Here is a 53,654-nt window from a genome sequence, read left to right as displayed (position 1 = left end):
GCCCGACATCGAGAGCACCTTGAAATTCTTGAGCTTGCCGGTAGAAGGCACGTGGGGGCCGGCGCAGAGGTCTTCAAAGTTCTTGCCCGGTTCGCCAGTCACGTAGAAGCTGAGCGTGCCGTCGCTACCTTCGCGGGCGAGTGCGCGCTGAGCGTTATCGGTCTTGTACTTGTCGCCCTCGGTGCGCTTCAGGCCATCAGCGGCGCTGACTTCGCAACGGGTAAACGGACGGTCTTCCTTGATGATTTCCTTCATGCGCTTTTCGATGCGCTCGAAATCCGACTGCTGGATCGGGGTCGGTGTCATCAAATCGTAGTAGAAACCCTTTTCGATAGCCGGACCGTAGGCGAGCTTGGTGCCCGGGAACAGGTCGCAGATGGCTTCGGCAAGCACGTGGCTGCAGCTGTGACGCAGGAGCATCAGAGCATCCGGGTCGTCGTTGCTCGGCGTGATAATCTTGATGGTGCCGCTCTCGGTGAGCGGGCGCGTGAGGTCGAGGACCTTATCGCCGAGTTTGACGCCAAGCGCCTTGCGTGCAAGACCTTCGGAAATGCCCTTCGCAATTTCGAGGCCGGTGGTGCCCGATGCTACGGAACGTACGGAGCCATCGGGGAAGGTGAGTTCGATTTGAGACATAAATAATCCTTTTTATGGGCGGTTCTCGCCCGGTTCCCCAGAAATACGACATCTGGCGGTGAGGCGAAATTTAGTTAAAGGCGAGAGTTGCGGCAACAAAGCTTGCTTGGTTTGACATAACCGAGCCGCACTAAATGCACACGAAGTGTGCCAAGATAGCTTTTAGACGAAAGACGAAAGACGAGAGATGAGAGAATGACGATAAATAATGCCTCAAATGCGTCATTCTGACGCCGAAGGCGGTATAGAATTGTTGCCAATTCATTGGCTTACAATTCTTAAGCTCTTGTGGGCTAAGAATCCAGTCCTAATAATACAAAGGGGGAAGAATCCCCCTGATTGCAGCCCCGTCGTCATGGCGGCCCACGAGCCGCCATCTAGCCGTGTCTTCCATCACCCCCACGCCTAGGGGACACCCCTAAGACCCCCGATAAAACTCTACACCTTATACCGCGCTCTTTTCTCAGCGACGCAAAGTTCCGTTTGTTTAGAGCGTTTCCTGAATTTCACTTTAGGGACAAGCGTCATTTGGATTCCCATGGCGTTTAGCACCTTGAAAATGGTTTCGAAACGCGGATGGGCTTTTTCGTCTAAAGCCTTGTAAAGACTTTCACGGCCGAGTCCTGTCTTTTCGGCAATCTGCGACATGCCCTTGCTTCTCGCAATGTGTCCGATGGCACGGAGAAACAGCGCTGGGTCATCAGATTCGCTGACCATGTTCAAGTATTCGGCGACGATTTCCTCGTTGTCGAGATATTCGGCAATGTCTAGAACTGTAATTTCACTTTTTTTCATCTTGCATTCCTCGCCAAATTTCTTTAGCCTTTTCTATATCTCGATCCTGCGTAGATTTGTCTCCACCAATAAGAAGAATCACGACAGTGTCCCCATTTCTCACAAAATATAATCTATATCCAGGTCCATAATCAATCCGCATTTCCAATATGCCATCACCAACAGATTTGTAATCTCCGAGATTGCCTTCCTCGACTTGTGTCAGACGAAAAAGTATTCGAGCTTTTGCTCGATAATCCCGTAATTTACTCATCCATTTTTTAAATGCAGGAGTCTGATTTATCGTAATCATACTACATTAAATGTATCTAATCGGATACAGATTGTCAAGAGGTTAACTTGAATAAAAAAGAGTGCGCCTTGCCTGGATAGGTGCATCGAAAAAAGGCCCTGCTAGGTGAAGGCGTAAGGCGCATACCGTTGTCCTCTCCAACTTGAGGTGAAAATTGGGGGAGGGGGCGAAATTAAAGAAAAACAGCAAAATATGCAAAAATAATCTCTAAAATAGTCCGTTTAAGCCGTATTTTTTTGTTAGGAATGAAAATTGATAAAATATGCAAAAATAATTCCTAGAAAGAGGACGTTCGGTATTATTTCTTGATGGAGCCGAAGATTTGACTGAAATTGGAGAAAATTGCGTAAAATCGGCAATTTTTACCACAAAAACACGTAATAAAATCAGGCGTATACGCAAAAATGCACTTTTTCGTACGAAAAAGTGCGCTCGTAACACACTAATTCGGTTGGAAAAGTGCGATTTGTTGTTGACAATTCGGTCGGAAAAGTGTAGTTTTGGGATATGTTCAAGAGAAAAATCCTTAAAGAATTTGAAAATTGGAAGATCTCGGGGGGCAAAAAGAAGGCCCTGGTTGTCAAGGGAATGCGTCAAATCGGCAAGACATCCAGCGTCCTGGAATTCGCCCGCAACAACTACGAGAGCGTCGTCTATATCAACTTTAAGGAAAATGAAAATGCGAAGAAGGTCTTCGAGGGAGACCTGAACGTCAATAGGATTGCTATAGACCTTTCGGCGCTTTTCCCCAACGTGCATTTTGTTGAGAACAAGACCGTCATCATCTTCGATGAAATTCAGGAATGTGCAAACGCCCGTGCAAGCATCAAGCCTTTTATGGAAGACGGTCGCTACGATGTCATCTGTACTGGATCCCTGCTTGGTATTAAGGGGTACAACCGTAAAAAGGGAAAAGGCGTCCCGACCGGTTTTGAAAGAATAATTTATATGAAACCCATGGATTTCGAGGAATTTCTGTGGGCAAAGGGCATTGGCGAAAACGTCATCGCATACCTGAAGGAATGCTTCGCGAAAAAGGAACCCGTAAGCGAGGCGACGCACAACGCCATGCTCCGCTACTTCAAGGAATACCTTTGTGTAGGCGGGCTCCCTTATGTCGTTTCTCGATTTGTCGAGACGAACGACATGAACGTCGTTTGGCAGGAACAGCAAGACATTCTTGAAGAATACAAGGACGACTTTGGCAAGCACCTTGACGAGAACGAAAACGAGGAAATCGACCGCACGCTTCTTGGCCGCATCAATCGCGTCTTTGATTCAATTCCCGCCCAACTTGCGAAGGAAAACAACAAGTTTGTTTATTCGCAACTTGAAAAGAAGGGCCGTTCCGAAAATTACCAAGCCGCAATCCAATGGCTCTACGACTGCGGCATAATCAACATTTGCCACAACCTGACCAACATCGCAGAACCCCTTGAAGGCTACAAGATCGAGAATACGTTTAAGATTTATGTGCAGGATTCCGGCCTGTTTGTCGCCATGCTGGAACGCGGCACCGCGGCCAAGATTCTAAGCGGTGATTTGGGATTCTATAAAGGCGCCATCTACGAGAACATCATTGCAGATTGTTTCTCTAAACAAGGTCGCAAACTATTCTACTTCCGCAAAGAATCTGGGCTAGAAATTGACTTTGTAGAAAATGTCGGCGGCGAACTCGCCATTATTGAAGTCAAGGCGACAACGGGACGCTCCAAGTCGGCAAAGACTGTTTTGAATAACGATAACTACGCAGCCAAGGTTTGCTACAAGCTTTCCGAAAACAACATAGGTGTTGCTGGCAAGATGGTTACACTGCCGTATTACATGGCTATGTTTCTGGAGTGATTTTATAATTCGGTAGGGGATAGTTTTCCACTACCCGCTTCTAGCGGACGCTCAGTCACCGCGCCCGCAACGCCTCTAACCTGAAACGTCATCCGTTTAGAAACGATGTTTTCTATTTTTATATACAGGTTAAACCGAAAACAATAACTACTTATTCTTTCGATGTTTCTCCTAGCAGCAATTCTATTCTGTCTGCAATTCTTATTTGTTCTGCCACAGGAGGAAGTGGAATTAAAAAGTTTTTTATTTTGGTTAAGCTTGTACGTTCTCTTCCTATTCCGGTAATTTTACTTAAAACTTGTTTTCTAAACATTTCAGAATTTATTGCATAGTACAAGTAACGTTTACACAATAATTTATGCGGAACGAATTTTATACAATCAGAAGATAATACATATGCTTTCGAAACTTTTGGAACAATAATTGCTCTTCCTGCTGGCATCATCTTTGCGATTACAATGTCTCCTTCGTGCACTTCACTTCTTTTTATCGTTTCTAAATGTTTATATGTTGTATACTTCTCGTTTTCGTTTTTCCACCCACATTCTCCAATATTGCTTAACTGTATGATTCGCACTTGCTTTTCTTTTGTATAGTGTTCCTTTTTAAGATTGCTCCCAAAAGGGCCATCTGCAAATGGAATGTCAATATTTGCTCCAAGCGATCCTATTCTTACCCACTTCCAATTATCTGGTATTTTATAGGGGAATTCAGAAGTATCAATTTTGTCAATTATATTCTTTTCCCGAAGTTCCCCCTGTTTAACGAGTTGATTTCTTTCAAAAAGTATGGCGTCTATTATTTCATTAGCCGATCCATCGGATTTGCTACGCTCTGTTAATTGCCCTTTTACTCCAGCATCTATCAATTTAGCTTTTAAAGCTTGTAAATTTGAATGGATGACTTGTAATGATTCATTTAATGTAAGTACATTCAAATCGTCCATGTCGTCATTTTTTTCCCCTGATACATTATTTGCAACACAAGATTGAAAATGTTTAACCGAATCGGCAATTATGGTTGCTTCTTGATTAAGGTCATTTAAAACTTCATCTAAATCCCGTTTATCTTCTATCTTAAAATTAATCCATTTAAAATCAAGATTTCCATTTTTTTTCACCTCATTTTCAGAGAAACACCTCCAGCGACCATTTGGATTTTTCTTTGAATATGTTGGTTTTCGGTCTTCCATATGTCCCGCACAATAGCAATCTACAAAATCTTGTAAATGCTCCCGAGTCATTGGCTTTGTTGCTAAAGTGTGTTTGATTCCTGTACGGTAATCATAAACCCAAATACTCTTTGTAGGAGACCCTTTTTCAAAAAATAAAACATTGGTTTTTACGTCTGCATAAAAAATGCCTATTGGAAGACGCAATATTGTATGAAGATTGAAGTCTTGTAACAACTTGTTTCGCACTTCTTCAGTCGCTTTGTGGCTAGGAGCTGAATCAGTTAATACGCTATCAGGTAAAACAACACCGACACGTCCACCAGTTTTAACAATAGACATGATGTGCTGAAGAAAATTCACCTGATTATCGGATGTTTTTATAAACTCGGGTCTATTTGTGGAAACCTCAATGCTTCCCTGCGGACGAGTTCCGAAAGGTGGATTTGTCATAACGACTTGATACATATCATCGGTAGTTTCAATCAAAGAGTCCTTGTAAGCAATAGGACTCTTATTAATGCCGATATCATGTAAATACAGATTCATTGATGCAAGTGTTACAACCAAGGAAGTATTGTCAGCTCCGTATAAAGCGTTATTTTTTAAGAACTTCTGCTTCTCAACATTTTTACTTTGCTTACGCATATGTTCATAAGCCGCAAGTAAGAATCCGCCTGTCCCACAGCACGGATCAGCCACAGTTTCCGTAATTTTAGGATTGATTACATCTACAATTGCAGAGATAAGTGCTCTTGGCGTGAAATACTGGCCGGCACCACTCTTCTTATCCTGTCCGTTCTTTTCTAGAATGCCTTCATAGATAGCGCCCTTGAAGTCACCTTCCATCATATACCAGTTTTCTTCTGATACCATCTCGATGACTTTCTTCAGCATGACCGGCTTATCAATTTTATTTGTCGCCTTAGTAAAAATTGTACCGATAAGGCCTTCGGCTTTAGAAAGTTCGTCTAGAATTTCTTCATATTTATCAACCAAATCAGTCCCGTTATATGTTACAAGATTTGCCCATTTGCAGCCATCAGGAATAGAACTTCCTAAACCCAATTCTTCTTTCTCATCATCCATCTTCAAGAAGAGGATATATGTCAGCTGCGTGATGTAGTCTGTAAAACCTACTCCCGCTGAAGAAAGAACATTTGCGATTTTCCATACTTTATTTAGTAAAGCACCTTCCGTTTTCTGATTAGCCATATTATGCTACCACCTTTAACAAAAACCTTGATAAAACCTGCATTTCAGCTGCAAGTATTTTGCCGCCGAAACTCGTTACGCCCTTTCTCCAAAGGTCTGTGTCTATTTCGTTCAGTTCATTTACAGAAAGCGCTCCATCATTGATGACAAAATCTGCTATCTGCTTCATAATCTTAGCTTGATCTTCCGTCAACACTCGCTGTTGTTGTCCACAATACAGAGCAAACCGTTTTGCATATCCATTGATTAGGCTTGTGAGTTTTTGGTTCTTTTTATAAGCATATCGGACAATCTGAATTAGGTTGGTCAATGCGTTGACATTTGTCTTTACATCCAATTGGTCAACATTCCCTTCAGAGTCCAACAACTTGTAATTTTTCCATATTGGAAACACCCCATATTGCCTATTTTCAGACAGCAACCTATCTCTAAGTTCGCTTAGCATAGAGTGCGTAATGACGGAATCCTCGGAATTGTAAATAATTCTCAAAGCTTCTATGCTGTCTTTATTTTCGTTCAAATATTTTTCAAAGCTTTCAATGAATTTTTTTGCCGATTCCTTAGAAAATCCGGCATAAATAATCTCATCAGGATCCTCTTCTGTGCTTAGGATGTATCCCCGTTGCATTTCGAGTAATTTCTTTCTAGCCGCAACGTTGTTGATTAGTTCTGAAATCGTGGCCATACGTACATTATTGTCACATGAAGAGTCTATATACGGATATTCCATTAGTATCTTCTGGTCTGTAGCCGCCTGAATATTCTCTGCGATTGTTCGTGGAGCAAAACCATAGGCTGTAATGAAGTAATCCAAGTGTCTGCCAAATAATGGATTGTCTTCATATCGTTTGTTGATGGTTGAACAGTAATCTCTTAAAAGCCAAAGATTCTCGTCGCTTACTTCATTATGCGCTAGGTGCTCTAACAGGAGTTCTAAAGACAAAATTTTCTTTCCTGGCTTCGAATCAATGACAGGGTGCGGAATTATTTTCTCATGTTCAGTTACGCCAACCGCATCAATGATGTAATAACACTCCTTTATAATCGCGTTCGGAGTTACTTCGCGAAGTTTATCTTCGCTGATAGTACGACATCCTCGGCCTTTCATCTGCGTATAGAGAACATCTGAACGGACATCTTTCATGAATAACACGATTTCCAAAGGTCTTACATCAGTACCGGTTGCGACTAACGTCACCGTAACAGCAATTCTGAAATCTTTTTCAGTTCTTAAATCTCTAATCAGCCCGTTAGAATCTTCAGAGGAATACGTGATTTTCTGAACGAAATGTTCTGGAACTTTATTGTCTTCAAATTCATTTTTAAAAACGTCTTTCACTGCTTCGACAATTTCAGATGCATGATTGTCGTCTTTGGCGAAAATCAATGTTTTGGGAATATATGCCCAATTCTTTTCTCGCTCTGGATACAAATCTTCGTAAATCGCATTTTTGTATGCTGTTAGCACTTTCCTAATTTGGTCCTTGTTTACAACAGACCTGTCAAGTTGCATATTGTCATAGTCAACTCTTTGTTCTGCAACGTAAGATGTAGACTCGCGGGACATGCGATTGTATTCGCCGATTTTTGAACCTGGATCTATTGTGCCTCCATGTTCTGTCACTTCCGTAGTAATGCGATATACACGTGATGGTACATTTACTCCATCAACAACAGAATCGTCATATGTATATTTTTCAATGATGTTGCCGCTGAAAAATGCTATCGCTTCCGGTGTTGGCGTTGCTGTAAGACCAAGAATTTTTGCATCTGAAAAGTAGTCTAAAACCGCTTTCCATTTGCCGTAGATGGATCTATGGCACTCGTCAACGATAATGAACTGAAAGTGATTCGGAGGAAGCTTTAGATCGTTGCCAAGTGAAACGACATCCTTTGTTTTCTTTTCTTCTTCTATAGACGTTTTTTCATCTTCGAGATCTTCGCTTTCATCTGAAAGTGACTGACCTGTAAGTACCGCAAAGAGTTTTTGAATGGTGGAAATAACGATATCTGCTTTTATATCGTTCTCTTTTTTCAAGCGCTTTATTTCATATAAGGCACTCATTTCCGTCTGGTCTTCGGTACGGTCAAACTGGCAGAATTCTGCCTCGGTCTGTCTTGCAAGATTATTTCTATCTACTAGAAAGAGTATTCTCTTTACTGGTGTATAGTTCAAAAGCCGATAACTTGCCAAGCAGGCTAAATAGGTTTTTCCGCTACCTGTTGCAAGAATGGCAAGATTCTTCTTTTGCCCATCTTTTAACGATTTTTCAAATCCAATTTCAGCTTTGTATTGACACTCTCGCAAGCCGTCCTTTTTAAGATGCGGGAGTGCTCCATAATCAGATGTCTTATTGATGAGCGATAACATTTTTTTCGGAGAGTGCATCTCTGAAAGTTCTACATAATCACCATCTGGGTCTGTAAGCAGGTTCTTGAAATAAATTTTCTTCCCGTTTGCCATATATACAAGCGGAATCAAATCCTGATACCATAATCCATACCAGCTTTGCGGGCTTCTTGCGTATTCTTCAGCCTGCTTTTCAACTTCAGGTCCTAGCGGATTTTCTTCACGTTTTGCTTCAACTACGGCGATAGCTTTGTCATCAATAAAAAGCAGATAATCGCTTTCGGTATTCCCCCGCATTAGAGCCTCTTTTACGGCTGATGTTGATTTAGGGGTGTACTCATTTCGTGACACGATGTCCCAACCAGCACTGATAAGCTGTTTGTCAATTTTTTCTCGTGCTAGTTCTTCGGGTTGCATAGGCGGAACATCCTTTTTTCATATGCGGAGAATTTGCGAGAATCATTCTCCATTCTGCTTGCCTAAGGGATTGTCCACGAAAATTTCTGAAACAAAAAAGGCGTGGAGTCGTAGGCTTATTGAACCTGCGGGCTACCACACCCTTCCGTATAATAAGCACAAAACGACCCACGCCCCAGATAGGACGTGAGCGTTCGTCTTATCCTCATACGGTTTGAAAGTGGTAGTTTCAGTTGCGAGAATAAGAGACGAATCTCAAAAATTCCGGTCGCTCCGAACCATTCGGTACGGAGCTATGTCAATGGGAAATATATATAAATATGCCTGTTAGAGATTGCTTCGCTTCGCTCGCAATGACAAAAAAAGTCTGGCTACGTCTGTTCGTCCATAAGGCCTTGAACCGCTTGGCGGCTTCTTTTTTCTAGAAACCGTTCAAGTACAGGGTTCCCGCTACGGAGAACAACATCCTTTTTGACGAAGACCTTGTTACAATTTTGCGTTTGTGCTTTTATTTTCGCCAAAATTTCGCCATTTTCGACATTTAGCAATTCCGACAAGTCAACTTTTCGAAAAAAATCATTGTTGTCGAAAAGTTCTCTCTTGTATCGATAGTCGAGAATGTCGTCCCGTGGGCAATACTCTATTTCGCCTTGGTATTCGGGCTTTCCGTCCCAGAATACGCCAAGAAGTTTATATGTAGTGTTATCCTTCAATGACGACCCCCGTATTTAGGTCAATCGCCCTAGCGACATACTCCAGCAGCTTTTTAAAGGTGTCTATCAAAAATTCAGGAACGCTTTCGCTGGCTAGGCGCTCCTCAAGCCAGGGTTTGATTTTTTCGCATGCACTTTTATCGAAAAATTCCTGTTCCCACATATCAAGGATTGTTCCACAAAGATTATTCACCGGTTTGTAAAATTCCTCTTCGAGAACATCCATGTAACTTTCATCGATATCAAATAATGTTTCTTCTATTCTTGGGTCAGGCGGTTCTGGAAAATCGGGGATACCGAATTCGTCACATTCTATTTGCGACATATCAAGCAGCAAGAATAATGTCATATCATTTCCTCCAGTCGTAGAATCTTAAAATGCGCGTTTCGGTCGTTTCGTTTAAATGTTCCGTCATAATTTAACCATTTTTTTGTCGTTTTATCCTGAACCTTCGCATAACCCGAAGGCAAATCTGCAATGATCTTGTATCTGTCGCCGTCGAAAATTGCTTTTACGCCCTCGATTTTTGGGGTCGCTCCAGGAGTATATCGATTCACAAGTTCATTCAAGTTGACCTTATGCTGTTTCCAATGCTCGTTATATTTTCTTTCGCGTTCTTTACTTTTTTCATAACGCACCCTGTCTTTTTCTGAACCCGGGACAACAAAACCATTGTAATATTCCGCAAGTTTTGAATACATCCTTTTTGAATTTGCCATTATTTTCCCCCTTTGCAAAGTTTGTGGTAATCAGGATAAACCTTGTACGGAATATTCAATACCTGAAGTTTGTCCTCGGCGTTCGCATCATGTTTGCCGAAAATGAGAATGAAACTTGCGCCTACCGAGATCACAGAATAAATAAATTGCATATCCCATGGTTTGTCTTTTTCGCAACCAAGAAATCCGGCAGCCCATATTACTTTATGAGGAATGCAACTCAAATTTTCAATATTGACTTTATCGCCTATGCGCAGGTTCGGTATTATTTTTACCCCATTGGCGCCAAGAATTGCCGCATATAGAAGGTTTGCAAGCATAATGAAGTCTTGCCATTCTCTATCCATATCAAGTGTTACGGTAATGTCGGACATCACGACCCCAAGAAAACAAAGGTATTCAGGAAGATCGTTTGTTAAACAGCAAAGCCTAGGATAAATTTCCCTATCTGGTGAGTAGTGACAAAGTGCCGTTCGTTTTGGGTCATGGACAAACTTTGTGTGCCGTTTGCTATAGGGTATAAGTAAGTCGGGAACCTGTTCTAAGAACCATTCCCTCTTAAAGATGGGGAAACCGCGAGAATCAAATGATACGCCGAATTTCCTTGCTAAAAGGACCAATTCATCCACCAAAAAGATGAAGTCTGTTAATGTTTTTAATGACATTTTTTACCTTTGGGCTCTTTGGATGTGCAGCGGGAGAGCCCTCCGCTGTAGAGGTTCGCTCCTATTTTTGCACACGATTTCAGCTTTTTTCAGGAATAAAAAAGGCGTGGAGTCGTATCGCTTACTGAACCTAGCGGGTCACCACAACCCTTGTCACTAATAAGCACAAACGACCCACGCCCCAAATTGGACGTGAGCATTCGTCTTATTCTCAGTGACTTTTGAAGTGGTGAATTCCTAGGTTCGAGAATAAGAGACAAATCTCAAAATTTCCGGTCGCTCCGAACCATTCGGTACGGGGCTATGTCAGTGGAAAATATATATAAATATGCGAGAGGGAGATCCCCGCCTACGCGGGGATGACAGGGAAAAAGGAGTTAACAAGTCAAGCCCGGCATGACAATTTGAGGGGAAAACTAGTCCAATGGTCCACTTTTTATCAAAAAAACAGCGTTAAGATATCCCTTGACGCAGACTTTCTATTTGTGTATATTGTAGCCGATATTCGATAATCCTCGTGACAGTCGACATAGACCTTCGGGTCCGTACGTGCATTCGCGGCGGGGCCCATCAACCTTCTTGATGGTTCTGTTGGATAGCTGGTAGGAACACGACCTACTCGAGTGCGCAAGCCAAGTAATGCCTGGGAATACCCCAGCCAACAGAATCGCAAGATCATCCCATAAAAACAGAAAATAAAGCCACAGTTGTCGCAAAATTCGCGACAACAGCTCAGCACGCAACTTTTGCGTGTTGTTAAAACATTTTTAAAGGAGTAATTATGTTCGATGAGATTTTCGGAAAATTTAATAGCGGCCCGAATCGCGGAGCAAACAACGCTATTGGTGATTTCGCAAAAATTCTAGAAGAAAAAGATGCTGAAATCAAACGATTCAAGGAACTGATTCTGCGCTGCCCTAAATGCGGTGCTAAATTGCGTTACCCTAAAGATTAAAAGGAGGTGAAAATGAATAAACAAGAAGTCTTTATTTCAAATCCGTTGGTTAGTTCCACGATTGCGAGTAAAATCGTGATTATTCGCGATGTTCAGGTCATGATAGACCGCGATTTGGCGGAATTGTACGGCGTAGAAACAAAAGCACTTAATCAAGCCGTAAAAAGGAACACAGAACGGTTTCCTGATTATTTCTGTTTTCAACTTGATAAAGAAGAATCCCTTGAACTGGTCACAAATTGTGACCGGTTCAATATACTAAAACATTCGTCTTCTAGTCCTTACGCCTTTACCGAGCAAGGCGTCGCAATGCTTTCGGCGGTTCTTCGTAGCGAAAGGGCTATCAAGGTCAGTATCGAAATCATGAATGCGTTTGTTCAGATGCGCCATTATCTGCGTCACAATATGGGTCTTGTCGGGCGTTTAAATGCTTTTGAATCCAAGGTTGATACAAGACTTATTGAACATGACCTAAAATTCAAGAAGATTGACGAAAATTTCTCTAAAATATTCAATGAATTAGATTCTAATCCTAAAAAAGCTAAGGAGGGGGTGTTCTTCAAAGGGCAGATCTTTGACGCCTACGCATTCTTCCAAGACATCATCAAGACCGCGAAAAAAGAAATCATTCTTATTGACGGTTATGTAGATTTGTCGGTTTTAGAAAGGAGAAGCCCTAAAAATAGACAAACAGTAAACCTATTGCGTTCTTTAAAAAGATTTATTATATTAACAAATAGGATTTTCGACTAACGGTGGGGGTGTCTTGAAAATTGAATTTAGAGATAAGGATCTAGAATTGTGCGCGATGGATGAAGCGTATGCAATACGTCGAATGGGCAAGAAACGAGCGATATGCTACAGAACTCGAATCAACGCCTTGGTCACAGTCGCAAATTTCGCCGATTTATCCAAGTATCCAGGTCATTTTCATGAATTGGTCGGAAACCGAAAAGGACAATGGGCTTGCGACCTTGATCAGCCATACCGATTGATTATTTGGGGCGCAGAACCGAACAAGGCTGTTATTTGGGCGGAAGTTACCGAAGCCGAAGTCGTAGAAATTGTAGATTATCATAAATAGAGAGGAATAACATGGCAGAAGAAAAAGAACTCCTTTTGTGGGGAGCAACTTCCCCTGGAGAAATTCTTAAAGAAAAACTTCAAGAAATGAATGTGGATGTTAACGATTTCGCCGCCCGAATCGGCTACACCCCAAAAACGGTGAACGAATTACTCAGAGCCAAGTGCAGGGTGACGGCAGAAATGGCCTACAGCCTTGAATTTGGGACAGGAATTCCCCAGTATTGTTGGCTAGAAGCACAAAAGTTGTACGAACGGGATCTCTGGCGTGAAAAAATCAAGAAATCCTTCAAGAAAAGTGTTGTTTGGCGCAAGTTCTTCCCTATCGGCGAACTCAATCCGCGCACATGGATCAAGGACTTCAACAACAAAGAAGACGGCGTGTCGCCCATCCTCAAGTTTTTCGGGGTGGCAAGCCCCAAGGCGTGGGAAAATTACTATTACAAGAATCGCCTGAAAGTAGCATTCCGCATCTCACTCGCCGAAACAGAAGACCCGTATGCCGCCTCCGTGTGGATGCGCCGTGGCGAAATTTTAGCCGACGAAATCCAGATGGAAAAGCAGAACGACAAGAAGCTGCGTTCCGCCATCAAAAAAGCGATGATGCAATTTGTGGAACTGGCAAAATCTGACGTTGCCGCATGGGAAAAATTACGTCGCCAAAAGGCATTGCCCAAACCGAAGGTGGGCGAAGATTTTATCGACGAAGGCATGCATAAGTTGCAAGAACTCGGCACAACGCTCGGCATTAAGGTTTTGTATGCGCAGAACTTCAAGTCTGCACCGATTCACGGCATGGCTCGTTGGTACAAGGATATTCCCGTCATCCAATTACACGACCGATTCAAAGATCGCAATGCATTCTGGTTCACTTTTTTCCACGAACTCGGCCACATAGTGCTTCACGGCAAAAAGGACATCTTTATCAAAAACGTCTATTACGGCAACAAGAATCAGCAAAAAGATGACGAGGCAAATTGCTTTGCGCAAAAGTACATGTTACAAGCAGGCTTGGAGATATAATCAACTCAATGATAATTCCACGTGCTGACGGCTCGAACGTTCAATTCAGAATCTAGTAGCACGTAGCCGTCAAGATTATAGCCGCCAACAAAGAACACATATACGATATCTTGCAATTCTTTCGTTGAAATGACATATCTATTGAAAAGGGTCATTGAAGTTGTAGTCGGACGGTCATCTTCTGCGAAGCCAGACGATCCCGAAAGATTTACAACTTTGTTTTCCTTTACAGCCATTAATTCCATTTCATCATCCATAATGCCGCAACCAGAAGTGTCTGGGATAAGTACTTCGTAAAAGGATACGTTATCCTTATACCCTGCTAGCGGTTTGATAACGACATCGCTTGACTTAGCGGCTCTTTCAGTAACAAGATTTTCGTTAGAATCACATTTGCGAACAGTCCGTCCCTTTCTAAAGTACTGCTTTACAAATTTGTCCTTTATTTTTTGTTCAACAGAACCATTCATCGCAACCGGTTCTATTTTTTCGGCATTCGTTCCAAGCGGAACCGCAAGCAACGGGAGCATTCCTTTTCCATTCTCTTTCCAAGTTTCTAGGGTGCGATTTAAAGAATCGAATTGAATTTTATTTTCTAACGAAATGGAACTTTTTGCAAGTCCGATTTCACTCCATTTGCGACGCATAAACTTCAATGTTCCAGCATCGACACGCTTGCCATCGGCATTAATCACTTGCCATGATTGCTTCATGATTTTATGCGAACAGGACTTTATGTCTTTAAAAAGCCCACCCGCATTTTCGCCTTCGAGAAAATCACACGATGGAAACCACCCTTTATCAGTCCGAACAAACGCCAAGCGGATATAATATCCATCATGTTCATACGCCTTTGGGTCTTCCACAAAACCAATCGCCGTAAGATCTTTTGCAGCAGCAACAAACGGCAAAAGCAAAACGAATAGACAAATAAAAAAACGTTGTTTCATACCATTTAACATTTTACATCACTCTCTTTTGACCGTCGTTGTAACCACTAACGTATCGGCTTCGCTGTACGGAGTCTTGTATATCAATTTCCAAGTGAAAGAGCTATCCTTCAAAGACAATACGTCCATCGCATAAAAATGAGATTCTGGAAGTGCAGGCATATTCGTGTATTTAGGATTCCCACAATAAGTTGGATAATTGCCGCAATAACACGTATAGTGCGGAAACGAATGCATCTCAGGACAAGAAATAGAAACAGAATGTATTATCGGCGCCGTTTTGAGATTCGAGCTTAAAGAATCTTTGCGTTCATTTTTTTCTTTTGAATTTGCAGATTTTTTGGAGTCTTTTTTCTTTCCTGTTTCATAGAAAGTCACGCCACTAGGCAAATCAATGGCAGTCAACTCATACGAAGACGAGAACCTTTTTGAATGAGAACAAGGAAAAGTTTTCTTTACTGAAGCAAATTGTTTTTTAAAAAAAGCGGTGTCAAACGTTGCATATACAGGACGAGGGATATAACTCGTTTTCTTAAACAGACCAAAATTTAAATTTATGTAGGCCGTATCTTGATACGTATTTGTGTCCGGTTTATATTTCCGCGAAAATGGATAACCTTTAAATTTATCATCGGGACACAGTTCTGCATGGCACTGAAATTCATTCCCTTTTATCTCGCAGTTAGAAGCCCGCCATACAGAAATTTCGCCTTTGTGATCTTTAATGCGATAATACACCAAGGCATTTTCTGGAATACGATTGTTATAGTACAGAAAGAAAAGTGCTCCTGCAATCAAAATAAGCAAAATAGGTATAGCAATTTTCAAAACGAGCTTAAACTTCATATGGCATAACATACAAAAGTCAAACAGTACGCGCAAGAGACTTCTCAAATTCGTTCGCTGTTTTACCCAAAATTTGCGGAACTTGTTTTTCTCAAATTTTAATTGTATATTACGTTTAGCACCAGAAAGGGTGATGTTATTAGATCGCAGTCCGCGCAAGCGGGGCGGTCTTTATTTTTTAAGGGAGCAAAAATATGAACAGAATCAAACTTATCGGCATCAACACAGCAGGATCTTTGCGCTTGTGTTTCTATTTCGTTCCGAAAATGCGGTCGCCTGCGTCGCCGAGGCCTGGGCAGATGTAGGCGGCATCGTTCAGGCAGCGGTCCAGATGCCCGACGTAAATCTGGACATCGGGGTGTGCGTCGTGCAGTTTTTTCAAGCCTTCGGGAGCGGCGATGATGCACATGAACTTGATCTTCTTTCCGCCGTGTTTTTTTATCATGCTGATGGCGTCGGCGGCAGACCCGCCAGTTGCAAGCATGGGGTCCACGACTACGATTTGCCGCTCGTCAATCGGGTCCGGGAGCTTGCAGTAGTATTCCACCGGTTCGTGGGTGCTTTCATCTCGGTAAAGCCCGATGTGGCCCACCTTTGCTGAAGGGACCAGCGCCTGCATACCGGAGACCATGCCGAGTCCGGCGCGTAGAATCGGAATCAGGGCGAGCTTTCGCCCGGCGAGTACCGGCGTAATGCATTTTTCGATGGGGGTCTCGATTTCCTTGTCTTTCAGCGGAAGGTCCGCCAAGGCCTCGAACCCTTCGAGCATCGCGATTTCTTCGACAAGACGGCGAAATTCGTTAGTGCCCGTTTCCTTGTCGCGCAGGTGCGAAATCTTGTGCTGTATAAGCGGGTGCTTGAAAATGGTCACGTTTTCCATGTTTTCAAATTCGTTCATGGGAACCTATCCTTTCTTGCTTAGCATTGCATCTACAATAATACCTAAAATAAGGGCAACTGCAATGTTCGTCAGCGTTACCGCTCCTACAGAAATAGTAATCCCGCCTATGCCGGTGATAAAAATTTAGCCGTTTAGAACTGTTCACGCTATGTGAAAAAAACTGCTTTTCATAGTATACCAATTCGCTGATACAATATATTTTAATACTAATCATAGTAACATTGGGTGTGAATATGAAAAAGAAAATCCTTCTTGCGGTAACGCTTGTAACTGTTTCGTCCATGTTAATGTCCTGCGGCGACGATGATTCCGTCAGCAAGGATTTTGACGAAGACACCCCCATTCTGGATATCCCCGGAGATTCTCTCGGTCAGGAAAACCCCAAGGATTCCCTCGATCCAGTTCTGCCCAAGGACACGGTTGACCCGGTTCTGCCCAAGGACACGGTTGACTCGGTCCTGCCCAAGGATACCGTCAATTCCGTCCAGCCAAAGGATTCCCTTTCTCAGGAATTGCCTAAGGATTCTCTCGGCAATGACGAAATAAAGGATGAGGTTGCTGTCGCCAAATTCGATATTGCCCTGTCTATCGAGGATATCATTGTAGATTGGTACGGCGGCGGTGGCGAAAAGGACCCCGACAACAATAGTTTTACCTATAAGCAGTATGCCAACAACTACTGGGACATACACGACCTGAATACGGATGTCTATACTAAGGTGGAGATAAACTTTGCCAAGGCTGTCGCATACGATAACATTGATGTGATTGCGACTTATAGCGACGAGGCCAAGACTACGGAAAGAATTCCCAGTGGCGCAACAAGCCTTGTTCTGTCCTTTGAACCGGGCAAGACGCTTGTCAGTTTGGCTCTTGCCGTAAGCCCAGACACTCCAAGTGATGCCGCAACGATCAGTTTCGGTAAAATCATTATCCGGGCAAAGGATTCCGATGGCACGGTAGGCAAGATGCCTGTAAAGTCCCCAAAATTAGGCTTGGACAATGCCAATCCTATATTGGATTTCCAGTATTGTGCGGACCCGACGGCCATTGAGTACAAGGGGCGTCTCTATGTCTATGGCACCAACGACCATCAGCAGTACGAAGAAGGTGTCAGCAATACTTACGAGAAAATCAAGACGCTGGTAATGATGTCCACTGACGATATGGTCAACTGGACTTATCACGGACTGATTCCTGTCGGTGAAGTGGCTCCGTGGATTATGGCTTCGTGGGCACCCAGCATCATTAGCAAGGAGCAGGCCGATGGCAGCACGCTTTTCTCCCTCTATTTCTCCAATAGCGGCTTTGGCACCGGCGTTATCCAAGCGAAGTCTCCGGTGGGTCCGTGGACATCTCCTTTGAGCAAGAGCCTTATCGATGGCGACAATCCTGTTGTAAAAGGCAGCGGATCCATATTTGATCCGGGTGCCGTAATTGACGACAACGGCGATGGCTGGATTTCGTTCGGTAATGGGCAGGGCTGGATTGCCAAGCTCAATCCGGACTTGCATTCCCTTGACGGGGATCCGGTGAAACTTCCGTCCCCGTTCCACTTTGAGGCAAATGAACTCAATTATATCAACGGCAAGTACGTATATACTTTCAACAACGACTGGAACGACCATACTCCTTGGGAATGGGGTGGCGAGGCTCCGACGGCCTGCAGCATGAACTACTTCACCAGTACCGAGCCCCTGAATCCTGATTCCTGGACCTACGGCGGGAACTACTTCAAGAACATGGGTGAGAATGGCATGACCTACGGCAACAATCACACTCATCTCCATAAGTATCAGGACAAGTGGTACATATTCTATCAGACAGCTATTCTAGAGGCTTCCATAGGTACCCACGGCGGTTTCCGCAGCATACTGGTTGACGAAATTGAAGTGGACGAAGCAAATGTCGTTATCAAGGAAGCGAAACCGACCTACAAGGGTGTAAAGGCCATCAAGAATTTTGACCCCTATTCCGTGCAGCAGGCTTCTACGGCTGCCGCAACCCTGGGTATTCGCTACGTGCCAACGGAGGAACCCGGCCACATGGTGGCTTCCGTCGGTACTCCCAGCAAGGATGGCCCGGCACCTACAAAAGGCGTCATCGAAGTTCGCAATGTGAATTTCAGCAGCGCAAAAACGCTGAAGGCCCTGGTGAAAGGCAAGGGCTCGGTAACGCTCCGTCTTGACAAGCGAGATGGCGCGAACGTAGCCTCAATCAACAGCGCTGGCAGTGACTGGCAGGAACAGGAGGCGAAGTGCGGCAACATCTCAAGCGGCGTCCACACGGTCTATCTGATTATAAAGGGTGATGTGCTGTTCGATACCTGGCAGTTTGCGAATTAGTCCACTGATAGCCCTGGGCTATTATATAACTATATTTCTTGCATGACCATTTACAATATTGGCAATCGGGTCGTCAACAATTACCTTTTTGCAATTGATGAAGGGTACATTCTCATCGACACCGGATACGAGAACGGTTTTGCGCGTTTTCAAAGAAACCTAAAAAAGCTCAATATACAGCCGAGCGAAATTAAATTCATTTTTTTGACACATGCGCACGACGACCACGCAGGATTTCTGAACAAAGTTCTTGCCATTACAAATGCAAAAGTGATTTTGCACCCCAAAGCAATCGAGCGACTTAAAAGCGGGCAGAATTCCTTCGAAGGCGGATGTTCAAGCATGCTCGCCTACATTTTCTGCAAGCTGTTCGCACTGTTCGGAAAATCTGGACACAAGTTCCCGCCAATCAAAGATGAATATTTAAATCGTTTGATTACCACTGATTCGCAAGAATTTCGCAATCTGAATTTGCCGATTCAAGCCATTGAAACGCCGGGCCATACCGCAGACCATATTTCTCTTTTGAAAGACGGAATTCTATTTTGCGGTGATGCCGCCATGAACGGATTTCCTAGTATCAAGCGCAATATCATTTGGATAGAAAATCTGCAAGATTACCGCAAATCATGGGAAAAGATGATTGCTTTCAATCCCGCCAAAATTTATCCATCGCATGGCAAACCGTTTGACGTGAACGATTTGAAAAGATTTATCAAAAGTATAGATAAAATAAAATTACGGCCATTATAGTGACAAGTGACGTTCACACGGTCTATCCGATTATTAAAAGTGATGTATCGTCCGATACTTGACCGTTTTATTGGACCTTGTTTTTCTCAAATTTTAATTGTATATTACATTCAGCACCAAAAAGGGTGATGTTATTAGATCGCAGTCCGCGCAAGCGGGGCGGTCTTTATTTTTTAAGGGAGCAAAAAATGAACAAAATCAAACTTATCGGCATCAACACAGCAGGGGCAAAACGCTTGTGGTATGGGCCAGAAACGAAAATCGGTGTTTTCGCGTCGAGAGATTTTGATGCGAACGACTACCGCTTGGAGCAATGGGCCACAGAAATGGGACGATATCATCAATGCCTTGTGAGCACGTTTCATTCTGATGCGGAGCGTCGTATTTTAGACATCGCGCTTGCGAACGGAGCGTTTGCGGTCTGGATTCGCGGATGTAGCCTGCCCCACATTTATCGTGGCGCCGTTGAAAAAGCAATGGAGAGCGACCACTTGCTGATGCTTTCGTGCTTCCACAGAAAGCACCACACAGAAGCGACTGCGCGTTATTGCGTGCAATTGGTGTCTATGTGCACGAAAAGGCACACGTTCTTTATGAACGAAAACGATTCGCTGTTGGAGCCAGTTTATCGCAAGGTGGCCTGGTACTACAACACGAAAATTTTCTACGAACGCGATTAGTGCGCATTTCATTACTGTAATAAACGTTCATGCGTTTTCTAAAAATATATCTTTAAAATATGATTACACTTCTCCAAAAATCTGTTTTCGCTCTTGCCATTTGCGGAGCGACTCTTTGCTGCTTTGCCGCCGACGCAAAGCCCTACGTCAAAGCGGACGCGCTCCCGAACGCTCTAAACTTCTACCCCTCACCGCCAGAAACAACCTCCGTGCAGTTCATGTACGATATTTCGCAGTACATGTGGGGCAAGGCCATGCGAGCAGATTCCGCACGTGCAGCCCTTGCGATTGCGCAAGCGGAAACAAAATTGAGCGAAATGGTCCGAATGTTCAGCGAGCCCTTCGGCATGGAAATTTCAGCACAGAAAACACCCGCCATCATGAACGTGATTGAACGCGGGATTGCAACGCTCCGGCAAGTGGGTAGAGTTCCCAAGAAGCACTACATGAGGCGTCGCCCATTCGACCGCTTCAACGAACCGACGCTAGTTCCCAAAGACGAAGAAGTTTTAAGAAAGAATGGTTCTTACCCGTCGGGCCACACGATTCTTGCATGGTCGATGGCAATGTTACTTGTAGAAATAAACCCGGCTGCGCAAGATGCGTTGTTGAAGTATGCCTATGAATGGGGGCAAAGCCGTGTGATTGCCGGATTCCATTGGCAGAGCGATGTCGATGCATCCAAGGTTCTCGTATCGGGAGCTTTTGCAAGTTTGCACAATGACGAGACGTTCTTGGCAGATATGAAAAAAGCGCGAGCCGAATTCAAGAAGTTATCTGCAAAGAAGAAGTAGTTTTAAACTTTTTATAGTAAACGTAATAAGAATTGGTTCATATGAAGAAACTGATGCCGGCACGATGGCCGGCATGACAGACGGAATGCGACGTTTATCTCTGCCGAAGTTTTTATTCTTTCCTACGATAAACGTTCGCGAGAATCGCCCCGGAAATGTTGTGCCAAACGGAGAAGATTGCACCGGGAACAGTCGCCATCGCAAGCGAAGAAAACGCTGTCGCCGCAAGGCTTGTGGCAAGCCCAGAATTCTGCATGCCAATTTCGATGGAAAGTGCTTTTGTTTTGGGCGTAGAGAACTTGAGCATTTTGCCGAGTCCAAAGCCGCACCCGTAACCGAGTAGGTTATGGAGAATCACAACGGCAAACACAATAGCACCCGTTGAAAGAATCTTCGCCGCATTGTGCGAAACAACGGCAGCAACAATCATCGCAATCGCAATCACGGAAACAAGCGGTAGCACCTTCACCGCCCGCGCAGTCCATTTGCCGAAAAACTTGTTGATGACGAACCCGAGTGCAATCGGCACAATCACGACTTTCACGATAGAAATGAACATCGCCATTACATCGACATTCACGGTTGTACGCAAAAGCAAGTACGTAATCGCCGGAGTCAGCACAGGTGCAAGCAGCGTATTCACACTCGTCATACCGACAGAGAGTGCCACATCGCCTTTCGAGAGATACGTAATGACGTTACTCGAAGTGCCACCCGGACATGTTCCCACAAGCACAACGCCCGCCATCAGCGCAGCGTCTAGCCCAAACGCTTTCGAAAGCAAAAATGCGAGTGCCGGCATCACAATAAACTGCGATGCACAACCGATAATGATTTCTTTCGGGTGCGTAAATACAAGCTTAAAATCACTGAGCTTTAGCGTAAGCCCCATGCCAAACATCACAACCATCAAAAGGTAATTCACCCACGAGAGTTCAATCCAGAGCGTCGATTTCGGAACGAACAGCGAAAGTGCCGCAATCACAAGCACGACAACTGCCATCCACTTGCCAACGAATTCGCTAATTTTTTCAAGAATACGCATAATCAGACACTCTCTTTAAACCTTGTACCCGTACTTCCGTACATCCAACTATAACTTAATTGCATAAAAATCTCCCAAAATCCGTTAAAAAGATAGTCTTTTTTGCATAAAAAGAGATCCTCGCCTACGCGAGGATGACGAAACAGAAACCGTCGAGCTACTTGATTTTTGCTCTGTTACAATGGAACTCGATATTTTGTCATCATTTTCGCGAGAACTCGAAGATTTCGAATCATCGGTTACACTGCTGCTAGACTTGCTGACAGAACTTTTCCCGGACTCTGTTCCAGAATTTTTGCCGACGCTTGATGAAGATTTTGACATTTCAGAACTGCTTTCGACACTGGCGATAGCACCCTGCATCAAGTCGATATCGTAATTATCGTAGAACGTGCAAGCGGAAAAAGCTACAGCAATCAGCAATAGTGCGGTCCTAAAGATCTTATGACCTCCGCTCAGGATGACACCATCACTTGTCATTCTTTCGTCTATCGTCTTTCGTCTCTCATACTAAAGCCCCCAATAGAACGTTACGTAGCCGCCCTTGCCCAAATTTGTAATTATATCAAAACCACCTTCGACACCGAACATTCCGAAATTCACGAACGCACCCGTCTTGAACTGCATCCATTCTTCGGAATTGTCTTCGGGAATCGCAATGACAGCCGTTTCGCGGACACCAAAAATTTTGTAGCCGAGTTCAGTCTGAACCACGGGAGCGATATAACCGCGTTGCAAGCCGCCACCAAAGCCCAAACCGATAAACGCACCCACACCGAACGAGGCGAACATATCCGCATTTTCGCCAAAGCCAACCTTGACGCGAGCAGCGGCAATCAGGTCGGGCAAAAACATGAACTGGCCTTTATCAAGCCCGAACGCTTTGTAATTTTTGTCGCTGAACGAAGCGAATACGCCCGACAAACCCACCCACGGAGAGAAATGTGCTCCGCGTCGGCCTTCGGCAGCGGCCGCTTGATTCGCAGTTTCAACTGCCAATAAACTATCTTTTACGGATTCATCTTCTTCGGGGCCGAAATCTACGCCGTCATTGTTGCCCTGATTTTCCCAAATCCAGCGACCGTTAAGGGTAGTCTCTTTCTGTTGGTAATTCACGGAGCCTGTGAATGTCTGCGGTTTTCCGCGTTTCATCACGATAGGCTCGCCATCGACTTTCACGGAGCCATCGAATTGAATTCGCACCGGGCTTTCGCTTACAGGGCCAGCACTGATGCGGCTGTGGAACAACTTAACGCCATTCAAGTAGTAAGCACTACGTACTGGTCTTGAGATATCCATAAAGAGAATCGGAACATCGCTCGTATCCGTTTTATAGACCGCAAGCGAAGCGTTCCCTGCAAGGTCGGCATTCAGCTTGTCCAAGCGTTCCAGAAAGAACGAAGCAAAGCCCTTGCCATCCTGACGTACCACCATTTCGCGGCAAGTTTCGCCCCATTTCTGGGCGATTGCGAAAAGATTCTTGCGATGATTCGGTTCGTATTGCAGCGTAAAATCGTAGTTTGCCTGAAAGCCCGCGCTCAAGGGTTCCAAATAAACGCCACCCTGCAAATTCAAGAACTGGTCCTTGCTCTGTGCAAAACTGTAGAGGGCATCAACGCAAGCATCAATTTGCAACTTGCGATCTTCAAGGCCGCGGGCCATTTCCATGTGGCCGAGCCGCACTTCGCCAGTCACCTTCATGTACTTTTCTTCGAACGCAGGGACCTGTAATTTTTGAATACAGCGAACAACAGCACGAGCAGGTGCTGGAACCCGTCGAACTTCTTGACATACCGTTCCCCGCCAACGCTGCGGGATTGCCTCAGAATTTCGCCTTTGGAGAGGTATTTTGCGATTTGTGCGTATATCGGCTGTCCGGTAAAATTTCTACATTCCATAGTGCTTTTGAATTTGTTTTATGTGCAAAAGAAACTATAGTCAAAAGCGGCGGCTCCCGGAAACGGAAGTCGCCTTTTTTGTTAGATTTCTGGTTGAATTAAAAAGTTTTACCGGACACTAATAATTTTTTACCAATTAAGTTAGTCTGTTACAATTATAAAATAATATATGTTAGTCCTTGACGCAGCGGACATTCATTAAAGTGTACTGCTTGCTATTTTCGATTATACGCACATCGTTGTCTGTGAACCCAATGTAATATGCATAGTTACTACTTTCATCGTCAGAACACCATAAAGCAGCATTTCCATAAATTCCTGCATCCTTGCCACCCATGTGTGAATCCCATGCACCATAGTATTCAAGAGCAAACCCATAGGTGTCAATTCCATTACTCAAACTCGAGCCTGTGACAGCCTTGAGATGCGATGGAGCATCACTTACACCTCCTGCGGTTGCCAACAATGTAACCCATTCTTCGCGACTCGGCAGATGCCAGCCTTCAGGGCAAATTCCACGGATACGGCCTCGATTGCCGCACAGCTTGCCATATCCGCAACCCTTTCCACCATCGGAAAATATGGCGGCACTATCCACTGCCATGGCCCAAGAATAATAACATTCAAGCGAATCAGAAAAGAAAGACCGAGCTGCACACATATAGTCGTCGCTAATAATGATATCGCGACTATAATACACCTCAGTAAATTGAGTTCGCAGATTTTCGGCCATCCAAATCTGGTCCCCTATTACCGTCGCCTTATATTCATCTTCACCATTGAAGAATACACCTGTTTTTGACCACCCGGAATTGGTACACTCATATATCAAACCGATTGGCACATTATATTTTTTGCCCCGCATCTCGGTGACACAACTGCGGCCTAGAGGCATTTCCTTCTGGGTAGGTTCCCTGAGCGTATCGGCGTCCCACACCATCACCTTGCCGGTAATGGGCCCCTTTATGAAGGCTCCGAGACTGTCCCTGTGCGTTTCGAAAAAGAACTTTTCGAATTCGTTGTCGCCTGCCGGAGCCCACGCGAGAGTCCAAGTGGACCCGTCATACGACAAGTCTAGGCCGTCCGTGCACTTGTACAGGAGCGTATCTTTGCCTTGCACCAGAGATTGAACTTCATTCACTGAGCTCTTGACGCAAGCTTTTTTCAAACGGATATCCAGATCCGTTCCATGCCGCCATCCGCCGTCATAGACGTAAATCAAGCTCGTGTCAATCCGACCCGGCCGCATTTCACCAGTTTTGCCACTAGACCAACCTAGCGTGTCCCTTTCCAAGGCGGTCATCCTCCTCCAATGATTCCCACCCTTTGAATCGCAGACAAAACGGGCCAAGCTATTCTTCGCCGCATCGATGCTGTCGTAAGCCTTGGCGTAGTAGCTGGAGTTCTTGTTCGGCACGTGAGCGGATGTCCCCACGGGATTGTTCTTGTCGCCGCAGGTGCCAAGACCGCTCACGACATTTACGTAATTGCGCACGAACTTTTCAAAGCCAGGTACGGTATCGCCCAGGCGCCAACCCGCCACGTTTTTGCGGAACAGAGCAAGCCTGTTTTCGCTATCGGCCTTCAGCGCCCAGTCGGCAAGGATTACTTTTGTCATGGAATCAGTCCATGTCCCCTTTTCGGCAAAGGCGTTCGATATTTCGGTCAACAGAACCACCAAGTCAGCCTCGTCGCGGTCGCCCTGCAACAGAATAGAAATGGCAAGCAGCGCGGCGTCCGCATCAGTCTTGCCGAACACATTCAAGTCTTCGGAGTAGCCGAAATCGGCCAAGTCATCACAATAGAACGCCTTGAAAATTTCGCCTTCGGCCTGTTTCTTGAGCTTTTTAATCTTGAGAGTTCCGTCGCCATGAGCCATCAAATAAGCTACGCGTTCATATTCCAAATGCGTCAGCAAGTTCACGTTTACCGTATTGCGGGCATCCAAGTCCGTCACGGCGTTCAATGTAATTGGCAAAGTAGAATTTTTACCTGTCACTTCGTTGCGGTAATAGCCGTTAACAGACAAACGCACATAGCTTGACTTTAACGTTACGTTGCGCATGTTGAAACACCCGTCGTCTTGCGTAATGACACTTACAAACGAGCGTCCCGTCTGCAAAAGCGACTTGCTGCCGTCCAGTTCGACCGCGGTTACAGAAGAACCTTTCACGAACGGCCCCTTCTGCGACACACCGCTAATCGAGCCGTTTTCGATTTCATACTCGACATCGCCTGTATCGGGTTTTGTGCTGTTGCCAAGCGGTATCGTAAACTTGTCCGTACCACAGGCAATCGTCACTGTAGAATCCGTCTTATTTGCGACGGAACAACCTGCACCGTCCTTGCCGTTTGAGCCGTCTTTACCATTTGCACCGTTTTGGCCGTTCAACACAACGCCTACGGAATCGCCGCCGCAAATAATTTTTACGCCGCTCTTGTCTTTAAGTTCCTTCGTCGTGCAAGTCGAGTTTTTTTCAATAACGACGGAGTCCTTCACAACGATGGTGTCTTTCATGACAACGGTATCTTTTACAAGAACAGTATCCTTGCCGCCCGAAGAAGTCGCAAACCACTTTCCGTCCATACAAACACGCGGAGCAGTTTCGCCCTTGACAAAAGCTTGCTCGCCTTCGTTGTCCTTCGTGCACTTGGGGAGTTCCTGGGTCGTGGATACGATAGACATGTTGTTGTCTTGTATAACCTGAGTTGTCACTTCGTCGCCACAGGCCGCAAGGAGGAATGCTATGGATCCTATCGAGGCTACGCCTCTCCAGGATGACAGGCGGAGAGGGCGGCTCCAGAATGACAGGCGGAGAGAGCTGTTCCAGGACAGATTCTTCATTGTCATTCTGGAGGCTTGAAAAGCCGATAGAATCCATGACAGAAAGGAGGATGCATGCTCTTTTTTCATAATAAGGTTTTCTCGCAAGGCTTTAGTTGGATGAAGGTTTATTTATTTGTTGTTAAAAACTATTCTCCGGAGTTCATGACGCAACGAACAGAAAACCCGATGCTCTTGCTGCCGTAGTCCAGGCCCGCATCATCGTCGCGGTAGATCAAGTTCATGAAGTACGCGTAGTCGCTACCGTACTCTGTAGAACTCCAGAAGCCCGCGCGGTAGCCCTCGTTGTGGTAATCCCCGTTGCTGCTGCTCCTGGAGCCGGCAGGGAGCGCGGAGAAGGCGAAGGCATCAAGGCCGTTGCCGTTGACATTCCATCCGGACCTGGTTTTAAGCTTTGTTCCGGCGACCGATTTGCCGCCGACAGCCGCGAGCAGGGATTCCCATTCAGCCGTGCTTGGCAGGTGCCAGCCCATGGGGCATACTCCCTGAATATTGCCCGATGGCAGGGAGCATGTGTGCCCAAAGCCACAGTCCTTTTCGGACTTGCCTACGGCCGCAGCCCACTTATAAAGACGACCGTACTTGGCACAGTTGCTTTCATCTTTTTCGTAGCAGAAACTAGAATCTACCTCGTAGTTCAGGTTCTCCGCCATCCACACCTGGTCGCCTATCTGCACGGCCATGTAGGTTAGCCAATTACGCCGATCGATAAATGTTCCCGTCTTCGACCAGCCAGACTCGTCACAGGTGTACGTCAGCGTGTTCGACAGGGTATCTCTCGTTTCGTATTTACTTGTCACGCAGGCCTTCTTCAACAGTATTTCGTTGTCGTTCGCTTCCCTGAGCGTATCGGCATCCCACACCAAGGTCTTTTTTGTGAAGGGTGCGTCCAAAAGCAAGCCGGGAATGCTATCCTTGTAGGCTTTCAAGAACACAGAATCTTTCTCACGATTACTCAACAGGTACCATGCACTGTTCTCATCCGTCGAGACTGCACATGCGTACCAACTGGTATCCGTAACTTTCGCCACGGTATCCTTGAACGCCTTGATACAGCCAAAACCGACAACGCGGTCCAAATCCGTGCCATGACGCCAGCCGTCTTCGTAAACATAGGTCAGGCTGGTATCAATCTGCCCCTTTCTCACGGTACCGGCAGAATCCTTTTCCCAGCCCTTCGTGTCCCTTTCCAGGTCGGTTGCGATTCTCCAATGCTTGCCGCCTTTATCATCGCAAACTACACGCACCAGGCTATTTTTCGCAGCATCGATGCTGTCGTATGCCTTGGCATAGTAGCCGGAGTGTTTGTTCGGCACGTGAGCGAATGACCCCACGGGATTGTTCTTGTCGCCGCAGGTGCCGAGACCGCTCTCGACATTTACGTAATTGCGCACGAACTTTTCAAACTCAGGTACGGTATCGCCCAGGTGCCAACCCGCCACGTTTTTGCGGAACAGAGCAAGCCTGTTTTCGCTATCGGCCTTCAGCGCCCAGTCGGCAAGGCCCGTTTTTGTCATGGAATCTGTCCATGTCCCCTTTTCGGCAAAGGCGTTCGATATTTCGGCCAACAGAACCACCAAGTCAGCCTCGTCGCGGTCGCCCTGCAACAAGATGGAAATTGCAAGCAACGCGGCATCCGCATCAGTCTTGCCGAAAACATCCAAGTCCTCAGAATAGCCAAAATCAGTCAAATCATCCATGTGGAACGCCTTGAAAATTTCGCCTTCGGCCTGTTTCTTGAGCTTTTTAATCTTGAGAGTTCCGTCGCCATGAGCCATCAAATGAGCTACGCGTTCATATTCCAAATGCGTCAGCAAGTTCACGTTTGCCGTATTGCGGGCATCCAAATCCGTCACGGCATTTAACGTAATCGGAGCAGTAGAATTTTTTCCAGAAACTTCGTTGCGGTAATAGCCGTTAACAGACAAACGCACATAGCTTGACTTTAACGTTACGTTGCGCATGTTGAAACGCCCGTCGTCTTGCGTAATGACGCTTATAAACGTGCGGCCCGTCTGCAAAAGCGACTGGCTGCCGTCCAGTTCGACCGCGGTTACAGAAGAACCTTTCACGAACGGCCCCTTCTGCGATACACCACTAATCGAAGCGTTTTCGATTTCATATACGACATTGCCCGTATCGGGATTCGCGCTGCTACCGCCAAGCGACATCGTAAACGTATCCGTACCACAGGCAATCGTCACTGTAGAATCGGTCTTATTTTCGACGGAACAACTCACGCCGTCTTTTCCGCTCGTTCCATCCTTGCCGTTTGAGCCGTCTTTACCATTTGTACCGTTTTTGCCGTTCAGCACAACGCCCACGGAATCGCCGCCACAAATGATTTTCACACCGCTCTTGTCCTTGAGTTCCTTCGTCGTGCAAGTCGAGTTTTTTTCAATAACGATGGTATCTTTTACAAGAACAGTATCCTTGCCGCTTGAATTCAAGGACTCCCATTTACCATCGACGCAGATGCGTTCCGATTTTTCGCCCTTGACAAAAGCTTGCTCGCCTTCGTTGTCCTTCATGCACTTGGGGAGTTCCTGGGTCGTGGATACGATAGACATGTTGTCTTGTATCACTTGGTTTGTCACTTCGTCGCCACAGGCCGCGAGGAGGAATGCTATGGATCCTATCGCTACGCTCCAGGATGACAGGCGGAGAGGGCGGCTCCAGAATGACAGGCGAAAAGACTTTTTCATTTTTGACCTCTTTTTATAAAAAAAGGAACGGCCCTGACACAAGGCCGCAATCATTTCGTAAAAATTATAAAGACGGGGGATAGAATGCTGAAGCCCTTCACACACGAAGGGTTCATCTTTAAGAAACGGAGTGCAACAACTCCCCAAAATCATGTATCGGAATATAACAAAAAAAATCCATCGTAAAACTAGTTTCCTAGCTTACTCGGTTTGAAAAGCCTCTAGAGCGAAAAGACCATTAAACCTTGTACCCATACTTCCGCAATTTTTCGACGTACGTCGGGTCGCTCAGGCGGGCCTTGGATTCCGCCATGTACTTGTCGTTGTCCTTGTTCTGGAATCCGAGCTTGATGCGCAAAACGTTGATTCCGCAAGCGATGGCGCCCAGAGCACTGAAGGCTCCCGCCACAACAATTTTCATGGAATAGTAGCCCTTCGCATATTGGAAATAAATCATCACGCCGCAGACAAGAGCAATCGCCAAAAGAAACAGCGTTCCTTTCACATAAACTTTCGCATTGTTGCTGCGCGGGTCAAAACCATCAATCGCGACTTCGCGCCAGCGCCTATCCAGGTATTCACTGCGGCACGCCTTGCACTCACGAATTGGACTGCCGTACATCCAAGTGTTACAGGATTCGCGATTCTTGTTTTTGCATTCCGGACAAACCCATTCGGCATAACTTATTTGCATAAATATTCTCCTAAAATCTATTAAAAAGATAGCTCTTTTCGCAAAAAAAATCCCCGTCAGAGGCGGGGAAGAGAATTTGAGAATCCAGGATTTCCATTTTTTCTTTTTTATTTCACCAATTCTTTCCTGCCGTAATACGCACCATGAGCTCTATTCGAATGGTTCACCTTGCAACCTTTAAGATTGTAGTCGCGTTGCATTTTGTATTTGTCGGTACGCAGAACCATGCTGTGAATGGCTTCAGACGAATCTTTTACTGTAGTGTCCTTGGGCGGTTGAGCCGCAGCCTTGAACGTCACCTTGTAAAGTTCACAATCCTCGAACCAGTCGATAGTATCGCCTTCTTTGTATGCAACACCGTTGATTTCTTTGGCTTCCATTTCCTTGTCCTTGATGACCTTCGGTTTCGGTTTCCAAATTTTGAAATTGCCGGTCAAGTGAAGCATGGCGAGGTAATGCACCAAGCCATCATAGTAACGCTGGCTGCCGACAATGGGCTTGGAGTCCCACGCTTTCTGCAAGACTTTCTTGACCAAGTCCTTGTAGCTATCTTCGCCGAGCAAGGCATACGTCGCAACGGCATTCGCGCCAGCCTGGCCGATGGTGAATTCGCCATAACCGCTAGAGCCATCCCAGTTGAAATGCCCGTGCTTATAGCCGTCCCTCTCGAAAAAGTCGGTGATGACCTTTGCAATTTTCGTTTGGCGTTCCGCATCAGCACCGAACAGGTAGTAATCCATGCCATAGTTCATCGGGCAGCGGATAGCGTCAAAAGCGTACTTGGTGGAATTGTCGCTGAAGGCGTGATGCGGAGTTCCGTCAAAGTTACTGTAGTCGCTGCACAGGCCCGACTGCGGGTTAGCGGAATTGTAGATGTGGTCTCTGGTGGCCTTTGTGGCCTTTTTCCATTTGTCTTTATTTGTATCGGACCAACGGCTGAACAAATCAACGAATGCAGGCAAGCTGTAAGAAGCATCGCCCCAGGTATTGTTGCCGTCAGTCGGCTGGAACGTAGCGATATAGGACTGTTCGCTATACAGGGAATTACCATTGCCTTTCCAACAGGCCTTCAAAATGGTCTGCGCATCCTTCATGTAGTTTTCGTCGTCCCAACGGTGTGCCGCAAACAAAAGCGACATCATGAAGTAGATTTCGCCATCGGGTGCATTCCCTTGGTCACGCGTGGAGCCGTCGCGATTCGCCTGCCAAGAGAAGTAGCCGTTACCACCTCTAGCGGGATCGTGCCACAAGTGACTCTTGGCCCAATTCCAAAGCTTCTTGAATTCATCCTTGTAGTTTGTCTGCACCGCAATCATCATGCCGTACGACATTCCCTCGGAACGGATATCGTTGTTATTGATATCGACGATGTAGCCGCCATCGCGGTCTTCGTAATACACGGTCTTGTCATTTTGACCGCCAAAGTAGTGGTTCCAAAGTTCATCCAGTTTGTCCTGAATGTCCTTGTCGGTCTTGCCCAGAATTGTTTTGAACGGACTGGTGTAATCGCCCGTGTAGTAAGCTCCCGTGTAATTTTTTTCGTCGCAATCCGGGCCGTAATAAGCTCCGTTTTCGTCGAAAAATTTGGTCGGGGTGAATTTTTTTGCCGTGGCATCTTGTGCCATGACAGACGCAGCGAAAGCACTCTGGCTCAAGCAAGTCATGAATGTGAATAATTTTGAACTCCTCATAATATTCCTCTTTGTACTAAAAAAGTAATAGACAACTCACCCAAAGAGGATTAATGCAAAGTTTTTTTTGTTGTAATGTATTAAACACCGAAATATGGATAAAACTGTCGAAATTAAACGAAAAACGGGATATTTAGCAAAAGTAAATTTTTGCATCCATATTTTTTCAATTTTTTTGTTTTGCCCGCAGTTAAATTTCAACAGTTTCTTCGTCGCTAATAATAAATGCCTTAAGACGCTCTAAAGTCCGTTCGAAATCGTTCTTGATGGAACATTCCCAAACGGTTGCTACGCGATAGCCTTGTAAAGACAATTCCCAATTCGTCTTGATATCGCGAACAACATTATTCGTAAACTTGTTATCCCAAAACTCGAAATTACTCTTGGGGCGACTTGTGAACTTGCAGCCGTGCTGGTGCCAAAAACACCCGTTGATAAAAACGACCACGCCGTACTTGAGGATAAACAAATCAGGCGATCCCGGCAAATCGCGACGGTGCAGCTTGTAACGAAATCCCGCATGGAAAAGTTCCCGACGAACCAGGAGTTCGGGCTTTGTATCTTCCGAATGGACCGCCTGCATCATTTGCGAGCGGTTCATGGGAGTCCGTTTTTTGTGACTGCGTTTCATTTTTGTCGTTTGTCACCCCGACCTAAGGTTGGTGAGCCTGCCGAACCATGCCGGGGTCGGTATTTTCATAAGACGTTACTTTTGGCATTTACGGTTCGCGACCGAGAACCGCTTTTGCAAGCTGGTCCGCGCACGAAGTCGGCTTGCCGCCGCAAGTGTTGCCGAGCAATTTTGCAGCGATGTCTTCGGCAGTCATGCCCTCGCAAAGTTTGGCAATAGCCTTGAGGTTTCCGTTGCAGCCTCCCGTAAAACGAATATTGCGGATTTTGTCGCCATCACGCGTAAATTGAATTACCGTGGCACACGTGCCTTTCGTTATGAAAGTTTCTTCCATAAATCTACCTACTTGAATTTTGTTTGATGATCCACGCAATAAAATACATTATTTACACATTTTTCAAAAACACTGATATCTCTATTTCGCAAAAACAAGTATATTAATAAAGTGAACAGCATACTTCAATTATTATCAAAACACAGAAGCGCCATAATGGGATTTGCCATATTATGGGTTATGCTGTTTCATTTGCCCGTTCCCACCGATTTTACATCGCTTGATTTTATCAAGTCCTTGGGTTACGGCGGAGTCGATGTATTTTTGTTTCTGTCTGGATTTGGTTTGTATTTTTCCATGTCACGGAAAAACTTCATCTTGAAGAAATACTATAAAAGCCGATTCTTCCGCATTGTTCCCGAATTTTGGTTTGTACTATGCATCGTTTTCTTGATTCAAATGAACTTTAGCCTCAAAAGTTTTTACTCTCTAGTATGCAGAGCGACGACTTTGGGGTATTGGATCGGGCATCAAGACGAGCTGTGGTTTATTTCTTGTATCTTATTCTTATACGCAATATTCCCCATGTATTTTAGCTTGTTTAAAAAACACGGGACTAAAGTAGCTTTTCTTTTCATTGGAGCAGGCCTATCGTTAATTTTAGTATATGCATTAACTTGTATTTACTCCTACGGCAATAAAAACTTCGGCGGATTCATCATCCTGACATACGCAAGGATTCCAATATTTTTCGTAGGCGCTATTTTTGGCCATTGGGCAAAAGACGGGTGCAATGTTGAATTAACAAATAAATTAAAAATAATTGGATTATCTTCAGCGATTGTTGCATTAATTGTTTTAACGTGCTTTAAGAATTTTATGCATAGTTTTTTGCAAACTTGTTCGCTTGCATATTTACCCTACATCATCATAACCCCTGTCTTGAGCATTCTTTTAGCGATGTTTTTTGAAAAATGGAAAGTGCTTGACAAGCTGTTTACTATTATAGGACTTTTATCTTTGGAACTATACTTGTGCCATGTGTATATTTACAAATTATTTTTTGTTTTTATAGACTATTTGGACAAGGATTCCGCAAACCTTCTTATTATGATTTTTTCTTTCTTTGCCGCATACGCATTGTATTTTGTGAATAGGAAAATTTTCACAAGAAGAACAAATATTCGAATCAGACCATAGCAATCTTTTGAAATTCTTTTTTCTGTTTTAGCGCTTTTATTACATTTAAGACATGAAATTTATTAAAGTTCTTTTTCTAGCAACCATCGCTTGCTTTGGGGCTGTCGCTTGTACAACGTCTGCATCCGAGGACAACTGCAAGGAACAAGATTCCAGCACGACCATAACGTGCAAAGCCTATTCATACGATGAGTGTGGGAATATTATTTGCGAATCACCATTATCGTCTAGTTCTCTAAAAGTTTCATCTAGCAGTAATGAAGTAAGTTCTTCCAGCGAAAAAAGTAAAACGATCCTCGAAGCGGTTCAGGAATCTGGCAAATACACCTCAAAAGATTCCGTGGCCGCATACTTGTGCAAGTTCGACAAATTGCCCTCTAATTATGTCGGCAAAAGCGAAGGCCAAAAGCTTTACGAATCTAAGACCGGCAAGACTTTTGAAAAGTGGAATTTTAACCCGTGGACAACAATCGGCGTGATGATTGGCGGCGATACCTACAGCAATAGCGAAGGGCTTTTGCCGAAAGGCTCTTACCACGAAGCCGATGTCGATTATTCCGCCAAGAACCGCGGCACCAAGCGTCTCGTTTACCAAAGCGATTGCGTCATTTACTATACCGCAGACCATTACGAAACTTTCAATAGACTTGAAATTCAGTAAATTTTCACAACGAACCTTACCCCATTTTCGAGGAGGTCTTATGAAATTCAAAAAAATTTTGTGCAGCACGGCTCTTGCACTTTCCGCCACGTCCGCACTCGCCGCACAGAACGTCATCGAGGTTGACGACACGCACCCGGGCATTGTCATCAACACAGATAATATGCTAGCCGCCGACCTTGCCATTTGGAACCCGCCCAGCCGCTATTACGACATGACGCCCGCGCTCGTCGATGGCGGTTACTCGATTTTCCGTTTTCCGAACGGAAGCTTGAGCAATGACTACCACTGGAACGGTGCAGGCAAATACGACAGCACCGGACTTTGGATTCCTAGCGATACAAGCTGGGCTCCGGGATTCCTCGGCGAAACGATTTACCGAGGCACCACAAAAGACAACTACGGTTTCATCCGTCGCAGCCACCTTGCCGATGGCGACATGAACACGATGTGGTGGGGAGAAATTCTCGACCCGAAAGATCCGCCTTGGGTTGTCATTGAGTTCCCCGAAAAGAAAGACCTCGACTCCATCATCATTGACTGGGGCAGCCTACGCCCGAAATCTTTCGAACTCTCGTACTGGACCGATGACTACGCCGAATACCCGGGCGTCCACCAGAATCTTGAAAACAAGCTAAAAAGATGGGGCACCGTCAAAGTCACGGGCAACCAAACTAAATACAAGTTCGCAACGACTCGCGCACGCTATGTTGCTGTAAAATTCAAGACGACCGAACTTCCGTCAAAAGGCGTGCAGATTCGAGAAATGAAACTTTATAGCGGTTCAGACGATTTACTCGCCGGGAACGATTACAAGTTCTTCGCGATGTCCACCCGCAACGGCGACAAGCCGCGCACCGACTGGACCAACATCAAGTGGCATTTCGAAGAATTCATGACCTACATCAAAAAGTTCTCGGAAGGAAGACAGAACGCCGTTATCTGCGTCAACGCAGGTACAGGCACAGCCAAGGAAGCCGCCGCTTGGGTCCTCTATGCCAATAAGGTCAAAAAATACAACATCAAGCAATGGCAAATCGGCAACGAACTTGACGGCGAATGGGAGGAATCCGGTCCGCTTTCGGCAAGGCAATATGCCGCACGCTTTATCGAATACGCCCGCGCAATGAAGGCTGTTGATTCGAGCATCATTTTGCACGGTCCGCTCTTCAGCACGCACAAAATGCAACAGAAGGGTGCAGGCCTCAACGATGGGAAATACTGGATGGCCGAATTTTTGCGCATCGTCGGTGAAGCCGAAAAGGCTGACGGCAAACGCTATCTCGATGTCGTTGACTTGCACACTTATCCGTACTGGGCACCGAACAACCTGAACGCCAAAGACATGCTCAAGGCGACGATGGATGTCGGCCACAACGCCGATACGCTGAATGCCTGGATGAACAAGTATCTCGAAGGCAAGCGCCGCGTGTTTCTCTCGGAATTTAGCACATCCGTGCAAGGGAGCCAAATCTGGATGGACTACCCGCAAGCCGCCGGCATCGCAAACATTTTCGCACAATACCTCGTCCGCTTTGGCGACCGATTCCAGGCTCTCCCGTGGGATGCATTCGGCAACGTCTTTGAAGGTCCGGACCACACGTGGGGAACTATCAGCATGACCGCTCTCGTCAAGGAAGGTTCCTGGAACCTCTGGGGAAGCCTTGAACCCACCGCCGAATATTACGGAGTCTATATGGCGTACAAGCGTTTCCTCGATCCGGGATTAGGTTATGCAGTCGTTCCCGTCAAGAGTACGACCGAATCCGTCGTGCCATACGCCGTTTGCTATGATGGCGAACGGGACGAAAGTAATCGTCGCTGTCACGTTTTACTAATAAACCTCACCGACACCAAGCAAATTGTGCAAGTTGACCGCAAGAGCGAAAAAAAGAAGCCGAGCAACTACCGCACCGAAGTTGACGTATTCGGTGCAGAGCAGTTCAAGTGGATTGGCGACCAAAAAGACGCTTACCCGTACCCGAAAATGGGACCAAGCGGTCGTTTGCTCGAAGGCAAGAACCGCGATATCGAGATTCCACCATTCGGCACTGTCGTTGTCCGTATGAATGCATTCAACCATATGAAACCCAACCGCCCAAATATTCTAGCCGCAGCACTCGAAAAGAAAGTGATGACCGTCGGCGACACGCTAGACCTCTTCGTAACCGCAGAGGAGCGTTCTTCAATACCGATCACCGGAGCCAACATTCAAATCAAGAAGTGGGACAATAAAGGGACGCTTACCGTCCGTGCTACACCTGATGACGGCAAATGGAATTCTTCCATCGAAAGTTTCCACATTCAAGTTCCTGTTACAAATAAAGTATCTATCGGCAAGAAGGAAATCAAACTCACCGTCTCGAACGGGTTTAAGTTCGGCGTCCCAGACACGCTCAACATTCCGTTCCGCGTCCGTGGCGCTTACCGCACCACAAGCGTGATGGAGAATTTCGACAACGGTCTAGACAACGTATCGTGGTTCCCGGTCGTCAATGGCGACAACGCCACCTCCATGGATGCCAAGGTGTATAACGGGAATCCTCCGCTCGGAGGCTACATCCGTCACGATTTCATCGTCGAGCAACCGCCTGAACTTGGCTGGCCGAACTACTCCGGCGCTTACTACAACGTTCCCGAAGAAGTCAAGAAGTCTGTCGGAATCGTTTTCGATTACGCCACAACGCACAACAATCCGCAAGGCTACATCGAACTACAAATCATGTCGAGCCAAGTCGAAGACTACGACGAATTCATGGTCCGCCTCAAGAATACGCGCGGCAACTGGGTTCGCGACACGCTCATCTGGGAGAACATGAAGCAAGAAGGCTGGGGCAAGACGATTCCGCAGCTCGACCCGACCAAAATCAAGAACTTCGCATTCCGTGCACGCCACAGCGGCAAGGGCTACATCAGCCTCGACAATATCTACCTGCTCGGCGAAGACGGCAAGGAAGTCCCGATGCCAAAAGGTCTGAGAAGACTCAGGTAAGGAGATGCGTTTCGAGATGTGTAAACCGATCCCGGCACTAAGGCCGGGATGACTTGAAAAAAAGTCAATCGGTGGCGGGCATGACAAAAACGCAGTCCTTACGAAATGAAACGCTGTCGCCCCGGCCTCAGTGCCGGGGCCAGTTGTTTTATAACGCATAAACCGCCCCCTGTTGCACTCCGCCCAAAACTTATTTATATTCACTCACGATAGCATTTGTCCTGCTGACTTGGCATTCGTTCCGGGCAGGTTGTTCCACTATCTGCTTGACGCCGACCTCCCTTTGTTCACGAGACAGGCGAACAATTCGAGGCAGCATACACCCTATGGGGAAACTGGCCCCCTGGCGATCAACGTAGAGCACCGTCTGCATTTTTGCAGACAAAAAAACTTGTCACAACAGGTTTACTAATACCAAATCCTTATTGGATTGGTGATAGCATGTGTTCTACTAGAAAAATGACAATAAACAAAAAAATAAAGTTAGCCCGAAAGCACGGCGTTTATACAGAATACGAACTGAACAACCTTATTCCAGCATTTCTTGCAAACAAAGAATTTGATAAAATAAACAGGGATAAGCAAAACAGACATATAACCGGAACGTACGAGTTTAAACTAGCTGACGCAAAATCAAAAAAACTCGGTTTTGCAGGAACAGCCTTCTTTGATACAGAGTTTGATATTTTCAAAGAAATAGAAAACATAAGGGGAACAGGGTTAATTGATTTCGATAGTGACGGATATCCAATTGGAGAAATCGTCAAAGTGGACAAAAAAATTGGATTCGGCGGAAAAAACAAATTAATTCAAACAAACATTATATCCATTAGATATTCAAAAACAGGAAGTCATGCATTTCCTGTAGATCCCGCAGACTATGATAACGTGCGAATAAAAAAAGAAAAAACCTGTATCGGACTCACGACCCGGCATGCCACCGGCGTGTCCCGAACAGGCTTTTATCATAATATACAATCTTTTCTTAGAAAAGTCAAGAAGTACTTAATGAGAAGGTGAACCTCACTAACGGTCGAGGATGACAGGTTTGTGAATGACGAATTACGCGAGTTCGTTCACGTGGTCGAGCACGAGCTTTTGCGCCACGCCATTGTACAAGACTGCGTCATAATTCTCGCCGTTCTTGCCCACGCGAGATTGCGTCACAATGCCGTTCTGTACACCCGATTCCGTCGGCACAAAGAAAATCTTTCCAAGTGCATTCTTCTTTTCTTCGAGATAATTCTGCGAAACAAACCAATCGCGAATCGTCTTGAAGTAAATCTTTTCGACGTTGGAATCTTGCGGGAGCAAATCGTTCAAGCGCCTTGCAATTTCGCTAACCGGAACTGGAGCTTCATCCGTCGGGTAATTTTTGATTTGTTCTTCAGTCACATGGAATTTTTCTTTGCCCGAGCGACCCGATTCACCGGATTCTGCACGTTCCTTGCGCCTCGCCAAGCGTTCATTCGCCTGAGCAACGCACTTATCAATGTTGTTCAAGATAAACTTCTGCGCATCGACATTGCACTTTGTATAAATTGAATGATGCCCACGAATATCGGCTTCCACTTTTGCAAAGCCAAGTTCTTCACCATGCGGAGTCGGCAAATTTAAATCCTTGCCCTTGTCGCCTTCTTCTTTCAGAAGAACGCCTTCTCTCGAAAGTACTTCGGCAACGTCGGCATAGACCAACGGAATCATGCCGCTATCTTGCGGAACAAGAAAGTTCAACCGACGAATAAAGCCCGATAGAGAAACCGGTTCCGCCGAAACTTCAAACTTGGAGAGCATTTCTGGAGTCAGGATAAGTTCCTTTGTGGCTGATTCACGTACAGGGCGGGGCTTCAAAACCTTAGGCGGTTTCGGAGCTACCTTTTTTTCACTACGTTCCATGGCCGGCATCACCTTCTGCTTTAGATAATCCGCTACATAGGCAAGACACTTGCTAATACGTTCCTGTCGGCACACATCACCTTCCGGGAGCGATTCCTCCGTCAGAGGATTCACACCACTAGAAAGCGATCTCAAATACATTTCAGCTCTTTCAAGAATTTTAATTTCAGCTGGCATTTTTCTACAATCCCTTTTTAATCTTTTTCAGGCAAAGAACAATATAACATCTTTTATAACAAAAAAAGTCGGCACAGCGTGAACTGCACCGACTTTTTACATATACACCAAAAAAACTTAGGGCTTAGCCATAAGCAAAACCAAGAACAATGGCAAGCAGTGCAAAAAGCACCACCTGCTTGAGAATAGAGATATCATCTTTTCGCATATGGTCAGCCTTTCCGTTTTCCGAATTATAAAATACGATTTAAATTCTAGAATACGTACAGATGTAAGAAAAACAACAATTTCAATTTTGCCAAACGTGATTTTCGTCATATTGTCATTTCGTCAATACTAATTGAAAAAAAAATTGAGCACTGCGTATGTAAAAAATCTATTTCATTATAGAGGATTGCCTATGTTGAACATTGATGAAATTGGCGATTACAGAGACCTTTTGAAAAATTTTTTCGTTCAGAAAAAATTGGAATTTCCGCTATTTTCTTATAAAATGATGGGGCAAAAACTCGGACTCGAAACAAGCCAGGTTTTTCGCGTTCTCAACAAGGAATCGCATCTTCCAGCACAAAGCATTCCCTTGTCCAAAAAATTGCTCGGACTCAAAGGGCGAGACGGGGAACTTTTTGAAATTTTAGTAGCCGCATCGAGAACTAAATCCAAGACGAAAAAAGACAAACTGTACAAGATGGCTCTTGCACTGCAAGATGTCAGTCTTCGCAAGTTGAACTCGAACGAAATTCTTTTTCTCAGCCGCTGGTGGATTCCTGTAGTTCGTTCGATTATCGAAATCAACGGCGGCAAGGCAGATGTCCGCACACTCGTCAAGCAAATCACACCTGCAGTATCCGAAGACCAAGTCAAAGAAGCAATCCAAGTCTTGAAAGAACTCAAGATGATTACGCCACTCGCTTCAGAGCGTTATGCCGTCACGACCGCCAATTTTACTTCGGCGGGGGCATCCAAGATTTCTGCCATCCGCAGTTACCAAAACCAGTTGCTGACGCTGGCACAAAACGCACTTGTCAACATTCCGCCCGACGAACGCAATATTTCTTCGGTGCTCGCTTGCGTCGATGACGAATGCCTTGAAGACTTAGTCGAAATGACTCGTGAGTTTCGCAGACAAGTTCAAAAACGCGTTGCCGATGTCCCCAAGCCAGAGAAAGTCATTCAATTTATTTTTTCGCTTTATCCTGTCGCCGATATTTCAGATAAAAAAACATCTAAAGAAAATGCGAGGGAAGCATGAAAAAATTACTAGCATTCCTATTTTGCATTTTACTATTGGCCTGCTCTTCGGACAAAGAAATTGCAGGAGCAAGTACCGTCGAAACGGAAAATGCGTGTATCATCAATGTTGTAAATATCGATTCGAAACCAGCAGCCAACGTTGTAGCAAGAATCCGTCCGCTATGGCATGTGCAAGGAATCAGCGATTCCGATTCAACATTCTCGCATAACGAGACATTAGAAGTCACCGCCGATTCGCTCGGCAATATCGTGATGGATTCCGTTATAGACTCTGTAGATTTTGAAACAGGTTATATCGAAATCATAGACGGAAACGCAGGCATATTCAAAACGATTGCATCAAACAATTTGAGGAAGAATAAATTAACAACTATGCAAATGGAAACGCTAGGCTCTGTTTCTGGCAAAGCGGAGCTACCCGAAGGTACAGCTTTTGCATGGATTCAAATCTTTGGTACAGATAAACTCATTAAAACGAATAAAAAAGGCGAATTCACTTTAGATTCGCTTCCGCCAGCAAGTTACCAAATTCGTGCAATTGTTTCTGATGAACAAGAAGCCATCGGCGAAGCGACTGTACAAGTTTCAGCAGATAAAAACAGCGATGCCAAGACTCTTGCCAAACCGAGTCTTGCAAACGAAAAACTGGAACAATGGCAACATTCACGAGCATACCCATTAGACTCCGTTATTTCAGACTGGATGAAGCCTATCGCAGAATCCACTGTTGTTTTCATCCGTCTAGACTCTGCAAACTTCGACTTTAGCGAAACCATGAAAAACGGGAATGACATCCGCATTACCGACCAAAGCGGAAACCGTCTCGATTTCAAAAAAGCGTTTTGGAACGATTCGCTAAAACAAGCGGAATTGCAAATTCGTATCAACGGAACATCAAACGTCGAAAGCGTCGTCATGCATTGGGGTAAAACCGCCGCTTTCGATGCTAGTACCAACGATGTGTGGACAGGACTTCCAGATTCTCTTGTCACGTCACTCCACTCCGTCAAAATCATCGACTTCGAAAAACAAAGACTTGAAACAGCATTCGATTACGCCAACGGCCCACGCGAATGGTATTTCCATCCGCAAGATTCTAACGTCACAACAACACCGTCCAACAAAAACGTCCAAGAAGCTTTCGAGAAAAGCGATGAACGCGGTGGCTACGTTTTCCATTGGAAAAGTACATCTAAAGTAAAAGGCAAATGGTCGATGATCGGAGTACGAATCAATCAAAATCCGTCAAGCCTCGAAAGCATCGACTCCATTGCGTTCTACGCCAAAGGCAAGGGCGAACTCGGTTTCGCAATTGAAGTGCTCGACGAGCCGACTGGCAAAACGAAATACGTCGATTACCTCGATTCCAACTGGAAACGTTTCAGCTTTACGCCAAGCGATTTCGTCGAAGGCGACGGAGAATATGGAAACATGGGCTGGAACTTCGTGAAATCTCGCGTCACGACGATTACCATCTGGATTGTCGATGATAGCGAAATGTGGATTGACGAAGTTATCTTGTACGGAGTCAACCGGGATAATTTTAATTAAGTAGGCAGTAGGAAGTAGGCGGTAGGAAGAAGAAACGTCATCCTGACCCTGTAAGGGGAAGGATCCAGTGAATTCTAGTAGTTACAGCCTATTGTTTGTTGCTAATGACCAATGACCATCGACTATCGGCCAACTATTGACCAATCATCAAATATCTTTTCCGCTTTTTGCGAGGAACGCAAGCAGTATAAAGCAACCGGCCACCACGCCAATCAGCGGAAGGTCGGACAGTTGACGCAGTCCCATTTTCAAAAGCCGCACCATCTGCGAGCATGCAAACGCATAACCCACGCTGCACAGCACCACAAATAAAATAAAGCGTCCCACAAACGGAATACTCTTTGTAATCCGCTTAAAATAATTGTTGATGGACGCACCGTAAATCATTAAAAGCGTAGCAACCAGCCCCACCGCAATCGAGTCCAAATGCACTCTCAGAAAATTTGCAAATTGATGAATGTAAGGTAGCATATTACAACGTTTTCCTATTCTCTATCGTCATTCCGGCCTTTCACTACTGTCATCCCGGCCTCCGTGCCGGGATCGGCTTTCACGTTTAACAATCCATCCAACTGCATTTCCACACGCAATCGGTCACCGTCATTCGTAATCGTTCGAATCGCCTTGCCCGGGAAAAGCCCAGGAGCACAAGCTCCACGCTGATTTTCAATGCGTCGTTTAGCATCGCTTTCGACAAGGCCGCGATTCACCAAACGTTCCAAGCGAACAGCTTCAGGGGCATCGACAATCCAAATTTCATCGAGCATTTCCACTAGCGATGGGGCACGAGAAAAAAGAGCCGCCTCTACAAACCGGCACCGCTCCGCATCATTTTCAGTGTCCGCAGCACTCGTCGTATTCTCTGCATCCGCTTTAAAAAATTTTTTCACAGCATACGTCAAGTGCGGATAAACAATCTGTTCCAATTTCACGCGAGCATTAGCATCTGCAAAAATTCTATCGGCAATCAACGCACTGTTCACGCCCGTCGGCGTCAAGCAAGCTTCACCAAAGAACGAAGCCATTTCCGCACGCAATTCCGCCGAATCTCGATAAAGCTCATGGACTTTGCGGTCAGCATCAAGCACTTGGAAACCACGTTCACGCAGCAACTCCCCCACAAAGGACTTGCCAGCACCTATTGAACCTGTAATTCCAATCTTTATCATAATGCCCCTAGCACCGCGCGTTTTAACTTCATCAACGCCCCAGCGAAATCAGGCACAACCCGACGACCACGCCCAACATCGCAAAGAATTTCGTTTTGCTCTTGCGTTCCTTGAATATAAGAATTCCTGCCAAGAAGCTGATGAACACGCTCGAACGACGCAGCACCGTAATCACAGAAATCAAGGCATCCGAATCGCTCACCGCTAAAAAATAGCAACGATCCGCAATAATCAAAAGTGCAGCCACCGCCAAGAACGACCAACGGTACTGAAACGGAGTCGTTTTCTTGCGAGTCGGATACCACGTGAACATCGTCGTCAAGAACTGCACCACGCACATGTAAATACTGAACCAGACCTGCACTGTCAAAGGCTCGAAATTCATCCGCTGTAGAATTAGCTTATCGTAAATTCCGCTGCATGCTGCCAAAATCGTCCCGAGGAGCATTGCCACCACCCAGCTGTTGCTGAAGAAATGCCCCATCTCCTTGCGGCCCGCCAGAGAAAGCCCGATGTACGAACAAACACAAACCGCAATGCCGGCCCACTGCATCACATGCGGACGTTCTCCCAAGAACCCCACCGCAATCATGATTGTAAATAAAGGAGCAAGAGCACGGATCGTCGTAGAAATGCTGAGCGGCATGTGGGCAATCGCGCTGTACGTAAAAAGCCAGCTCGCACCGACAATCACCGATTTGCCCATCAAAAACAGATGGTCGTGCAAAGTAAGCGGCTCGCAATGCCCCGTCAAGAGCACAGGCAACATCAACAACGCGTAAAAAACACTGCAAAGTAACAGAACCGGTCGAACAGCGTTATCCTGAACCGATTTTTTCTTCGCCAAATCATAAAAGCCTAAAAAAACAGCCGAGGCAAAAGCCAATAATAACCATGACATAGCGCGCCAAATTTAAAAATTGCAAGCCAAACTTTAAAGGTTTTTCTAATTATTTAAACATAAAACACCCTACAAGGAGAAATAAAATGGGAATCAAAACAAAAGCAGCTTCACTCATTGAAGAATTCAAGGCGTTCGCCTTCAAAGGCAACATCGTCGATATGGCCATCGGTATCATCATCGGTGCCGCATTCGGTAAAATCGTCAACTCATTCGTCAACGACGTCGTGATGCCGGTTGTCACAGCCCTCATCGCCAAGTGCGGCGGCCAAAACGCAGGCGAAGGAATCAAGACCCTCGTCTATACGACCTCCGAAGGCATTGCAATTCCTTACGGCACCTTCATTGGCGAAGTGCTGAACTTCTTGATTGTCGCTTTCGCCGTGTTCCTCCTGATGAAAAAATTCCTCGGCTTCATGCAGAACATGCGTAAGAAAAAAGCCGAAGAAGAAGCCGCCGCTGCCGCAGCCCCAGCCGCTCCTCCTGAGCCCACCGCCGAAGAAAAACTCCTCACCGAAATTCGCGACTTGCTGAAGAATAAGTAGTCGGTAGGCAGTAGGAAGTAGACAGGATCGCAATAGTAAAAGTCTTTGTTTGCTGATGGGGGGAAGCATCCCCCTGGCTCGCACTACGTTGCTCGCCACCCTCTCTAACGGGGAGGTCCCCGTAACGCCCCCGATGCAAAAAACGCGCAATCCAATTGCGCGTTTTTTGTACTGTCATCCCGGCCCTAGTGCCGGGATCGCCTTCTAGAAAAGCAACCTTCCTACTTCCTACTTCCTACTTCTAACTGAATCTCCACATCCGCTTTAAACGGCAAATCTTCCGCTTGAGGCGTCGCAATCACGACCTGGCACTGTTTTTCGCGAATGAGTGCTGCTACAGCATCACGGCGGTTCACATCGAGTTCTGCAAAAATATCGTCCAACAACAAAATCGGTTTCGTCAAGTAGCGCGAAGCCACGTCCACAGCGGCAAAACGCATGGCGACCGCAGCCGAGCGGCACTGCCCCTGCGACCCGACAGAACGCATCTCGTAGCCCGAAGCGCACAATGCCAAATCATCGCGGTGCGGCCCAGCCATCGTCATTCCCTGCAAACGCTCCACGAATTCCAAGTCCGCAAGTTTCCGAGCAAAAGCGTTCCGCAACATTTCTTCGCTCACTACATCAGAGCCATCATCATTCGCGCATTCTGTACAAGCAGCACCCGGCGCATTTTCAATAGCATTCCCCACCGAATTTTCCGCAGCAGTTCCTGCAGCAATGTAAGCGGCACCCGCAGAATTTTCCGCAGCCATTTTCGCACAACATTCACTTTCTGCAACAGCCCTACCCGCCGCCATCAGCGAACCAGCATTGGCCGAAATTTCATCCATCATCTCGTCCGACATCGGCTCCGCAGCGTCTAACGCATCTAACGATTTAAGAATCGAACTCTTGTAAGCACAAGTAATTTCATCCACGCCGCCCGAAAGCTTACGGTAATACCGCGTAATAATTTCAGAAACCTCTTTCGAAAGTGATATGCGTGCCGCCCACAGCTTTGCACCCAGCTCAATCAATTGCTGCGTCAAAACGCGATACAAGTCTTCGCCGCCGACCGCCGAACCATTCTGCTTGAATTCCTTCAGCCATTTATTACGTTGTTGCAACACGCGTTTGTACCGCCGCAACACCAACGCATTCGCCGAAGACCTGTAACAAAGAATTTCATCAAGCCAATGCCTACGTACCTCCGGACCGCCTCGCAAAAGCTCAATATCCGAAGGCTGCATAATCACCGCCGGGCACGTTCCGAAAAATAACGTAGGCGATTTTAGCGGTTCACCATTTTCACGAACCTCATTCCCACGAGAATGCACACGAAGCGCCCGCATTCGCGAACGCCCGTCATCTTCAAACTCGCCGCGCAAAATCAGCTCGTTCTGCTTCCACGTAATGAGTTCCCGCAAGTCACGCGACCGAAACGAGAACCCCTGAGCCAGCAAATGGATTGACTCCAGAATGGTCGTCTTTCCGCAACCATTCGGGCCGCAAATAACATTTATGCCCGCATCGAAGTTGCAATCCATCGAATCTAGACTGCGAACCTTCGAAATGAACACCTTCGAAATCAAGGAATGTATCCCCGCAAGCCAAGAGTAAACGGAGACCAAAGACCAGCGCTCGTTTCGTAAAGGAACGCGTAGTTCACTTCTAACGGGAATTTCTTTCTGCCTACACGGATTTCAAATTTGTAACCGGCGCCAAGCATCCAGTTCAAATCATCCATACCTACGCGGAGCGTTGCATTCGGGACGACTTCACATTCAAAGCCGACGCGGCCCGTCCATACATGGAGCTGCGGGTCAAACGCCAAAAGCGTGTCGGCCACTTGATAATCTATCGCTTCCATCCATGCATAAACCGGTTTGCCCTTGATTTTTGAACGGTAGCCAAGGCCAATCTGCAACACCTTCGGGCGAACGCCTTCCGTCGAAGCGAGCGAGTTATCCTTGCTCGGGTTCTTCGTCCATTTTGCAGACAAGTTCTTACTAAAACTCAAGTTGCGAATAACCACAGAAGAAGACCATTTCTCATTCCACTGACGGAACCATGCCAAGTTGATTGTCACCGGGCTACGGAAGGAATCTTCCATTTCAATTCCTTCAAAATACTGAGCAACATCCAAATTGTCATAACTCATCGAAAGTGAAAGGCCAAAAGCATCTTGACGAGTCGCACGATAAGCAAAACCTAAATAGAACATCGAGAAAAAGGGTTTTGCCGTTCCCATCGTTTCGTCGTCATCATCAATCACCTTGAAATCACGGTCGCCACGGTAGAGCATAGCAAAACCCACGCCCATGCGTTTACCGACCTTGCCTTCTATACCGAAGGCTCCGCCCAAACGGTCCAAGTCGCGCCGTTCAATATTCAAAGTGACGCCAATATCTTCGCGGAAACCCAGCAAAGCCGGGTTCCAAAAAGCACCCGGCATCGAAGCCGTATCCGCAGAACCCGTATTGCCACGGCCCAGTTCGCGAACACCGCCGCTCATACGTTCGACAAAGCCGTCAAATCCGCCAAGTTCAGACTTTTTCGTAAATGGCCCTGCCCAAGTAGAACTCGCAAACGAGCAAATGGCCAAAGCGGCAACGACAAGATTTTTAAAATTCATCATCTGAAGTTACCTCCAAGCGTCATTGCCTTGCCCCAACCGATATGCCCATGGTTGTCCTTCACCCTGATGTAATAAACACCCATTGTGCAATCCTTGCCATGTTCATCGCGACCGTCCCAATAGTCCTCCTTCGGATTTGAACTGCGCGATGCATCCGCATTGCGAACAGCGTCTTTTACAATAGTACGTACTTTACGCATATCGTAACTGAAAACCTCTATCGTAATTTTCGACTCTTTATCAAGTTTATACGAAACAAGCGCTTCATCGCCCGGCGTAATCACAGAAGGCACCATGCGAATCGACCCCAAGTTATTGCTGAGTTTCGCACGGTTTAGCACAACGCTCCAAGTCGCCCCGGAGTCCGCCGACACAGAAACTCCATTACCATAAGTAGCAAGAGCAAGACCCGTCCGATTCTTGGATAGCGGGAAAGAGCACATCGACGTGATAATAGCCTTGCGGTCTGTCGCACCCGTTTCATAGCCATAAAGCCATTGGAGTTTTCCGTCTTCATCTTTTTCCCAAGCTTTCACGCCAAGCGAATCAAGCTTAAGATAGCCGCTTACCGAACCTCCGACAGCACGCACAAGCACGTAAGCCGTTTTGCCAATAAAAGCGACATCACCAACCGTGTAATCCGATTCGTCATAGACGTCCTTCTTTTGGGCTTTACCTGCAGTGTCCAAGAAATTCACTTTGGAAAAATCTTTGGCGTTTTCACCGTAAATTCGCCAAAGTCCGCCAACAATATCATCTTCTTTCTTGTTTGATGTTTCTGCAATGATTTGGAGAGGACTTCCGCCCATCCATAGTCCAGTCACGCGCGAATTTTTTAGCTTTTCCGAAATATTTTTTAATCCGCTAGAAGACTTGACCCAAACACCCTTTGCCGTCGCAAGCCACAGGTCACCAGTTTCCGGGTGCAAACGCACATCGAAAATTTCAGGATTTTTTTCCAAATCCAACTCTGTATTATTTTTAAGTATTTCTAGCTTTTTCGTTGTTGAGTTTAGAATAAATGTTGTGTCTTTTGCACCTTTATTGCTGGATACATCGTGAACCATGACGCCTAAAGCACCACGGGCAATCCAAAGGCGTTTTGCCGTCGAGTCGTAAGCAAAACCGCTTGTCGCATATTGCATCGGTTTTTCTAAATCATCCGCTGCCGGTGAAACGTCAAGCGGATTTTCAATAACGTTTTTTAAATCACGTACGGTATAATACCCAGCAGGAATGCGATAGCGTTCATCCTTGTCCATTGCAAACATCGGCAAAACCAGACCGAGCTTTGTTCCCGCATAAATCGCAGGGATTCGTCTCCGTTCAGCCAAGTCATCTTCAAAAATTCCATCTTGAACCGCAGTCAGCGTATCCGTTTCGACCTGAGCCTGAGCAGTCGATTCCGTCACCACATTGCCCTTACCCGCAACGTTAAAGTTCAGTAGAGTCACGCCGCTGTAATTGCCATCTCGTGAAAAGGCCCACAAAGCACCATTTTGCCCTGCCGGCCCCACGGCAAATACGTAGTTACTGAATAAAGTTTCACCAGCATAAGCATTTCCGCACAATGTCATTCCAGCAAAGAGGCTCGCCGAAAACGCGAGCGATTTCAATGCGAATGATGTACTCATCAAGCTAAATTTCACAATTTACCTCATATCGATTTCATCGACGCCTGCAACAGGCTTGTACTTGAATTCGTCGTTAGAAATGTTTTTGACGACTTTCAAATCCACGATATTATACCACGAGACATTCCCTGCCGGGTCTTCCGTCATCAGTCGCACCGGAGAAAAATCCTTCTGCGAAAGCCAAACTTCCATCTTGGTAAACTGGCCCGCATATTTCGACGGATCGAGCTTCAAAGTCCAAATTTTCTGCTTCGAAAGTTCAGCTTCGCCCATTTCAAGAGCCTTGCAGTTCAGATACTTGAACAAAAGCTCGGAGGGATGCAGCGAACTCGACAAATCTTCTACAGCCTTAATAAGCACCTGCTTCTGATCGACGTTCCACTGCCAAAGGCTCTCGCCATCGCTATAAAACCTGATGCCCGACAAGTCCAGTTTGAACTTGTCCCCTTCTGTAACGACCAAGCTTCCTGACTGCGTCCTGATTTCCGGGGAATCCGCCTGAAAAACTTGGGCCTTGAAATTAAGGCTCCAAGCTTTGCCCGACTTGAACCACGACTTGGACTTGTCCAAAACCTGCTCCGCCGTCAAAGCAAAAACACCTTGCGCTAACGCAAGCGATAAAAAAAGAATGACACGAGAGGAAAATTTCATATCCACCTTTATAGATTGTCTTCCAAATTTACAAAACTGAATCTCCCAAAGTAAAGCATATTCCTATTTTTGAGCTACTAGGCACAAAACATTGGTTTCTCGACAAAGATATTTCTATCTTTTGCACGTAAAAATCAAATAAATCTTTTTTGGAAGGATTGTATGCGTAAATTTATTTTGCCGATTGCCCTTGCTGCTACCGGTTTTGCTATGGCCGCCGACCTTGAAATCCACGGCGATGTCAACTTTGACTATGGGAGCTACTTTGACAAGGATTTTGACCCCACCAATGCCGCAAGCCAAGATATCGAACTTTCTGCCACGGCAAACCTCGACGAAAATGTTTCCGTTACCGTATATACAAACACAACAAGTAACGTGACGAATTCAGACAAGGCCGCCGAAATCCGTCATGGACTTGCCCGCTCGACGGCAATCAATAGCGCAAATGACCGCTACACGGCTTTTAATTTCGACGGCGTGGAACTCCGCTGGAAACCGTACCAGGACGTAAGCTTCGTATTCGGTGACTTGACCTACAGCGCCGGTGCTTTCAATTACTACTTCTGGCGTGACCAGAGCCGCTACGCAGTCATCTCCCGTAACCAGACCGTCCGCGGTATCGGCGTGGAACTTGGCAACAGCAAGTTCGGCGAAGGAAAGTTCTACATCGGTGCTTCGGAAAACGCCAAAAGCTCCATTGAAGCATTCGCCAGCTACGGCATTAAGCTTTTGAACCGCCCGGACGAACATTTGACCGTCACTCCGAGCTTGGACTGGGCTTTCGGCTCTGAACTTGGACGCAGCTACGGTTACACTTTCGGTACAGAACTCGACTACTCCAAGAGCCTCGAAGTTCTGAATTACAGCGTTTATGCAGTTTATGGCCTGCACCCGTACAAAGGTCACGGTGTCCATTCCTTCCTCGTGGAACCGAGCATGAACTACGATATATTCAACTTGGGCTTCAGCTACTTCTATGCCATCACCAACAAGGACGAAGGGCCGGCATCCGAACAGATTTTCACAGAAGACCAAATGCTTTTCTCTGTGGAACCGAGCTTTAACATCACCAAGAAATTCAGCTTGGGCGTAAGCTTCGAATACCATGATCCGGACTCCGAGGTTAGCAAAGATGAATTTGAATTCCTCGGCATGAACTTCTACGTCTATCCGACCCTCAACACGAATCTCGTCTTCTGGTTCGGCTACAACTTCAGCGACGACAAGAATCCGGTTGTTGGCAAGACTAAGTTCGCCCTCGGCATGAGCGCCCACGCGGAATTCTAGTTGTTAGTCATTAGTTATTGGCTACAGGTCATTGGAAATATCGCCCCGGCATCTTTGCCGGGGTCTTTTTCATTCCCCAAGCAAAACATCGAACGTAACGGGTGACGTACAAAACTTCGGCAAAATACAATTCGTTTATATATATTCTTGATCGAATACACCTCGTTATTGAGACAACAGTACATTTCGTCAAAATCCAGCGTAATCGTTTCCAGCCCGAAGCTCAAGCAAATGCAGCCACTGAAGGCTACGCATTTCAATTTTTTTTCACATCATTGCGAGTCCCTGTAAGGTGCCATGGTAATCTTCGCTACCGTTTGTCACCCCCAACTTGTCAGGGGTCTCCTTTTTTCCTGTCATCCCCGCCCATTCGATAAACCCAGGGCTAGCTCAGGCAAAGATCTCCATTCTTATCATTGCTAGCTCAGGCGAGGATCTCCATTCTTGTCATTGCGAGGCTTTGCAAAAAGCCGAAGCAATCTCTGACATGCATATTTACATTTTTTCCACAGACATAGCCCGAGACCGCAAGGAATTGGGCACCGAGTTTAACGTAGAAGGAGCCCTTGTGAGCCTATTCGAAAGACTGCAAAAAGCCTCGTCCGAAGAAGATGTGAAGGCGGAATACATTAAGGCACAGCACCTTAAGCAAGTGCAACGCAATCTGATTGATATTCAAACACGCGTAGTTTGGTTCGAAGCAAAGTTCGGCTCCAAGAAATCTCTCTACGAGATGTTCACGCAGTTGCTTTTCTACATCCACCGCGCCCTCAAGGATAGCGAACACATTCCGCCGATCCTCTGTGTTGTCGATAGCGTGAAAGCCGCCATTATGAAGACGGATGTCGCACTTTCGCTTTTGCAAGACAAGAACATTCACATCAAGTGAGGCAAGTCCGCAAGCGATGTGACACAGGGCGCCCTAGATATCGTTTCGCAGTACATCGGAACCCATTTTGTGAGTTTCAATATCGAGACACACGAGAAAGAATTTATCGACACTTTGCGAAACGCCATAGAAAAAGGCGAAATCATCCGTACGCAAATTACGCCCGACAACCTTAAGCAAGTTTTTGCTCATTCTCTCTAGAAATTATTTTTGCATATTTTGCGCTTTTTCATTCCTTTTCAAAATTCAAGACAGACAAAATCCGACTTTTGCGACAACCTTCATTTTTCACGCATTTACTTCTATTTCCAACCATTTTATTTGATTTTTAGTTGGAAACGGAAGTTTCTTTTAACATTGCAATGATATTGTGATACGCCTCCGTGTATTCAATTTGCATAATCGTAGTGATTTTATTACCCGCATCTTTACTCGACGCCCCACAGTGAAAAAGTTTTTCGCTTTTCAATCCGTAATCCAAGAAAATATAGCGGTCATGAAATTTTCCGTTCGTTTCATTCACATTTAGCGAGACATCGGGCCGCGCCTTCAAGAAATCCTTCCGCATCCGTTCCGTTAGCGTTTCAAAGCCGCATCTATCACTATAAATCGTTACAACAACGCCCTTGGCGATTTCACGCAACAAGTCCAAAGTTTTCACGCCAATATAATCATCGACAATCACAATTGACTTTTTCGCCAAACCATAAATCTGCATATAGGCGACATCCGCTTCCAGCTTACGCCCGTTCAAAATCAGGAAATGTTTGAAAGTGCTTGGATCGATGAAATTTTCCATGACCTTTTGAAGGTCCGACTTCATCACAGAAACATCTTCACGCGTCTCGGCAAGGCCGTCACGAATTTCAGCAATATCCTTCGTATTCTGAACCGTATGGGAAGCAATTTGAGCTATACCATCAGACCCCAGCAAACTTCGATTTTCAGCAACAATGTAGTCCTTCATCTGCTTAAAAAGGCGGATAAGAGCCTTGCTTTGAGCCGTAGCACGCTCGCCCTTGAGAACCGTCATGAGCATGTAGATGCCCTGCTCGGTAAAAGCAAAGGGCAAATATTTTGTATACTTACCCTGTTTCAGTGTCATTTCTTTCAACTCTAAATAAGTTTCAGTAAATTCTAAGGTGCAATTTGGGGATGCGGACAATAATTTAGACAGATTGTTTGTCCAAATATAGTTTCCGATAATCTGTTGGATTCATTCCGTTGAGTCCGACCTTTATCCGTTTCGAGCAAAACCATTCCAGATATTTTTCAAGTTCAGCCTTGAACTC

General features: G+C 45.8%; 50 protein-coding genes and 2 pseudogenes. 18 read left to right on the top strand and 34 right to left on the bottom strand.

From position 1 onward, the window contains the following. The 3 genes from IKG78_RS18295 to IKG78_RS18285 all read right to left on the bottom strand — a co-directional run. A partial coding sequence (locus IKG78_RS18295) for a TGS domain-containing protein (RefSeq protein WP_290946168.1) occupies positions 1-636 on the bottom strand: 636 nt, incomplete at its 3' end. Between the two features lie 438 nt (positions 637-1,074). Next, positions 1,075-1,431: an addiction module antidote protein gene (locus tag IKG78_RS18290; RefSeq protein ID WP_290946166.1), complete on the bottom strand. Its 357-nt coding sequence runs from the start codon at positions 1,429-1,431 to the stop codon at positions 1,075-1,077. Next, positions 1,418-1,723 (bottom strand): type II toxin-antitoxin system RelE/ParE family toxin, encoded by a 306-nt coding sequence (locus tag IKG78_RS18285; RefSeq protein ID WP_290946164.1) that lies wholly within the window; start codon positions 1,721-1,723, stop codon positions 1,418-1,420. The genes IKG78_RS18290 and IKG78_RS18285 overlap by 14 nt, the downstream gene beginning before the upstream one ends. Positions 1,724-2,230: 507 nt before the next feature. Here IKG78_RS18285 and IKG78_RS18280 point away from each other — a divergent pair. Then, positions 2,231-3,568 carry an AAA family ATPase gene (locus tag IKG78_RS18280; RefSeq protein ID WP_290946162.1) on the top strand — a complete coding sequence of 446 codons (1,338 nt, stop codon included), beginning with the start codon at positions 2,231-2,233 and terminating at the stop codon, positions 3,566-3,568. Positions 3,569-3,719: 151 nt separating this feature from the next. Here IKG78_RS18280 and IKG78_RS20465 read toward each other — a convergent pair. The 7 genes and pseudogenes from IKG78_RS20465 to IKG78_RS18250 form a co-directional block, all read right to left on the bottom strand. Further along, positions 3,720-4,091, bottom strand: a pseudogene (locus tag IKG78_RS20465) (restriction endonuclease subunit S); the annotation flags it as partial. A 477-nt stretch (positions 4,092-4,568) separates the two neighbouring features. Continuing rightward, positions 4,569-5,954, bottom strand: a pseudogene (locus tag IKG78_RS20460) (class I SAM-dependent DNA methyltransferase); the annotation flags it as partial. 1 nt (position 5,955) lies between these two features. Beyond that, positions 5,956-8,721 carry a DEAD/DEAH box helicase family protein gene (locus tag IKG78_RS18270; RefSeq protein ID WP_290946160.1) on the bottom strand — a complete coding sequence of 922 codons (2,766 nt, stop codon included), beginning with the start codon at positions 8,719-8,721 and terminating at the stop codon, positions 5,956-5,958. A gap of 371 nt (positions 8,722-9,092) precedes the next feature. Beyond that, positions 9,093-9,434: a hypothetical protein gene (locus tag IKG78_RS18265; RefSeq protein WP_290946159.1), complete on the bottom strand. Its 342-nt coding sequence runs from the start codon at positions 9,432-9,434 to the stop codon at positions 9,093-9,095. After that, complete coding sequence (locus IKG78_RS18260) at positions 9,424-9,783, bottom strand: hypothetical protein (RefSeq protein WP_290946157.1); 360 nt, start codon at positions 9,781-9,783, stop codon at positions 9,424-9,426. The genes IKG78_RS18265 and IKG78_RS18260 overlap by 11 nt, the downstream gene beginning before the upstream one ends. Then, positions 9,780-10,154 carry a hypothetical protein gene (locus IKG78_RS18255; RefSeq protein WP_290946155.1) on the bottom strand — a complete coding sequence of 125 codons (375 nt, stop codon included), beginning with the start codon at positions 10,152-10,154 and terminating at the stop codon, positions 9,780-9,782. Before IKG78_RS18255 ends, IKG78_RS18260 begins: the two co-directional genes overlap by 4 nt. Further along, complete coding sequence (locus IKG78_RS18250; protein WP_290946153.1) at positions 10,154-10,819, bottom strand: hypothetical protein; 666 nt, start codon at positions 10,817-10,819, stop codon at positions 10,154-10,156. Before IKG78_RS18250 ends, IKG78_RS18255 begins: the two co-directional genes overlap by 1 nt. A 781-nt stretch (positions 10,820-11,600) precedes the next feature. On the opposite strand from IKG78_RS18250, the gene IKG78_RS18245 reads away from it, so the two are divergent. From IKG78_RS18245 to IKG78_RS18230, 4 genes are read left to right on the top strand one after another with little or no spacing between them, the layout of a single operon-like run. Further along, positions 11,601-11,774 (top strand): hypothetical protein, encoded by a 174-nt coding sequence (locus tag IKG78_RS18245; protein ID WP_290946151.1) that lies wholly within the window; start codon positions 11,601-11,603, stop codon positions 11,772-11,774. A gap of 12 nt (positions 11,775-11,786) precedes the next feature. Continuing rightward, entirely contained in the window at positions 11,787-12,527 is a 741-nt protein-coding gene (locus IKG78_RS18240; protein WP_290946149.1) for an ORF6N domain-containing protein, read from the top strand. 13 nt (positions 12,528-12,540) lie between these two features. Then, positions 12,541-12,858, top strand: a complete 318-nt coding sequence (locus tag IKG78_RS18235; RefSeq protein ID WP_290946148.1) for a killer suppression protein HigA — start codon at positions 12,541-12,543, stop codon at positions 12,856-12,858. Positions 12,859-12,869: 11 nt separating this feature from the next. Next, positions 12,870-13,880 carry an ImmA/IrrE family metallo-endopeptidase gene (locus tag IKG78_RS18230; protein WP_290946146.1) on the top strand — a complete coding sequence of 337 codons (1,011 nt, stop codon included), beginning with the start codon at positions 12,870-12,872 and terminating at the stop codon, positions 13,878-13,880. Between the two features lie 5 nt (positions 13,881-13,885). Here IKG78_RS18230 and IKG78_RS18225 read toward each other — a convergent pair whose 3' ends face one another. The 3 genes from IKG78_RS18225 to upp all read right to left on the bottom strand — a co-directional run bounded on the left by IKG78_RS18225 (position 13,886) and on the right by upp (position 16,556). Then, positions 13,886-14,830, bottom strand: coding sequence for a hypothetical protein (locus IKG78_RS18225; RefSeq protein WP_290946144.1), 945 nt, complete (start codon positions 14,828-14,830; stop codon positions 13,886-13,888). Positions 14,831-14,848: 18 nt separating this feature from the next. Beyond that, positions 14,849-15,676, bottom strand: coding sequence for a hypothetical protein (locus IKG78_RS18220; RefSeq protein WP_290946142.1), 828 nt, complete (start codon positions 15,674-15,676; stop codon positions 14,849-14,851). 250 nt (positions 15,677-15,926) lie between these two features. Further along, positions 15,927-16,556 (bottom strand): uracil phosphoribosyltransferase, encoded by a 630-nt coding sequence (gene upp, locus IKG78_RS18215; protein ID WP_366075822.1) that lies wholly within the window; start codon positions 16,554-16,556, stop codon positions 15,927-15,929. A gap of 254 nt (positions 16,557-16,810) precedes the next feature. On the opposite strand from upp, the gene IKG78_RS18210 reads away from it, so the two are divergent. The 4 genes from IKG78_RS18210 (at position 16,811) to IKG78_RS18195 (ending at position 21,149) form a co-directional block, all read left to right on the top strand. Beyond that, on the top strand, positions 16,811-18,922 hold the full coding sequence (locus IKG78_RS18210) for a glycoside hydrolase family 43 protein (protein ID WP_290946138.1): 2,112 nt from the start codon (positions 16,811-16,813) through the stop codon (positions 18,920-18,922). 42 nt (positions 18,923-18,964) lie between these two features. Further along, complete coding sequence (locus IKG78_RS18205) at positions 18,965-19,675, top strand: MBL fold metallo-hydrolase (RefSeq protein WP_290946136.1); 711 nt, start codon at positions 18,965-18,967, stop codon at positions 19,673-19,675. A 188-nt stretch (positions 19,676-19,863) separates the two neighbouring features. Further along, positions 19,864-20,355 (top strand): hypothetical protein, encoded by a 492-nt coding sequence (locus IKG78_RS18200; RefSeq protein ID WP_290946134.1) that lies wholly within the window; start codon positions 19,864-19,866, stop codon positions 20,353-20,355. Between the two features lie 59 nt (positions 20,356-20,414). After that, entirely contained in the window at positions 20,415-21,149 is a 735-nt protein-coding gene (locus IKG78_RS18195) for a phosphatase PAP2 family protein (protein ID WP_290946132.1), read from the top strand. Positions 21,150-21,261: 112 nt separating this feature from the next. Here the strand turns inward: IKG78_RS18195 and IKG78_RS18190 are convergent, their stop codons facing one another. From IKG78_RS18190 to IKG78_RS18145, 10 genes are all read right to left on the bottom strand, one after another. Next, positions 21,262-22,194: a bile acid:sodium symporter family protein gene (locus tag IKG78_RS18190; RefSeq protein WP_290946131.1), complete on the bottom strand. Its 933-nt coding sequence runs from the start codon at positions 22,192-22,194 to the stop codon at positions 21,262-21,264. 84 nt (positions 22,195-22,278) lie between these two features. After that, positions 22,279-22,674 (bottom strand): hypothetical protein, encoded by a 396-nt coding sequence (locus tag IKG78_RS18185; protein WP_290946130.1) that lies wholly within the window; start codon positions 22,672-22,674, stop codon positions 22,279-22,281. A gap of 30 nt (positions 22,675-22,704) precedes the next feature. Continuing rightward, positions 22,705-23,895: a hypothetical protein gene (locus tag IKG78_RS18180; RefSeq protein WP_290946129.1), complete on the bottom strand. Its 1,191-nt coding sequence runs from the start codon at positions 23,893-23,895 to the stop codon at positions 22,705-22,707. Next, positions 23,892-24,092 carry a DUF4372 domain-containing protein gene (locus IKG78_RS18175; protein ID WP_290946127.1) on the bottom strand — a complete coding sequence of 67 codons (201 nt, stop codon included), beginning with the start codon at positions 24,090-24,092 and terminating at the stop codon, positions 23,892-23,894. The genes IKG78_RS18180 and IKG78_RS18175 overlap by 4 nt, the downstream gene beginning before the upstream one ends. A 172-nt stretch (positions 24,093-24,264) precedes the next feature. Next, positions 24,265-26,937: an FISUMP domain-containing protein gene (locus IKG78_RS18170; RefSeq protein ID WP_290946125.1), complete on the bottom strand. Its 2,673-nt coding sequence runs from the start codon at positions 26,935-26,937 to the stop codon at positions 24,265-24,267. 128 nt (positions 26,938-27,065) lie between these two features. Further along, entirely contained in the window at positions 27,066-29,642 is a 2,577-nt protein-coding gene (locus IKG78_RS18165; protein ID WP_290946123.1) for a fibrobacter succinogenes major paralogous domain-containing protein, read from the bottom strand. A 238-nt stretch (positions 29,643-29,880) separates the two neighbouring features. After that, a complete protein-coding gene (locus IKG78_RS18160; RefSeq protein ID WP_290946121.1) occupies positions 29,881-30,336 on the bottom strand; it encodes a hypothetical protein in 456 nt (151 codons plus the stop codon). A gap of 107 nt (positions 30,337-30,443) precedes the next feature. Further along, positions 30,444-32,027: a glycosyl hydrolase family 8 gene (locus tag IKG78_RS18155; protein ID WP_290946119.1), complete on the bottom strand. Its 1,584-nt coding sequence runs from the start codon at positions 32,025-32,027 to the stop codon at positions 30,444-30,446. A gap of 190 nt (positions 32,028-32,217) precedes the next feature. Beyond that, the gene (locus IKG78_RS18150; RefSeq protein WP_290946117.1) at positions 32,218-32,628 is read right to left on the bottom strand and encodes a very short patch repair endonuclease; all 411 of its coding nucleotides are present in this window, start codon (positions 32,626-32,628) and stop codon (positions 32,218-32,220) included. 118 nt (positions 32,629-32,746) lie between these two features. Next, positions 32,747-32,992 carry a TIGR03905 family TSCPD domain-containing protein gene (locus IKG78_RS18145; protein ID WP_290946115.1) on the bottom strand — a complete coding sequence of 82 codons (246 nt, stop codon included), beginning with the start codon at positions 32,990-32,992 and terminating at the stop codon, positions 32,747-32,749. 156 nt (positions 32,993-33,148) lie between these two features. Here IKG78_RS18145 and IKG78_RS18140 point away from each other — a divergent pair, with 156 nt between their 5' ends. The 4 genes from IKG78_RS18140 to IKG78_RS18125 all read left to right on the top strand — a co-directional run bounded on the left by IKG78_RS18140 (position 33,149) and on the right by IKG78_RS18125 (position 38,805). Beyond that, on the top strand, positions 33,149-34,132 hold the full coding sequence (locus IKG78_RS18140) for an acyltransferase (RefSeq protein WP_290946113.1): 984 nt from the start codon (positions 33,149-33,151) through the stop codon (positions 34,130-34,132). 52 nt (positions 34,133-34,184) lie between these two features. Next, the gene (locus IKG78_RS18135; RefSeq protein ID WP_290946111.1) at positions 34,185-34,793 is read left to right on the top strand and encodes a ribonuclease domain-containing protein; all 609 of its coding nucleotides are present in this window, start codon (positions 34,185-34,187) and stop codon (positions 34,791-34,793) included. Between the two features lie 40 nt (positions 34,794-34,833). Further along, positions 34,834-37,785: a glycoside hydrolase family 44 protein gene (locus IKG78_RS18130; protein ID WP_290946109.1), complete on the top strand. Its 2,952-nt coding sequence runs from the start codon at positions 34,834-34,836 to the stop codon at positions 37,783-37,785. Positions 37,786-38,226: 441 nt separating this feature from the next. Beyond that, positions 38,227-38,805, top strand: coding sequence for a polymorphic toxin type 50 domain-containing protein (locus tag IKG78_RS18125; protein ID WP_290946107.1), 579 nt, complete (start codon positions 38,227-38,229; stop codon positions 38,803-38,805). Positions 38,806-38,847: 42 nt separating this feature from the next. Here the strand turns inward: IKG78_RS18125 and IKG78_RS18120 are convergent, their stop codons facing one another. Next, entirely contained in the window at positions 38,848-39,858 is a 1,011-nt protein-coding gene (locus IKG78_RS18120) for a hypothetical protein (protein WP_290946105.1), read from the bottom strand. A gap of 400 nt (positions 39,859-40,258) precedes the next feature. Between IKG78_RS18120 and IKG78_RS18115 the strand changes: the two genes are divergently transcribed. Together IKG78_RS18115 and IKG78_RS18110 are read left to right on the top strand one after the other, a co-directional pair. Next, entirely contained in the window at positions 40,259-41,110 is an 852-nt protein-coding gene (locus IKG78_RS18115; protein WP_290946103.1) for a DUF4423 domain-containing protein, read from the top strand. Then, positions 41,107-42,663, top strand: coding sequence for a carboxypeptidase regulatory-like domain-containing protein (locus tag IKG78_RS18110; RefSeq protein WP_290946101.1), 1,557 nt, complete (start codon positions 41,107-41,109; stop codon positions 42,661-42,663). Before IKG78_RS18115 ends, IKG78_RS18110 begins: the two co-directional genes overlap by 4 nt. A gap of 147 nt (positions 42,664-42,810) precedes the next feature. Here the strand turns inward: IKG78_RS18110 and IKG78_RS18105 are convergent, their stop codons facing one another. The 3 genes from IKG78_RS18105 to IKG78_RS18095 are packed head-to-tail and all read right to left on the bottom strand — an operon-like array spanning position 42,811 to position 44,733. Continuing rightward, entirely contained in the window at positions 42,811-43,134 is a 324-nt protein-coding gene (locus IKG78_RS18105; RefSeq protein WP_290946099.1) for a DUF3392 family protein, read from the bottom strand. A 14-nt stretch (positions 43,135-43,148) separates the two neighbouring features. Next, positions 43,149-43,832: a dephospho-CoA kinase gene (gene coaE, locus IKG78_RS18100; protein WP_290946097.1), complete on the bottom strand. Its 684-nt coding sequence runs from the start codon at positions 43,830-43,832 to the stop codon at positions 43,149-43,151. Positions 43,833-43,863: 31 nt separating this feature from the next. Continuing rightward, positions 43,864-44,733, bottom strand: coding sequence for a DMT family transporter (locus IKG78_RS18095; protein WP_290946095.1), 870 nt, complete (start codon positions 44,731-44,733; stop codon positions 43,864-43,866). An 86-nt stretch (positions 44,734-44,819) separates the two neighbouring features. Here IKG78_RS18095 and mscL point away from each other — a divergent pair, with 86 nt between their 5' ends. Further along, positions 44,820-45,278, top strand: coding sequence for a large-conductance mechanosensitive channel protein MscL (gene mscL / locus IKG78_RS18090; RefSeq protein WP_290946093.1), 459 nt, complete (start codon positions 44,820-44,822; stop codon positions 45,276-45,278). Positions 45,279-45,499: 221 nt separating this feature from the next. On the opposite strand, the gene IKG78_RS18085 is transcribed toward mscL, so the two are convergent. The 4 genes from IKG78_RS18085 to IKG78_RS18070 are packed head-to-tail and all read right to left on the bottom strand — an operon-like array spanning position 45,500 to position 50,183. Beyond that, entirely contained in the window at positions 45,500-46,891 is a 1,392-nt protein-coding gene (locus tag IKG78_RS18085; RefSeq protein ID WP_290946091.1) for an AAA family ATPase, read from the bottom strand. Continuing rightward, complete coding sequence (locus tag IKG78_RS18080) at positions 46,849-47,898, bottom strand: hypothetical protein (protein ID WP_290946089.1); 1,050 nt, start codon at positions 47,896-47,898, stop codon at positions 46,849-46,851. Before IKG78_RS18080 ends, IKG78_RS18085 begins: the two co-directional genes overlap by 43 nt. Next, the gene (locus tag IKG78_RS18075; RefSeq protein WP_290946087.1) at positions 47,895-49,547 is read right to left on the bottom strand and encodes a hypothetical protein; all 1,653 of its coding nucleotides are present in this window, start codon (positions 49,545-49,547) and stop codon (positions 47,895-47,897) included. Before IKG78_RS18075 ends, IKG78_RS18080 begins: the two co-directional genes overlap by 4 nt. A gap of 3 nt (positions 49,548-49,550) precedes the next feature. Next, positions 49,551-50,183, bottom strand: coding sequence for an outer membrane lipoprotein carrier protein LolA (locus IKG78_RS18070; protein WP_290946085.1), 633 nt, complete (start codon positions 50,181-50,183; stop codon positions 49,551-49,553). A 162-nt stretch (positions 50,184-50,345) separates the two neighbouring features. On the opposite strand from IKG78_RS18070, the gene IKG78_RS18065 reads away from it, so the two are divergent. Then, complete coding sequence (locus IKG78_RS18065) at positions 50,346-51,473, top strand: hypothetical protein (protein WP_290946083.1); 1,128 nt, start codon at positions 50,346-50,348, stop codon at positions 51,471-51,473. A gap of 487 nt (positions 51,474-51,960) precedes the next feature. Next, the gene (locus IKG78_RS18060; protein ID WP_290946081.1) at positions 51,961-52,362 is read left to right on the top strand and encodes a hypothetical protein; all 402 of its coding nucleotides are present in this window, start codon (positions 51,961-51,963) and stop codon (positions 52,360-52,362) included. 33 nt (positions 52,363-52,395) lie between these two features. Here the strand turns inward: IKG78_RS18060 and IKG78_RS18055 are convergent, their stop codons facing one another. The 3 genes from IKG78_RS18055 to IKG78_RS20455 all read right to left on the bottom strand — a co-directional run. Continuing rightward, complete coding sequence (locus IKG78_RS18055) at positions 52,396-52,554, bottom strand: hypothetical protein (RefSeq protein WP_290946079.1); 159 nt, start codon at positions 52,552-52,554, stop codon at positions 52,396-52,398. Positions 52,555-52,690: 136 nt separating this feature from the next. Continuing rightward, positions 52,691-53,467: a hypothetical protein gene (locus tag IKG78_RS18050; RefSeq protein ID WP_290946077.1), complete on the bottom strand. Its 777-nt coding sequence runs from the start codon at positions 53,465-53,467 to the stop codon at positions 52,691-52,693. A gap of 64 nt (positions 53,468-53,531) precedes the next feature. Continuing rightward, a partial coding sequence (locus tag IKG78_RS20455) for an IS3 family transposase (RefSeq protein WP_366075212.1) occupies positions 53,532-53,654 on the bottom strand: 123 nt, incomplete at its 5' end.

This window comes from Fibrobacter sp. (genome assembly GCF_017545445.1).
GTDB lineage: Bacteria > Fibrobacterota > Fibrobacteria > Fibrobacterales > Fibrobacteraceae > Fibrobacter.
Note: the sequence above shows the minus strand (reverse complement) of the source record. Positions and strands in the feature narration are given on the sequence as shown.

Excerpts from the sequence above, each read along its gene's own strand:
- IKG78_RS18110 (WP_290946101.1), top strand. The coding sequence starts at position 41,107 with ATGAAAAAATTACTAGCATTCCTATTTTGCATTTTACTATTGGCCTGC.
- IKG78_RS18145 (WP_290946115.1), bottom strand. The coding sequence starts at position 32,992 with ATGGAAGAAACTTTCATAACGAAAGGCACGTGTGCCACGGTAATTCAA.
- IKG78_RS18125 (WP_290946107.1), top strand. The coding sequence starts at position 38,227 with ATGTGTTCTACTAGAAAAATGACAATAAACAAAAAAATAAAGTTAGCC.
- IKG78_RS18185 (WP_290946130.1), bottom strand. The coding sequence starts at position 22,674 with ATGACAAGTGATGGTGTCATCCTGAGCGGAGGTCATAAGATCTTTAGG.
- IKG78_RS18130 (WP_290946109.1), top strand. The coding sequence starts at position 34,834 with ATGAAATTCAAAAAAATTTTGTGCAGCACGGCTCTTGCACTTTCCGCC.
- IKG78_RS18055 (WP_290946079.1), bottom strand. The coding sequence starts at position 52,554 with ATGAGCAAAAACTTGCTTAAGGTTGTCGGGCGTAATTTGCGTACGGAT.
- IKG78_RS18155 (WP_290946119.1), bottom strand. The coding sequence starts at position 32,027 with ATGAGGAGTTCAAAATTATTCACATTCATGACTTGCTTGAGCCAGAGT.
- IKG78_RS18050 (WP_290946077.1), bottom strand. The coding sequence starts at position 53,467 with ATGACACTGAAACAGGGTAAGTATACAAAATATTTGCCCTTTGCTTTT.
- IKG78_RS18285 (WP_290946164.1), bottom strand. The coding sequence starts at position 1,723 with ATGATTACGATAAATCAGACTCCTGCATTTAAAAAATGGATGAGTAAA.
- IKG78_RS18140 (WP_290946113.1), top strand. The coding sequence starts at position 33,149 with ATGGGATTTGCCATATTATGGGTTATGCTGTTTCATTTGCCCGTTCCC.
- IKG78_RS18065 (WP_290946083.1), top strand. The coding sequence starts at position 50,346 with ATGCGTAAATTTATTTTGCCGATTGCCCTTGCTGCTACCGGTTTTGCT.
- IKG78_RS18190 (WP_290946131.1), bottom strand. The coding sequence starts at position 22,194 with ATGCGTATTCTTGAAAAAATTAGCGAATTCGTTGGCAAGTGGATGGCA.
- IKG78_RS18270 (WP_290946160.1), bottom strand. The coding sequence starts at position 8,721 with ATGCAACCCGAAGAACTAGCACGAGAAAAAATTGACAAACAGCTTATC.
- IKG78_RS18115 (WP_290946103.1), top strand. The coding sequence starts at position 40,259 with ATGTTGAACATTGATGAAATTGGCGATTACAGAGACCTTTTGAAAAAT.
- IKG78_RS18290 (WP_290946166.1), bottom strand. The coding sequence starts at position 1,431 with ATGAAAAAAAGTGAAATTACAGTTCTAGACATTGCCGAATATCTCGAC.
- IKG78_RS18260 (WP_290946157.1), bottom strand. The coding sequence starts at position 9,783 with ATGACATTATTCTTGCTGCTTGATATGTCGCAAATAGAATGTGACGAA.
- IKG78_RS18250 (WP_290946153.1), bottom strand. The coding sequence starts at position 10,819 with ATGTCATTAAAAACATTAACAGACTTCATCTTTTTGGTGGATGAATTG.
- IKG78_RS18220 (WP_290946142.1), bottom strand. The coding sequence starts at position 15,676 with ATGAAGTTTAAGCTCGTTTTGAAAATTGCTATACCTATTTTGCTTATT.
- IKG78_RS18170 (WP_290946125.1), bottom strand. The coding sequence starts at position 26,937 with ATGAAGAATCTGTCCTGGAACAGCTCTCTCCGCCTGTCATTCTGGAGC.
- IKG78_RS18095 (WP_290946095.1), bottom strand. The coding sequence starts at position 44,733 with ATGTCATGGTTATTATTGGCTTTTGCCTCGGCTGTTTTTTTAGGCTTT.
- IKG78_RS18165 (WP_290946123.1), bottom strand. The coding sequence starts at position 29,642 with ATGAAAAAGTCTTTTCGCCTGTCATTCTGGAGCCGCCCTCTCCGCCTG.
- IKG78_RS18230 (WP_290946146.1), top strand. The coding sequence starts at position 12,870 with ATGGCAGAAGAAAAAGAACTCCTTTTGTGGGGAGCAACTTCCCCTGGA.
- coaE (WP_290946097.1), bottom strand. The coding sequence starts at position 43,832 with ATGATAAAGATTGGAATTACAGGTTCAATAGGTGCTGGCAAGTCCTTT.
- IKG78_RS18180 (WP_290946129.1), bottom strand. The coding sequence starts at position 23,895 with ATGAAGGTGACTGGCGAAGTGCGGCTCGGCCACATGGAAATGGCCCGC.
- IKG78_RS18080 (WP_290946089.1), bottom strand. The coding sequence starts at position 47,898 with ATGATGAATTTTAAAAATCTTGTCGTTGCCGCTTTGGCCATTTGCTCG.
- IKG78_RS18245 (WP_290946151.1), top strand. The coding sequence starts at position 11,601 with ATGTTCGATGAGATTTTCGGAAAATTTAATAGCGGCCCGAATCGCGGA.
- IKG78_RS18210 (WP_290946138.1), top strand. The coding sequence starts at position 16,811 with ATGAAAAAGAAAATCCTTCTTGCGGTAACGCTTGTAACTGTTTCGTCC.
- IKG78_RS18255 (WP_290946155.1), bottom strand. The coding sequence starts at position 10,154 with ATGGCAAATTCAAAAAGGATGTATTCAAAACTTGCGGAATATTACAAT.
- IKG78_RS18175 (WP_290946127.1), bottom strand. The coding sequence starts at position 24,092 with ATGGAATGTAGAAATTTTACCGGACAGCCGATATACGCACAAATCGCA.
- IKG78_RS18160 (WP_290946121.1), bottom strand. The coding sequence starts at position 30,336 with ATGCAAATAAGTTATGCCGAATGGGTTTGTCCGGAATGCAAAAACAAG.
- IKG78_RS18060 (WP_290946081.1), top strand. The coding sequence starts at position 51,961 with ATGCATATTTACATTTTTTCCACAGACATAGCCCGAGACCGCAAGGAA.
- IKG78_RS18105 (WP_290946099.1), bottom strand. The coding sequence starts at position 43,134 with ATGCTACCTTACATTCATCAATTTGCAAATTTTCTGAGAGTGCATTTG.
- upp (WP_366075822.1), bottom strand. The coding sequence starts at position 16,556 with ATGGAAAACGTGACCATTTTCAAGCACCCGCTTATACAGCACAAGATT.
- IKG78_RS18120 (WP_290946105.1), bottom strand. The coding sequence starts at position 39,858 with ATGCCAGCTGAAATTAAAATTCTTGAAAGAGCTGAAATGTATTTGAGA.
- IKG78_RS18200 (WP_290946134.1), top strand. The coding sequence starts at position 19,864 with ATGAACAAAATCAAACTTATCGGCATCAACACAGCAGGGGCAAAACGC.
- IKG78_RS18195 (WP_290946132.1), top strand. The coding sequence starts at position 20,415 with ATGATTACACTTCTCCAAAAATCTGTTTTCGCTCTTGCCATTTGCGGA.
- IKG78_RS18150 (WP_290946117.1), bottom strand. The coding sequence starts at position 32,628 with ATGAACCGCTCGCAAATGATGCAGGCGGTCCATTCGGAAGATACAAAG.
- mscL (WP_290946093.1), top strand. The coding sequence starts at position 44,820 with ATGGGAATCAAAACAAAAGCAGCTTCACTCATTGAAGAATTCAAGGCG.
- IKG78_RS18135 (WP_290946111.1), top strand. The coding sequence starts at position 34,185 with ATGAAATTTATTAAAGTTCTTTTTCTAGCAACCATCGCTTGCTTTGGG.
- IKG78_RS18205 (WP_290946136.1), top strand. The coding sequence starts at position 18,965 with ATGACCATTTACAATATTGGCAATCGGGTCGTCAACAATTACCTTTTT.
- IKG78_RS18240 (WP_290946149.1), top strand. The coding sequence starts at position 11,787 with ATGAATAAACAAGAAGTCTTTATTTCAAATCCGTTGGTTAGTTCCACG.
- IKG78_RS18280 (WP_290946162.1), top strand. The coding sequence starts at position 2,231 with ATGTTCAAGAGAAAAATCCTTAAAGAATTTGAAAATTGGAAGATCTCG.
- IKG78_RS18225 (WP_290946144.1), bottom strand. The coding sequence starts at position 14,830 with ATGAAACAACGTTTTTTTATTTGTCTATTCGTTTTGCTTTTGCCGTTT.
- IKG78_RS18070 (WP_290946085.1), bottom strand. The coding sequence starts at position 50,183 with ATGAAATTTTCCTCTCGTGTCATTCTTTTTTTATCGCTTGCGTTAGCG.